The organism is Providencia sp. wls1914 (genome assembly GCF_009706645.1).
Lineage (GTDB): Bacteria > Pseudomonadota > Gammaproteobacteria > Enterobacterales > Enterobacteriaceae > Providencia > Providencia zhijiangensis.
The window spans coordinates 57672-115342 of sequence record NZ_WLUN01000017.1 but is presented as its reverse complement, the minus strand read 5'-3'; the positions used below and the strand labels follow the sequence as shown (position 1 = coordinate 115342).

General features: G+C 41.9%; 54 protein-coding genes, 1 tRNA gene and 7 pseudogenes (2 of these 62 cut by a window edge). 32 read left to right on the top strand and 30 right to left on the bottom strand.

Going from position 1 to position 57671, the window contains the following annotated elements:
• Together GKR74_RS16950 and GKR74_RS16945 are read left to right on the top strand one after the other, a co-directional pair.
• A protein-coding gene (locus GKR74_RS16950) for a hypothetical protein (protein ID WP_154604545.1) crosses the window boundary here: on the top strand, positions 1-460 show its end. Its footprint begins 662 nt before the window's first position; only the last 460 of its 1122 coding nucleotides appear in the window; the start codon falls outside the window, past its left edge; it ends in the stop codon at positions 458-460.
• A 203-nt stretch (positions 461-663) separates the two neighbouring features.
• Positions 664-897 (top strand): helix-turn-helix domain-containing protein, encoded by a 234-nt coding sequence (locus GKR74_RS16945; protein ID WP_154604544.1) that lies wholly within the window; start codon positions 664-666, stop codon positions 895-897.
• Between the two features lie 206 nt (positions 898-1103).
• Here GKR74_RS16945 and lysA read toward each other — a convergent pair whose 3' ends face one another.
• Complete coding sequence (lysA, locus tag GKR74_RS16940; protein ID WP_154604543.1) at positions 1104-2363, bottom strand: diaminopimelate decarboxylase; 1260 nt, start codon at positions 2361-2363, stop codon at positions 1104-1106.
• Positions 2364-2486: 123 nt separating this feature from the next.
• Between lysA and GKR74_RS16935 the strand changes: the two are divergent.
• Positions 2487-3479, top strand: a pseudogene (locus GKR74_RS16935) (LysR family transcriptional regulator).
• Here the strand turns inward: GKR74_RS16935 and GKR74_RS16930 are convergent.
• On the bottom strand, positions 3402-4316 hold the full coding sequence (locus GKR74_RS16930; protein ID WP_154604541.1) for a LysR family transcriptional regulator: 915 nt from the start codon (positions 4314-4316) through the stop codon (positions 3402-3404). The pseudogene GKR74_RS16935 and the gene GKR74_RS16930 sit on opposite strands and share 78 nt — an antisense overlap.
• Before the next feature lie 140 nt (positions 4317-4456).
• Here GKR74_RS16930 and GKR74_RS16925 point away from each other — a divergent pair, with 140 nt between their 5' ends.
• Both GKR74_RS16925 and GKR74_RS16920 read left to right on the top strand, forming a co-directional pair.
• Entirely contained in the window at positions 4457-5329 is an 873-nt protein-coding gene (locus GKR74_RS16925; protein ID WP_154604540.1) for an MBL fold metallo-hydrolase, read from the top strand.
• Positions 5330-5448: 119 nt separating this feature from the next.
• The gene (locus GKR74_RS16920) at positions 5449-6093 is read left to right on the top strand and encodes a DsbA family protein (RefSeq protein ID WP_154604539.1); all 645 of its coding nucleotides are present in this window, start codon (positions 5449-5451) and stop codon (positions 6091-6093) included.
• On the opposite strand, the gene GKR74_RS16915 is transcribed toward GKR74_RS16920, so the two are convergent.
• Entirely contained in the window at positions 6086-6763 is a 678-nt protein-coding gene (locus GKR74_RS16915; RefSeq protein WP_154604538.1) for a prepilin peptidase, read from the bottom strand. The two genes, GKR74_RS16920 and GKR74_RS16915, sit on opposite strands and share 8 nt — an antisense overlap.
• 277 nt (positions 6764-7040) lie before the next feature.
• Between GKR74_RS16915 and rsmE the strand changes: the two genes are divergently transcribed.
• From rsmE to hemW, 9 genes are all read left to right on the top strand, one after another.
• Positions 7041-7772, top strand: coding sequence for a 16S rRNA (uracil(1498)-N(3))-methyltransferase (rsmE, locus tag GKR74_RS16910; protein WP_154604537.1), 732 nt, complete (start codon positions 7041-7043; stop codon positions 7770-7772).
• Between the two features lie 9 nt (positions 7773-7781).
• Positions 7782-8729: a glutathione synthase gene (gene gshB / locus GKR74_RS16905; protein ID WP_154604536.1), complete on the top strand. Its 948-nt coding sequence runs from the start codon at positions 7782-7784 to the stop codon at positions 8727-8729.
• 188 nt (positions 8730-8917) lie between these two features.
• Positions 8918-9481 carry a YqgE/AlgH family protein gene (locus GKR74_RS16900; RefSeq protein WP_154604535.1) on the top strand — a complete coding sequence of 188 codons (564 nt, stop codon included), beginning with the start codon at positions 8918-8920 and terminating at the stop codon, positions 9479-9481.
• Positions 9481-9900, top strand: coding sequence for a Holliday junction resolvase RuvX (ruvX, locus tag GKR74_RS16895; protein ID WP_036954161.1), 420 nt, complete (start codon positions 9481-9483; stop codon positions 9898-9900). Before GKR74_RS16900 ends, ruvX begins: the two co-directional genes overlap by 1 nt.
• Positions 9901-10028: 128 nt before the next feature.
• Entirely contained in the window at positions 10029-10721 is a 693-nt protein-coding gene (locus GKR74_RS16890; RefSeq protein WP_154604534.1) for a YggS family pyridoxal phosphate-dependent enzyme, read from the top strand.
• A gap of 16 nt (positions 10722-10737) precedes the next feature.
• Positions 10738-11559 (top strand): pyrroline-5-carboxylate reductase, encoded by an 822-nt coding sequence (gene proC, locus GKR74_RS16885; RefSeq protein WP_154604533.1) that lies wholly within the window; start codon positions 10738-10740, stop codon positions 11557-11559.
• 20 nt (positions 11560-11579) lie between these two features.
• On the top strand, positions 11580-12164 hold the full coding sequence (locus tag GKR74_RS16880; protein ID WP_154604532.1) for a YggT family protein: 585 nt from the start codon (positions 11580-11582) through the stop codon (positions 12162-12164).
• A 15-nt stretch (positions 12165-12179) separates the two neighbouring features.
• Positions 12180-12773: an RdgB/HAM1 family non-canonical purine NTP pyrophosphatase gene (gene rdgB / locus GKR74_RS16875; protein ID WP_154604531.1), complete on the top strand. Its 594-nt coding sequence runs from the start codon at positions 12180-12182 to the stop codon at positions 12771-12773.
• On the top strand, positions 12766-13905 hold the full coding sequence (hemW, locus tag GKR74_RS16870; protein ID WP_154604530.1) for a radical SAM family heme chaperone HemW: 1140 nt from the start codon (positions 12766-12768) through the stop codon (positions 13903-13905). The genes rdgB and hemW overlap by 8 nt, the downstream gene beginning before the upstream one ends.
• A 74-nt stretch (positions 13906-13979) precedes the next feature.
• On the opposite strand, the gene GKR74_RS16865 is transcribed toward hemW, so the two are convergent.
• The 5 genes from GKR74_RS16865 to trmB all read right to left on the bottom strand — a co-directional run bounded on the left by GKR74_RS16865 (position 13980) and on the right by trmB (position 17973).
• Positions 13980-14930, bottom strand: coding sequence for a siderophore ABC transporter substrate-binding protein (locus GKR74_RS16865; protein WP_154604529.1), 951 nt, complete (start codon positions 14928-14930; stop codon positions 13980-13982).
• Between the two features lie 215 nt (positions 14931-15145).
• A complete protein-coding gene (locus GKR74_RS16860; protein WP_154604528.1) occupies positions 15146-15877 on the bottom strand; it encodes a DUF2884 domain-containing protein in 732 nt (243 codons plus the stop codon).
• Positions 15878-15919: 42 nt separating this feature from the next.
• Positions 15920-16888 carry a glutaminase B gene (gene glsB, locus GKR74_RS16855; protein WP_410431244.1) on the bottom strand — a complete coding sequence of 323 codons (969 nt, stop codon included), beginning with the start codon at positions 16886-16888 and terminating at the stop codon, positions 15920-15922.
• Positions 16889-16924: 36 nt separating this feature from the next.
• Positions 16925-17254, bottom strand: a complete 330-nt coding sequence (locus GKR74_RS16850; protein ID WP_036954142.1) for a YggL family protein — start codon at positions 17252-17254, stop codon at positions 16925-16927.
• A 2-nt stretch (positions 17255-17256) separates the two neighbouring features.
• Entirely contained in the window at positions 17257-17973 is a 717-nt protein-coding gene (trmB, locus tag GKR74_RS16845; RefSeq protein WP_154604527.1) for a tRNA (guanosine(46)-N7)-methyltransferase TrmB, read from the bottom strand.
• Positions 17974-18210: 237 nt separating this feature from the next.
• Between trmB and mutY the strand changes: the two are divergent.
• From mutY to caiF, 5 genes and pseudogenes are all read left to right on the top strand, one after another.
• Positions 18211-19260, top strand: a pseudogene (gene mutY, locus GKR74_RS16840) (A/G-specific adenine glycosylase); the annotation flags it as partial.
• 14 nt (positions 19261-19274) lie between these two features.
• Positions 19275-19544: an oxidative damage protection protein gene (locus GKR74_RS16835; RefSeq protein WP_006657365.1), complete on the top strand. Its 270-nt coding sequence runs from the start codon at positions 19275-19277 to the stop codon at positions 19542-19544.
• 123 nt (positions 19545-19667) lie between these two features.
• Positions 19668-20741 carry a membrane-bound lytic murein transglycosylase MltC gene (mltC, locus tag GKR74_RS16830; RefSeq protein ID WP_154604525.1) on the top strand — a complete coding sequence of 358 codons (1074 nt, stop codon included), beginning with the start codon at positions 19668-19670 and terminating at the stop codon, positions 20739-20741.
• A gap of 191 nt (positions 20742-20932) precedes the next feature.
• Positions 20933-21008, top strand: a tRNA-Phe gene (locus GKR74_RS16825).
• Between the two features lie 375 nt (positions 21009-21383).
• Positions 21384-21776 carry a carnitine metabolism transcriptional regulator CaiF gene (gene caiF / locus GKR74_RS16820; protein ID WP_036954132.1) on the top strand — a complete coding sequence of 131 codons (393 nt, stop codon included), beginning with the start codon at positions 21384-21386 and terminating at the stop codon, positions 21774-21776.
• Between the two features lie 56 nt (positions 21777-21832).
• Here caiF and caiE read toward each other — a convergent pair.
• From caiE to caiT, 6 genes and pseudogenes are all read right to left on the bottom strand, one after another.
• Positions 21833-22465, bottom strand: a pseudogene (gene caiE, locus GKR74_RS16815) (carnitine operon protein CaiE).
• Between the two features lie 33 nt (positions 22466-22498).
• Entirely contained in the window at positions 22499-23284 is a 786-nt protein-coding gene (gene caiD / locus GKR74_RS16810) for a crotonobetainyl-CoA hydratase (RefSeq protein WP_108479451.1), read from the bottom strand.
• 27 nt (positions 23285-23311) lie between these two features.
• Positions 23312-24871, bottom strand: coding sequence for a crotonobetaine/carnitine-CoA ligase (caiC, locus tag GKR74_RS16805; protein ID WP_154604523.1), 1560 nt, complete (start codon positions 24869-24871; stop codon positions 23312-23314).
• Positions 24872-24943: 72 nt separating this feature from the next.
• A complete protein-coding gene (gene caiB / locus GKR74_RS16800) occupies positions 24944-26164 on the bottom strand; it encodes an L-carnitine CoA-transferase (RefSeq protein WP_154604522.1) in 1221 nt (406 codons plus the stop codon).
• A gap of 70 nt (positions 26165-26234) precedes the next feature.
• Positions 26235-27377 carry a crotonobetainyl-CoA dehydrogenase gene (caiA, locus tag GKR74_RS16795; RefSeq protein WP_036954121.1) on the bottom strand — a complete coding sequence of 381 codons (1143 nt, stop codon included), beginning with the start codon at positions 27375-27377 and terminating at the stop codon, positions 26235-26237.
• A 64-nt stretch (positions 27378-27441) separates the two neighbouring features.
• Positions 27442-28959: an L-carnitine/gamma-butyrobetaine antiporter gene (gene caiT, locus GKR74_RS16790; RefSeq protein ID WP_036954118.1), complete on the bottom strand. Its 1518-nt coding sequence runs from the start codon at positions 28957-28959 to the stop codon at positions 27442-27444.
• A gap of 527 nt (positions 28960-29486) precedes the next feature.
• Here caiT and fixA point away from each other — a divergent pair.
• The 6 genes and pseudogenes from fixA to GKR74_RS16760 form a co-directional block, all read left to right on the top strand.
• Positions 29487-30260, top strand: a complete 774-nt coding sequence (gene fixA, locus GKR74_RS16785) for a putative electron transfer flavoprotein FixA (RefSeq protein ID WP_154604521.1) — start codon at positions 29487-29489, stop codon at positions 30258-30260.
• A gap of 11 nt (positions 30261-30271) precedes the next feature.
• On the top strand, positions 30272-31231 hold the full coding sequence (locus GKR74_RS16780) for an FAD-binding protein (protein ID WP_154604520.1): 960 nt from the start codon (positions 30272-30274) through the stop codon (positions 31229-31231).
• A gap of 54 nt (positions 31232-31285) precedes the next feature.
• Positions 31286-32584: pseudogene (gene fixC, locus GKR74_RS16775) on the top strand (FAD-dependent oxidoreductase FixC).
• Positions 32569-32865, top strand: a pseudogene (fixX, locus tag GKR74_RS16770) (ferredoxin-like protein FixX). Before fixC ends, fixX begins: the two co-directional pseudogenes overlap by 16 nt.
• A gap of 88 nt (positions 32866-32953) precedes the next feature.
• Positions 32954-34276 (top strand): MFS transporter, encoded by a 1323-nt coding sequence (locus GKR74_RS16765; RefSeq protein WP_154604518.1) that lies wholly within the window; start codon positions 32954-32956, stop codon positions 34274-34276.
• Between the two features lie 606 nt (positions 34277-34882).
• Positions 34883-35791 (top strand): annotated as a pseudogene (locus tag GKR74_RS16760) (nucleoside hydrolase); the annotation flags it as partial.
• Between the two features lie 188 nt (positions 35792-35979).
• Here GKR74_RS16760 and GKR74_RS16755 read toward each other — a convergent pair.
• The 7 genes from GKR74_RS16755 to GKR74_RS16725 all read right to left on the bottom strand — a co-directional run bounded on the left by GKR74_RS16755 (position 35980) and on the right by GKR74_RS16725 (position 42984).
• On the bottom strand, positions 35980-36528 hold the full coding sequence (locus GKR74_RS16755; RefSeq protein WP_154604516.1) for a hypothetical protein: 549 nt from the start codon (positions 36526-36528) through the stop codon (positions 35980-35982).
• A gap of 472 nt (positions 36529-37000) precedes the next feature.
• On the bottom strand, positions 37001-37783 hold the full coding sequence (locus GKR74_RS16750; RefSeq protein WP_154604515.1) for a sulfite exporter TauE/SafE family protein: 783 nt from the start codon (positions 37781-37783) through the stop codon (positions 37001-37003).
• Positions 37784-37789: 6 nt separating this feature from the next.
• Positions 37790-38632: a MurR/RpiR family transcriptional regulator gene (locus tag GKR74_RS16745; RefSeq protein ID WP_154604514.1), complete on the bottom strand. Its 843-nt coding sequence runs from the start codon at positions 38630-38632 to the stop codon at positions 37790-37792.
• A 15-nt stretch (positions 38633-38647) separates the two neighbouring features.
• Positions 38648-40012: a PTS transporter subunit EIIC gene (locus GKR74_RS16740; RefSeq protein ID WP_154604513.1), complete on the bottom strand. Its 1365-nt coding sequence runs from the start codon at positions 40010-40012 to the stop codon at positions 38648-38650.
• Positions 40013-40065: 53 nt separating this feature from the next.
• A complete protein-coding gene (gene murQ, locus GKR74_RS16735) occupies positions 40066-40986 on the bottom strand; it encodes an N-acetylmuramic acid 6-phosphate etherase (protein WP_154604512.1) in 921 nt (306 codons plus the stop codon).
• 187 nt (positions 40987-41173) lie between these two features.
• The gene (locus tag GKR74_RS16730) at positions 41174-41866 is read right to left on the bottom strand and encodes a carbohydrate-binding family 9-like protein (RefSeq protein WP_154604511.1); all 693 of its coding nucleotides are present in this window, start codon (positions 41864-41866) and stop codon (positions 41174-41176) included.
• Positions 41867-42072: 206 nt separating this feature from the next.
• Positions 42073-42984, bottom strand: coding sequence for a LysR family transcriptional regulator (locus tag GKR74_RS16725; protein WP_154604510.1), 912 nt, complete (start codon positions 42982-42984; stop codon positions 42073-42075).
• Between the two features lie 103 nt (positions 42985-43087).
• On the opposite strand from GKR74_RS16725, the gene GKR74_RS16720 reads away from it, so the two are divergent.
• The 7 genes from GKR74_RS16720 (at position 43088) to GKR74_RS16690 (ending at position 50042) form a co-directional block, all read left to right on the top strand.
• Positions 43088-43687 (top strand): FMN-dependent NADH-azoreductase, encoded by a 600-nt coding sequence (locus tag GKR74_RS16720; RefSeq protein ID WP_154604509.1) that lies wholly within the window; start codon positions 43088-43090, stop codon positions 43685-43687.
• Positions 43688-44208: 521 nt separating this feature from the next.
• Positions 44209-44508: a helix-turn-helix domain-containing protein gene (locus GKR74_RS16715; RefSeq protein WP_154604508.1), complete on the top strand. Its 300-nt coding sequence runs from the start codon at positions 44209-44211 to the stop codon at positions 44506-44508.
• Between the two features lie 92 nt (positions 44509-44600).
• A complete protein-coding gene (locus GKR74_RS16710) occupies positions 44601-45182 on the top strand; it encodes a fimbrial protein (protein ID WP_154604507.1) in 582 nt (193 codons plus the stop codon).
• Between the two features lie 59 nt (positions 45183-45241).
• Entirely contained in the window at positions 45242-45952 is a 711-nt protein-coding gene (locus tag GKR74_RS16705) for a fimbria/pilus periplasmic chaperone (protein ID WP_154604506.1), read from the top strand.
• A 40-nt stretch (positions 45953-45992) separates the two neighbouring features.
• A complete protein-coding gene (locus tag GKR74_RS16700; RefSeq protein WP_230089183.1) occupies positions 45993-48620 on the top strand; it encodes a fimbria/pilus outer membrane usher protein in 2628 nt (875 codons plus the stop codon).
• 54 nt (positions 48621-48674) lie between these two features.
• Positions 48675-49196 (top strand): hypothetical protein, encoded by a 522-nt coding sequence (locus GKR74_RS16695; RefSeq protein WP_154604504.1) that lies wholly within the window; start codon positions 48675-48677, stop codon positions 49194-49196.
• A 30-nt stretch (positions 49197-49226) separates the two neighbouring features.
• Complete coding sequence (locus GKR74_RS16690) at positions 49227-50042, top strand: hypothetical protein (RefSeq protein ID WP_154604503.1); 816 nt, start codon at positions 49227-49229, stop codon at positions 50040-50042.
• 127 nt (positions 50043-50169) lie between these two features.
• Here the strand turns inward: GKR74_RS16690 and GKR74_RS16685 are convergent, their stop codons facing one another.
• The 9 genes and pseudogenes from GKR74_RS16685 to GKR74_RS16645 form a co-directional block, all read right to left on the bottom strand.
• The gene (locus GKR74_RS16685; protein ID WP_154604502.1) at positions 50170-50511 is read right to left on the bottom strand and encodes a helix-turn-helix domain-containing protein; all 342 of its coding nucleotides are present in this window, start codon (positions 50509-50511) and stop codon (positions 50170-50172) included.
• A gap of 71 nt (positions 50512-50582) precedes the next feature.
• Positions 50583-51269, bottom strand: coding sequence for a fimbria/pilus chaperone family protein (locus GKR74_RS16680; RefSeq protein WP_154604501.1), 687 nt, complete (start codon positions 51267-51269; stop codon positions 50583-50585).
• A gap of 35 nt (positions 51270-51304) precedes the next feature.
• Positions 51305-53719: a fimbria/pilus outer membrane usher protein gene (locus GKR74_RS16675; RefSeq protein WP_154604500.1), complete on the bottom strand. Its 2415-nt coding sequence runs from the start codon at positions 53717-53719 to the stop codon at positions 51305-51307.
• 40 nt (positions 53720-53759) lie between these two features.
• Entirely contained in the window at positions 53760-54413 is a 654-nt protein-coding gene (locus tag GKR74_RS16670; protein ID WP_154604499.1) for a DUF1120 domain-containing protein, read from the bottom strand.
• Between the two features lie 35 nt (positions 54414-54448).
• Positions 54449-55108 carry a fimbrial protein gene (locus tag GKR74_RS16665; protein WP_154604498.1) on the bottom strand — a complete coding sequence of 220 codons (660 nt, stop codon included), beginning with the start codon at positions 55106-55108 and terminating at the stop codon, positions 54449-54451.
• Positions 55109-55165: 57 nt separating this feature from the next.
• Positions 55166-55792: a fimbrial protein gene (locus tag GKR74_RS16660; RefSeq protein WP_154604497.1), complete on the bottom strand. Its 627-nt coding sequence runs from the start codon at positions 55790-55792 to the stop codon at positions 55166-55168.
• Positions 55793-56617: 825 nt separating this feature from the next.
• The gene (locus GKR74_RS18120) at positions 56618-57001 is read right to left on the bottom strand and encodes a hypothetical protein (RefSeq protein WP_336431355.1); all 384 of its coding nucleotides are present in this window, start codon (positions 56999-57001) and stop codon (positions 56618-56620) included.
• Positions 56884-57549 (bottom strand): annotated as a pseudogene (locus GKR74_RS16650) (LemA family protein). Before GKR74_RS16650 ends, GKR74_RS18120 begins: the two are co-directional and overlap by 118 nt.
• A gap of 1 nt (position 57550) precedes the next feature.
• Positions 57551-57671 carry the 3' end of a hypothetical protein gene (locus tag GKR74_RS16645; RefSeq protein WP_181478062.1) on the bottom strand. It continues 923 nt past the right edge of the window, so 121 of the gene's 1044 nt are visible here — the last part of the coding sequence; its start codon lies off the right edge, out of view; its stop codon occupies positions 57551-57553.

Sequence of the window (57671 nt, the reverse complement as noted above, 5' to 3'; positions counted from 1 at the left end):
ACTGGCTTGCACCGTTTTGGCACCGCCAATTGTAGATTTCCGGAATGTAAAATTATCCGGCAATGAAACGGATGGCACCATACTGGCCAATGAAACCGGAAATGTCACCGTTAACTGCTCAGGGGATGCCGACGCTGAACTTGATGCCACAATGTCAGTCACAGGAACGAATGCTCGTTACACAAATACCTTAAAAATGAACATGGTCGGTTCAACCTCTGAGGCTCCCGCAGAAATTAGAGGGTTGATTGGCCCTGGAATTGTACAAACGGGTGTTTGTAATGGAAATAGCAGCCATCTCGGATGGATTCAATTTACCAATAAAGACCAAAATATTGCCGCTGGGAAATTAAGGTCGGGAAGCAACGCCATTCCCTATAATTTCACATTATGCTCTACCGGTACTTATACCTTAGGCGTCGCAGAGGCAACCGCCACTCTGAATATTTACTGGAACTAATCTTAATTTAAATCCGAGATACTTTGGTAATAAAGATAAATTTCAAAATAAAAAGCCAATAAAATTACTGGCATAAATAAAATAAAAATCGCAATGCTTTTACTCAAATAAAATAGAAATCACCATAAAAAAGAGGAGTGAATTAATTATTCTTTAAATGATTAAATCACTTTAAATATATTATTAAAATTAATGAGGTTACCATGGAAATCAACGATAGCTTAACAGTTAGAGTTGGACGTTTTATTCGTAAATCAAGAACCGAAATGGGTTTAACTGGCGCTCAACTCGCTGAATTAATGAACATTAGTCAGCAACAGATATCCCGCTATGAAACAGCGAGGTCGAATTTAAATTTAGAACAGCTTGATGATCTTCTGTGTGTTCTTGATAAATCGTGGAGGCAATTAATTGATGCCGTTGAAGCCGATTTTTAGTATATAAAGCTTCTATTTTTAATATCATTCATGCTTATGTATTTATAAATTCAACGCTAACTTATTCATTAACTGCTTCTATTAATGTCACATTGAGATCCTCCGTAAAATATTACGGGGGTACCGTTTCAATCAATCATTGCCTATAAATAAAAAAGACCCTGCTAGCAGAGTCTTTTTTAGATATATAATAATTAAAATTTAATTTACAGTTCCAAGGCTAATAACTCTTGAATAGTTTGACGGCGACGAATAAGTGTCGGAATACCTGCAATAAACAACACTTCAGGCAGCAATGGGCGGCTATTATAATTCGACGACATCGACGCGCCGTAAGCCCCTGTGTCATGGAAAACTAAATAATCCCCAACGTTGACTGCTGGCAGTAATCGGGTTTCCACCATCCCACCTTCTAGCTGGGTAAATACATCTCCAGATTCACACAATGGCCCCGCCACAATGGTCTCTTTTAATGGCTGATGATCAACGCTGCTGCCGTCTGCAGGCAATACCGAAATATGGTGATAACTGCCATACATCGCAGGGCGCATTAAATCGTTAAAACCGCTGTCCACCAGCACATAATGGCGGCTGCCCATATCTTTAACTGCACGCACTTGTGCCAATAAAACACCCGACTCCGCCACTAAATAGCGCCCCGGTTCAATTTCTAATTCAATAGAGTGACCTAAGTGCTGCGCGATACGCTGACGCGCGTTATCCCACAGGCTGTAATAGTGCTGAACATCAATGATTTCATCGTGCTCACGATAAGGCGTTGATAAACCACCACCCGCCGAAATAGCCTCAATATCCACGCCCGCAGACATCACCAGTTCCACCATGGAATCACACACATTGGCAAGATGCTGGTAGTCAACACCGGAGCCAATGTGCATGTGAATACCCACTAACTTCAGGTTGTACTGCTGGATTTTCGCTAATGCTTCCGGTAAATCTTGGTGCCAAATTCCGTGCTTGCTGTTCTCTCCACCCGTATTGGTTTTTTGGCTATGACCATGCCCAAAACCCGGATTAATACGTAGCCAAACGGGGTGGCCGGCTTTATGCTCACCAATCTGTTGCAGCATATCGATAGAGCCCGCATTCACCGGAATATCTAACTCTGTCACTTTCAGCAACGTGGCTGGATCTAACACATCCGCCGTAAATACGATTTCCGACTTTTCACGACCTGGCTGAAAACCCGCCACTAACGCACGCTCAATTTCACCCAATGACACCGAATCCACTTTCACGCCCTGCTCACGCATCAAACGTAAAATATGAATGTTGGAACAGGCTTTTTGAGCAAAACGAACGGTATCGAACACTTTCAATTGTTCAATACGGTCAATAATCACTTCACTATCATAAACCCAGACTGGCGTACCAAACTGCGCAGGCAGCGCACGCAAATGCTCAGGAGTTAGATACTGGCTGGTGGTGTTGGTGAATGTGGTCATCAGAACCTCGTTGGCAAGTTTTATTATAGTGAGCTCGATTATTAGACGAATAAGATGGGAAAAAAAATATCCTTTTTGCTAAAGTCTATTCATATCTGATATAGAAATGCGAGAGGAGCAATCATGCAGGCAATTTCTTGGCGACATATTGAAATTTTTCGTGCGGTAATGACCACCCCCAATCTCACTGAGGCGGCTGCATTGCTAAATACCTCTCAGCCAACCATCAGCCGAGAACTGGCGCGACTCGAGCATTTATTACAGTTTAAATTATTCGATAGAGTCAAAGGTCGCTTACACCCAACGGCACAAGGCTTACGCTTTCATGAAGAAGTCGAACACTCCTATTATGGTTTAGAGCGTATTCGCAACTCAGCAGAAACTATTCGCCGCTTTGAACACGCTCAAATTTCTATTGCCTGCTTACCGGCTTTCGCACAATCTTTGCTACCACAAGTTTGCCAAGCCTTTATGGAAAATTATCCAGATGTGAATTTAACGGTGATCCCACAAGAATCCCCCGTGCTAGAAGAGTGGCTATCCGCCCAGCGTTATGATGTGGGGTTAACTGAGCACTTACAAACCCCGCCAGGTACGGAACAACTGACATTGGGTTCATTAAATGAAGTTTGCGTGCTGCCCATTGGGCACCCTTTCGAACAGAAAAAAGTCCTCACTCCACAAGATTTTCATCAACAGCGTTTTATTAGCCTGTCTCTCACAGATAGCTATCGGCAAATCATTGATACCATCTTTGCCGAGCATCAAGTGGAGCGCAAAATGGTAATGGAAACCCACTCCGCTTCCTCTATTTGCGCCATGACCTTGAAAGGAATTGGAGTTTCTATCGTCAACCCACTGACTGCATTGGATTTTTATCAACAATCAGCAGGCAAGCTGGTGATCCGTCCACTTAGTTTTTCTATTCCATTTACCGTTAGCTTAATTACGCCGAATCACCGCCCATCTTCGCAGGTCACCCATATTTTTACTGAACATTTGCAACGAACCTTTACGCAAATAGAGCATGATCTCGCCTTAGCGCTGCGACATCAATGAGAGCCAGTGAGAGGATGTTTTAAACCAGTTGGCAAGGAAATCGATCACGGCACGTAATGGCGTTGGCATATGCTGCCGGCTGGTATAGACCCCATAAATACCAAGGGGCATTGGTGTGTAATCCGGTAACAACTGAACCAACTCCCCCGATTGCAAATAGCTCGCCACAGAATAGTAAGGCTGCATCGCGATACCCGCGCCATTTAATGTTGCTTCCATTAAAAATACGGATTCATTCGCACTCAAACGCCCATCTACCAACACCGTCGAGGTTTCTCCCGCCTTTTCAAAGCTCCACATGCTACGCCCAAAAAAGCTGTAAGTGAGGCACTCCATCAGAGCCAAATCTTCGGGTTTGGTGGGTAAATTTTTGCCTTGTAGAAATTTCGGCGAAGCACAAATTACGGAATGGCAGGTTGATAGCGGCTTGGCAATTAAATTCGGCTCTAACTGATTGGTGATACGGATAGCCAGATCGATACGTTCCTCGATTAAATTCACCGATTTATTCGAGATCTGCATATCAATCATCATATTGGGATACATCTGCAAAAACTCAGAAATGGCAAGAGACAATGCACTTTGAGCGATAGATTGGGAGCAGCTAATGCGCACCAACCCCGCTAACTCTTTCGTATCGTGCTTTTGCTCAACCGGAACGCTTAAAGAAATAGCATTTAGCTGCAATGATTGCTGATAAACCCCTTCCCCCGCTGACGTTAAACTTAAGCGCCGCGTGGTACGGTTAAGCAAGCGTACCCCTGCCCACTGTTCCATTTCAGCCAAATAGCGCGTCACCATTGCACGGGACATATCCAATTTATCTGCCGCACCGCTGAGGCTACCTTGTTCTACAATAGTAATAAACACCTGCACCGCTTTGAGTCTATCCATATTATTTGACCGATTTATGCAACAAAGATGACCTGATTATGGCGTTTTTCTTACCTTAATTGCAATTTAATATACACACCAAGCCAAATCAGGCACACAACATGACTGAACATTAGATGACTTAACATTAGGATAAGAAAATGAAATTATCGACTGTATTAACTGCAACCGCCTTTGCTACTGCCACGCATTTTGCTCAAGCTGCTAACTTAACTTTAGATGTTTATAACCCGGGTAATAACAGTGTGTTCCCTGTCTCTTCTGAAATTATCAGTGGCGATAAAGAAGTGGTTTTAATTGATGCACAATTCCAAAACAATGATGCCCAGCAGCTGGTCGATAAAATCAAAAAGCTGGATAAAAAGCTGACTACCATTTATATCAGCCACTCTGACCCAGACTACTATTTTGGTTTAGAAACGCTAACTAAAGCCTTTCCTGATGCGAAAGTGGTTGCGACTCAACAAACCGTTGATGCGATTAACGCCACTAAAGATGGCAAATTGGCTTACTGGGGCGGCGTCTTAAAAAATGAAGCGCCAAGCAAAGTTGTGGTGCCTGAAGTTATCAAAACTAATCACTTCACTGTGGATGGTGAAACGTTAGAAATTAAAGGGTTAGATGGTGCATCACCAGACAGAAGCTACGTTTGGGTGCCTTCACTCAAAGCTGTTGTCGGGGGTGTCGTTGTTTCTGACAATATCCACGTTTGGGTTGCCGACACACAAACTAAGCAATCACGTCAAGATTGGCAACAAACGCTAGAAAGCATCAAAGCGCTGAAACCAAGTGTAGTTGTTCCGGGGCACTTTACGGGCAAATCCAAAATGGATCTGGCAAGCGTGACCTTTACCCAAAAATATTTAACGGACTTTGAAAAAGCTAACAGCCAAAGTAAAAATTCCGCAGAGCTTATCAAGAAAATGGAAACGCTCTATCCAAGCTTGGATGATAAATCCAGCTTAGAATTAGGCGCTAAAGTGGTAAAAGGCGAAATGCAGTGGCCGCAATAAGTCACTAATCAGCTAAGACCAATTGTGACGGAGATAGCGCTGACTATTCTCCGTCAGTTCGCTGTTTTTCAGCGATTCAAATAGAATGATAAAACAAAGAATTAGAGAGAATAAAAACCATGAACACAATTACCCTACATTATATTTATGACCCTTACTGTGGCTGGTGTTATGCCGCTGCACCGTTAATTGCCATCGCTGCTAATCACCCAAATATTCACCTAGAATTACACGGTGGCGGGATGTTAGCGGGCAATGCACGACTGCATCTTGACGACCAATTCCGTCAATATATTTTGCAATCAGATAAACGCATTGCGGCAATGACGGGGCAAGTTTTTGGTGATGACTACATCGCAATGCTGCACCAACCCAATGTGGTGATGGACTCTGCGCCACCACAAACCGCCATTTTGGCCGCAACAAAACAGGGCAAAGGCGTTGAAATGCTCAAAGCGTTGCAAAAAGCCCATTACGTTTCGGGGCGCCAGATTAAACAGCCCGAAGTCTTAGTGGAAGTGGCGCAAGACATTGGTTTGAATGTTGAGCAGTTCCAAAAAGATTATGCCCAATGCGCGCAAACTGAAACAGACGCGCATATTGCTCAAAGTAAGCAATTACTCGGCCAATCCGGTGCATCTGGCTTTCCAACGCTGTTAATCGAACAGCAAGGCAAATGGCTGCGCGTACCACTGCAAAACTACCTTGGCGAACCAGAAAAATGGCAGCAATTTTTAGACTCACTGGTGAAAGCCGCTAATTAGGATGCCAACTAAGCAACAGCCAAAAACTGGCACTGCAAATAATGGCGGGACCAAACGGAATGCTCTGCACGAATTTCTGTTTGCCTCGCCGTTCCTTTTTTTCTCGCCATGTGCGCCAAAGAAAATGCAGTAAACCTAAGCTCGCGGCAAGCCCTAGAAAATAGGGAAGATTGAATACACCGAGCCACGTCGCGCACGCAGCAATTAATTTAAAATCCCCTCTCCCCATTTGCGGTCTCCGACGAATTTTTTCCACCAACGTCGTGATAGCCACTAACCCAATATAACTGAACAGCAGCGCATAAATAGCGGATAACAAATTTCCCGCTGGCATTCCCCATTGAAATAACAGGCCAAAAACCAATAACGGATAATTGAGGACATCCGGTAAATAGCCCGTTTTTAGGTCGATTAAACCTAATGGGATAACCAAGTTGAAAAACAGAAATAATAAAGCGAGAACCGAAGGTGGGTAACCAAGGAGCACGATCCCCGCACCCAATATCCAATAATCTATCCATACCCGATTCACGTTAATGGTAATACTCGGTAAATCAAAATAGCGGGCAGGAATTTCCCTCAGTAACAGAGTTGTCAGCCACGATGACAAGAGGGACAATAGTGTGATTAACGATATAGGTATTAAAAATCCATTTACGGCATCAATCATGGTGTTCTCCTTTTCCATGAGCGCTAAAGATGGGTTTACTAGACAAAGACAGGGCTTACTATACGGTGCTAGACGCAGAAACCAACACTATAATTTCGTGGTTTTGAGTCGGTTTTATCGACAAATTTAGTGTCGATATGAGAGTGTGAAATGCAAGGCACAGACGAGCTAAAAAATCCCTCTTTTTAGTTATAAACTCAGTCCGTCCTCTTGTTTTTCGAGATTCTGCCCCCATATCCTGCATCAGTTATCTTAATTATTGGACTAAGGAAAAATCATGCGCGTTCCACGCATTTATCACCCAGAGCCACTTCAAATTAATACCACCATTTCGCTTTGTGATGATGCAGCCAACCATGTGGGTCGAGTTCTTCGCATGACAGCCGGACAACAGCTAGAATTGTTTGATGGAAGCAATCACACATTCCGCGCTGAAATTACAGAAGCAACGAAAAAAAATGTGTTTGTGACTATCCAAGACTGCACATTGGATGACCGTGAATCCCCCTTAGATATCCACCTTGGGCAAGTGATGTCCCGCGGTGAAAAAATGGAATTCACCATTCAAAAATCTGTGGAACTTGGCGTCAACACAATCACACCACTACTTTCAGAACGTTGTGGTGTGCGCCTTGATGGCGAGCGTTTAGAGAAAAAATTACAGCAGTGGCAAAAAATTGCCATTGCCGCCTGTGAGCAAAGTGGTCGCAACCGCATTCCTGAAATCCGCCCCGTTCAATCCCTTGAAGCGTGGTGTGCAGAAAATGACGGCGCGTTTAAAATTAATTTACACCCTCGGGCAAGTGAGAGCATCAACACGCTCCCCGCTGATTTAAAGCACGTAAGATTGCTGATAGGCCCAGAAGGCGGCTTATCCGCTGATGAAATTGCCATGACAGCCAATTATCAATTTACTGATATCCTGTTAGGGCCACGAGTATTACGAACAGAAACGACCGCGCTAACCGCTATAACGGCATTACAAGTGCGTTTAGGTGACTTGGGTTAAGGAGATAAAATGATCAAGCTCGGCATAGTAATGGATCCTATTTCATCCATTAAAATCAAGAAAGACACCAGTTTTGCAATGATGCTGGAAGCTGCACGCCGCGGTTATGAAATCCATTATATGGAGATGAACGACCTGTACCTGCACCAAGGCGAAGCCCGTGCGACCACAAAGATTGTGACGGTCGAAGAGAACCCAACCAAATGGTATGAATTCCATTCTGAACAAGACATCGCCCTGAGCGACCTTGACGCCATTTTAATGCGTAAAGATCCGCCATTTGATACTGAATATATCTACGCGACTTACATTCTTGAGCGCGCAGAACAAGCGGGCAGCCTGATCGTCAACAAGCCACAAAGCCTACGTGACTGTAACGAAAAGCTGTTTACGGCATGGTTCCCTGAGTTAACACCAGATACCTTAGTCACTCGTAGCTCTGAAAAACTGCGTGAATTCCATAAAAAACACGGTGACGTGATTTTTAAACCGTTGGACGGTATGGGTGGCGCCTCTATTTTCCGTTTGAAAAAAGAAGACCCGAACGTTGGCGTTATCATCGAAACGTTAACCGAGCACAATTCCCGTTATTGCATGGCGCAAAACTTTTTGCCTGCTATCAAAGACGGTGACAAACGTGTGCTGGTGGTGGACGGCGAACCTGTGCCATATTGCCTTGCGCGTATTCCTGCACAAGGGGAAACCCGAGGAAACCTCGCAGCCGGTGGCCGTGGTGAAGCCCGCCCATTAACAGAAAGTGACTGGGCGATTGCTCGCGCTGTCGCACCGACCTTAAAAGAAAAAGGTCTGATTTTTGTGGGTCTGGATATTATCGGTGATCGCTTGACTGAAATTAACGTCACAAGCCCAACCTGCGCCCGTGAAATTGAAGCTGCATTTGATATCTCCATCACTGGTATGTTGATGGATGCGATCGAGCGCCGCCTGAAAAAATAGTCTTTATGAAAAATAGTATCTGTTAACAGATACGTCTCAAAAAGGCAGCCTTTCGAGGTTGCCTTTGGCGTTATTTTTTTAGCCCATAATTTTTGTTTTAAGCCATAGTTTTTGTTTTAAGCCATAGTTTTTTTTAATCCATAATGTTATCTCAACGAATAGGAACATAACCCCTGAGCTTGCCATTTATGAACTTACAGAATCATTTTTTAATTGCCATGCCTTCACTGACGGATCCCTATTTCGACCATTCCGTGGTGTATATCTGCGAACATAATGAAAATGGTGCGATGGGCCTCGTGATCAACAAGCCTATTGAGGATTTTTCTGTCGCGACCATGCTGAAAAAGCTCGAAATTGACGTGTCTGACAATACCAACACGCGAAATCTTGAAAAAATGGTGATTGCGGGTGGCCCTGTTTCTGAAGAGCACGGGTTTATTATCCATACCCCTGTGGCGGGTTATGCGGCAAGTTTGCGCCTCAATGACCATGTCATGGTAACCACCTCTAAAGATATTTTAGAGACGTTAGGCAGTGAACTGCATCCCATGAATTCTTTAGTCACTCTCGGTTATTCAAGCTGGGAACCTGGGCAGTTAGAAAGTGAAATCATGGAAAATAGCTGGTTGACCGTTAAAGCCGATCCTAAACTGATTTTTGATACGCCGATAAATGAACGCTGGAAAGCCGCAGGCAAACTTTTAGGCATCGACATCCATAATATCTCCATGCAAGCGGGGCACGCTTAATGTCAGCAAGAACTCTATTAGCGTTTGATTTTGGGACGAAAAGTATTGGCGTCGCTGTCGGTCAAGAGATCACCGGTACCGCGCGCGCGTTAGCCTCATTAAAAGCCAGCGATGGCAGACCCGACTGGTCACAAATTGAAAAATTGCTCAAAGAGTGGCAACCGCAGCTCGTGATCGTCGGGCTTCCTTTAAATATGGATGGTACTGAGCAGCTCGTCACTAGCCAAGCACGTAATTTTGCCAATCGCATTCACGGACGCTTTGGTGTGCAGGTTCAACTGCATGATGAAAGGCTGTCTACCGTAGAGGCGAAATCGGGGCTGTTTGAGCAAGGTGGCTATCGCGCACTGAGCAAAGGCAAAGTGGATTCTGCCTCTGCGGTGGTGATTTTAGAAAGTTGGTTTGAACAAAATTACTAAAAGGCACATCTTTACGTTTATTTTCCCCATTCAGTTGCTGCAAAGGTGCCGTTCGCCTTTAATATGTTTTACACTAGGGCTAATTCTCACTATTCACCGAAAGCAACTGAAAAACGGTATTGAATAACATGACCATTCAAAAAAACCTATCTGATGTCACTGAGCGTATTCATCTTGCTGCAACCGAGTGTCACCGCTCCCCTCAAGATATTACCCTGTTAGCTGTGAGTAAAACCAAACCTTGTGAAGCCATTATGGAAGCTATCGAGGCAGGTCAACGCCAATTTGGTGAAAACTATGTGCAAGAAGGCGTGGAGAAAATCCAGCACTTTGCGGAAAGAACCGACCTAGTTTGGCACTTTATTGGTCCACTACAGTCCAATAAAAGCCGCTTAGTGGCAGAACATTTTGATTGGTTCCATACTTTAGATCGCGCCAAAATCGCCCAACGTTTAAATGAGCAGCGCCCTCAAAATAAAGCGCCGCTGAATGTGCTGATCCAAATTAATATTAGTGATGAAAACAGCAAATCGGGGATAACCCTCGAGGAAGTAAATGAACTTGCTGCTCAAGTCGCCCAATTACCCAATTTAGTGTTGCGTGGGTTAATGACCATTCCAGCCCCAGAAACCGATTATGAGCGCCAATGTGCAGCGTTTCGCCAAATGGAACAGGCATTCGAACAATTGAAAGCTAACTACCCGACTGTGGACACTTTATCCATGGGGATGACCGACGATATGCGCGCTGCTATCCACTGCGGATCAACACTTGTTCGCATCGGTACCGCTATTTTTGGTGCCCGTCAGTACCATAATTAATCTTTAGGAGAACAACATGCAACATCGCAAAATTGCCTTTATTGGCGCGGGAAATATGGCGAATGCCATTATTGCGGGTCTTGTGGCTCATGGCTATCCTGCATCGATGATCACCGTCTGTTCACCAACCCCTGTACGCCGTGACAAAATGGCGCAAGACTACGGCATCATTAGCACCAATGATAATCTCACCGCCGCCCAACAAGCGGACGTGATTGTGCTTGCCGTCAAACCGCAAATGATGAAAGACGTTTGTGAGCCTCTTCGACAACTCACAAACTTAGAAAATAAGCTGATATTAACCATCGCTGCCGGTATTCCTGCGGCTCGTTATAATGACTATTTTGCCCATTCACTGCGTTTAGTGCGCATTATGCCAAACACGCCGTCACTGGTGGGTAAAGGTGTTAGTGGCTTGTTTGCACAGTCCAATGTCTCTGAAGATGATAAACAATTTACTCAGCAATTGATGGAAAGCGTCGGTTCAACAACCTGGTGCGCCAAAGAGAGCGAAATCAACAATATCATTGCGTTAACCGGTAGCTCCCCCGCTTACTTTTTCCTGTTTATGGAATCCATGCAGAAAAAAGCCGAGCAGCTTGGCTATGATGAAAAACAAGCCCGCGAATTGGTTCTTAATGCTATTGAAGGCTCCGTAGCATTAGCGAAATCACAGGGAGATACCCCATTTTCAACCTTGCGTGAGCAAGTCACCTCTAAAGGCGGTACCACCGCAATGGCTTTAGAGCAATTTTACCAAGGTCATCTACCGCAAACTGTCGCCAATGCTATGCAAAGCGCGATTGACCGTGCGGAAGAAATGGAAAAACTTTTTTAATTTATTTTTTGGGATAAGCCATGCAGACTATCGTTTTTGTTGTTACCACCCTGATCCAACTGTACATCTTTGTGCTTCTGCTCAGAGTATGGATGCAGTGCGTTCGTGCCGATTTCTATAACCCATTCTCGCAGTTTGTGGTTAAAGCCACTCAACCTATCGTGGGACCTTTACGCCGCTTAATTCCATCCGTTGGCTCCATTGATACTACAACCCTGCTGGTGGCATTTATACTGGCGATTGCTGACATTATCTTTGGTATGTGGGCGACCAATATGCTGCCGGCCATCGGTTTGACTTTACTACCAATGGGATTGATCCTCTTACTGACTTATATCGGTAAATTGATTTTCTGGATGATCTTAATTCGCGCCATTTTAAGCTGGGTCAGTCAAGGCCGTAACCCTGTCGATTATTTACTGTTCCAATTAACTGAACCGTTAATGGCACCGATTCGTCGCATTATTCCAGCCATGGGCGGGTTAGACTTCTCTGCGATGATTGTGATGTTTATTTTGATCGCCCTGAACTACTTACGCGTCGATGTCTCTTTAATGATTGATCCTGCGTTAACCGCCATGCTGTTCTCTGTCGGCATTATGTAAGGGAAGAGAGAAACAATGCAAAAAGTTGTATTAGCCACAGGTAACCCGGGAAAAGTTAATGAATTAGCGGATTTACTTCGCGAGTTCGGCATGGATATCGTCGCTCAAACCAGCCTTGGGGTTGAATCCGCAGAAGAGACCGGATTAACCTTTATCGAGAACGCAATTTTAAAAGCTCGCCATGCTGCGGCACAAACAGGCTTACCCGCCATCGCCGATGATTCCGGTATTTCTGTGGATGCATTAGGTGGAGCACCGGGAATTTACTCTGCACGCTATGCGGGTGAAGATGCGACCGACCAGCAAAACCTCGATAAGCTTCTCGATGCCATGAAAGATGTGCCCGATGACCAGCGCCAAGCGCAATTTAACTGCGTGTTAGTGTATCTGCGCCATGCTGAAGACCCGACGCCATTAGTATTTCATGGTCGCTGGCACGGAGTTTTAACCCGTGAAGCAAAAGGGCAAGGTGGCTTTGGTTACGACCCAATTTTCTACATACCAGAATTAGGCTGTACCTCAGCAGAACTGACTAAAGCCGAAAAACAAGCGGTATCACACCGTGGTAAAGCGCTTGCGATGATGTTGGATGCCCTAAAAAATGCTTAAGCTTCCCCCATTAAGCTTGTATATCCACATTCCTTGGTGTGTACAAAAGTGCCCGTATTGTGATTTCAACTCACATACTCTTAAGGGGGAAATCCCTCAAACTGAGTATGTTGAGCATTTGCTTAGCGATCTGGATAAAGATGCCGAACTGATTGGCGACCGCCCCGTTAAAACTATCTTTATTGGTGGCGGTACACCGAGCTTATTAACCGCTGAATCCATGCAGATGTTGATGGATGGCGTTCGTGAGCGCGTGAATTTAGCCCCCGATGCTGAAGTGACTATGGAAGCCAACCCCGGCACAGTGGAAGCTGACCGTTTTGCAGGCTACCAAGCCGCGGGGATCAACCGTATCTCCATCGGAGTACAAAGCTTCGGAGACGACAAACTGATCATGTTGGGTCGTATTCATGGCCCTAGTGAAGCTAAACGCGCCGCTCTGCTCGCCACCAACTTAAATCTACGCAGTTTTAATTTGGATTTAATGCACGGCTTACCGTCACAAACTCGCGACGAAGGGCTATCGGATTTACGCCAAGCGATTGAACTCGCTCCGCCGCATCTTTCTTGGTACCAGCTAACCATTGAGCCGAACACACAGTTTGGTTCTCGCCCGCCGCGTTTACCGGATGACGATACCCTATGGGATATCTACACCGAAGGGCATAAATTACTGACAGCGGCAGGCTATCAGCAATATGAAACCTCCGCCTATGCCAAAGCGGGTTATCAGTGCGAACATAACCTTAACTATTGGCGCTTTGGGGATTATCTAGGTATCGGTTGTGGCGCACATGGCAAAATCACATCAACCGATGGGCAAATTTTACGCACCGTCAAAACCAAACATCCTCGGGGTTATATGGAAGGTCGTTATCTTGATAATCAATATAATGTTGAGAACGAAGACCGCCCATTCGAGTATTTTATGAACCGTTTCCGGTTACTTGAAGCGATGCCTCGCCGTGAATTTACTGATTATACCGGTCTGGCAGAGTCTGTGGTTCGCCCAGCTATCGATGAAGCCTTAGCCAAAGGCTATATCTCAGAAACCGCTGATGAATGGCAAATTACCGAACATGGAAAGTTGTTCTTAAATTCCCTACTGGAGCTGTTTTTAGGGGAAGAGTAAGTTTTATTTATCCATAAAAAAGCCAGCTTAATGCTGGCTTTTTCTTTTAAATAAGGGTAACAAATTGATGTCGATTACAGTGCTTTGGTGACTGCATCGATTTGTTCGGTGAGGCTGACTAAACCGCCACCGGAAAGATACCACAAGTCAGATTGCAAATAGGTGATTTTGCCATCTTTATAGGCTTTGGTTTCTTGGATATTTTGGTCTTCAAATACCGTTTTTTCTAATTTCCCTGCGCCAATCGCTTCACTGCGATCCACAATCAAAATCACATCAGGGTTCGCTTGTGCGATAGTTTTTGTATCCACCACACGACGTTTGGATTTATCAGCATCCGCTTGAACAGGTAATTCAGCACGTTGTGCTTTTACCACATCGTAAACAACCGCTTGATTATTTGGGATTAACTTGCCGTCATTGTGCAATAAAACCAGCACTTTTTTATTGGATGCAGCCGCTTTTTTCTGAGCTTCTGCAATGGTTTTATCCAACTGAGCAAGTTGCTCATCCACCGCTTTTTGGTCACCGTATAAATCGCCAATTAAACGAATGTTGGCTTTCACTGACTCAACATAATTTTTGCTGTCAGAGCCTAGATTCAGCGTCGGAGCAATTTTTGATAATGCGTCGTAAGATTTACCTTGGCGACCCGTGATCACGATTAAATCGGGTTTCAATGCAGCAATCTCAGCTAAGTTTGGTTCTTTCATACCGCCTGCATTTTTGACTGTCGCAGGGATACCCGCTTTTACATAAGCAGGTGCATTACCCATCGGCAGAGCGACAACCTTGTCCCCTAACCCCAGTTTTTGCATTGAGTCATAAATACCGAAATCAAACAGAACCACTTTTTGTGGTTTTTTCACCACTTCCGTTTCGCCGGAAAGGTGTTTAACCGTGACTTTTTCAGCACCTTGTGCAGTGATTGCGTTTGGCGTAAATGCAGCAGATTCAGCACTCAGTGCGTAAGGCGCGGAGAATGACAGGATGGAAACCAGTACCGCTGGAATAAACTTTTTCATATGAATAACACCCATTTAGTCGTTAAGCCAAACCAGCATTCTAAGGAGAGTTACTCATAAGTCAATTAAATGATAATGATTCTTAGTATTGTTTTTATTTATGTTAATGCCGTCATGGTTTAATGAGACTTTTAATGCAAAAGGCAGTAATCAGTTTCCCTATTACTGCCTTTCATTACCAATGATAGCGTTGAAAACTCACCAAACTACCTGAATTATTTACCGTTAATTGAATTCAGTAAGCTAATGCGTTGTTGCTCTAATGAAGTGACTTTAGAACAAACTTGCTGACCAAACTGCTGGAAGCTGTTTTCTTGGTTTTTCCATTCACTATCAATTTCTTGCTGTAACCCACCGAGGCTACCTAGCATACCTTGCAGCATTTTGTTGGTATCACCGCCAGCAAGTAACTGTTTGCGCCCCATTTCATTGATACTGTCTTGTAAAATCCCACCTAAACTTTCATTGACTAATTCACGCCCTGACGTTTCCACTTTCTTAATACCTTCATGGTGGAAAACGTAGCCGTTTGAACGAGTTTCAATGATTTGGTTAATTTGACCGTTTAAATCTTTTTCAAGTTTAGTCAGGCGGTTACGAATATTACTATCGCTACCAATCACCTTAACCACCACTTTATCGAGGGATTTACGCGATGCCGCTAATTTCTCTTCAGATTCTTTCTTGATCCACGGTAAATCCTGACGGATATCTGATTGATAACGCAATGCTTTCTGCTGTTGCTCAGAGGTCAGTGCAACTTTTTGACCATTCAGCGTCACATCACCATTTGGGGTGATTTTTAAATCACCACTGCGACCGACGACTTGAACATGTTCAGGCGTCATAAAAATGTCGTCTTTAGGGGTTACCGAGCAGTTGTAATCCGCCGCTTGGCTGGTGGCGCAGGCCAGTAATGAAAACGCAATTAAAGTACGGCGTAACATAAAATCTCCTCGTCGATTACCTCTAGATTGATTGAGAGGTAATTAGAAAACAGAACGTCCAATTCGTTTCGATAAAAGCTCTAAGGCAGCGCAGCCGACCAAAGAGTTTCCTGCTGAATCTAATTCCGGTGACCATACTGCCACCGTAAATTGGTTAGGAACCACACACACAATACCGCCACCGACACCTGATTTACCGGGCATTCCAATACGAAATGCAAATTCACCAGAACCATCGTACATACCACAAGTCATCATCAACGCATTGATTTGTCGAGATTGTAGCGGCGTGATAATTGGGTCTATCGAACAAGGCGACTCACCTTGATTCATTAAATAGGTAAAACACCTAGCCAGTTCGACACAATTCATACTTAGAGAACAATAATGAAAATAAGTTTCTAAAACCGTTAAAACATCATTATCAAAATTGCCAAAAGATTTCATTAAATACGCGATAGCTGCATTGCGGCTCGCATGCTCCATTTCTGAACGAGCGACATTGATGTCATAGCTAATGTCAGGTTCGCAAGCGAGTTTTCGGACAAACTCCAGCATCCGCTGTTTTGGTGCGCTTAAACGAGATTGCAGCATGTCGGCAATCACAATCGCGCCGGCATTGATAAAAGGGTTACGGGGAATGCCCTTTTCCATCTCTATTTGAATCAATGAGTTGAACGGCAGCCCTGAAGGCTCTTTACCAACACGGCTCCAAATTTCTTGCTCTTCGTAGCGCGTCATTGCCAAGGTTAAGCTGAGAACCTTAGAAATGGATTGAACTGAGAAACGTTTTCTCGCATCTCCCGCTGTGAAAATATCACCTTCTGCGGTATGAACCGCTATCCCCAAATGATGTGAAGGAATACCGCCAAGCGCCGGTATGTAGTCAGCCACCTTCCCTTGACCTATCAGGGGGCGGACTTGCTCCAAAATATCATGCAGTAATTGGTCAGAAAACTGGGTGCTCAAGTGTTTTGCTCCAGAATGGATTACTCTAGAAAATAAAGGCATCCAATTGGATGCCTTTATTAATAATCAAACTAGTTATTATTCCCACCAAACATCAAACAGTTCAGAAACAACAACGTCGTTCATCCCTTTTGATTTTAGCCAGTTTTCAACGATTTGACGGTGTTCTTCGGTGCATTTACCAATTTTCTGCAGGCAAACAATCCCTTCCCAGTTCATGTAGCCGCTAGCTTCAAATGCCAGACCGTTTGGCTCGATAGCTTCAGCAATCAGTTGGTCAACGACGCTGTCCACTTCTTCGATTGGCGTACCTTCTTTAAAGTTCCACTTAACAATGAAACCTAATTCTTGGAACTCGTCCAAACGCATTTTTTTACGTAAACGGCGACTACGCTGTTGTTTAGCCATGATTAAACCCTCTTAAACATTAAATCCCATACACCGTGCCCTAACCGCTGGCCGCGCTTTTCAAACTTTGTTTCTGGTCTTGATTCTGGACGAGGAACGTAGTCCCCTGACGTGGATACGTTTTCATACCCAGCCACGCTGGTCATTACCTCAAGCATATGTTCTGCATAAGGTTCCCAGTCTGTCGCCATGTGGAAAACACCACCATCAATTAATTTACTGCGAATTTTTTCTGCGAAAGGCACCTGCACAATACGACGTTTATTGTGTTTCGCTTTATGCCAAGGATCAGGGAAGAATAACTGAACCATTGCTAAGCTGCCGTTCGGGATCATGAAGTCTAAAACTTCAATGGCATCGTGGCACATCACGCGTAGGTTGGTGATGTTCTCTTCTTTCGCTGATGCCAAACAAGCCCCAACGCCCGGTGCATGCACTTCAATACCCAGAAAGTTTTGATCTGGGTTTTGTGCTGCCATCGTTACTAATGAGGTGCCCATTCCAAATCCAATTTCCAGAGTCACTGGATTTGAATTATTAAATAGTTTTGCGAAATCAAAGGGTTCGTTGACAAAATCGATGCCCATTTCTGCCCATTCGCTTTCTAATGCCTCTTCCTGACGTTTTGTCAGACGCCCTTGACGGCGGACAAAACTACGGACACGGCGCATAACCCGCCCTTCTTCATTATATTCGGGGGAGATAACGTTATTGATCATAATAAAGTTCTAAAAAATTCGTTGTCCAGTTAGATAATGTGCCAACAAGAGTATAAAAAAACCCAAACATACCTAATTAATTAATATCTAAGTATGGTGGGAAAGGGAGTTTAGCAAAACTTCAAGGATCTTGCAGTTGATAATTGGATAACTTTACACAAGAAGCGGTTTACAGCTATCACCGTCTATGTTGCAATCCTCTCCATGACTGAAATCGCGATAAAAATATTATAAATAATGGAAGCTCAACAATTCTCAAGTGCAGTGCTCAAGTGGTATCACAAATACGGTCGTAAAACCTTGCCATGGCAGCAGGAAAAATCCTCCTACCATGTTTGGCTCTCTGAAGTCATGTTGCAGCAGACCCAAGTCAGCACAGTCATTCCCTATTTTGAAAAATTCACCCAACGCTTTGCGGATGTGACCGCACTGGCGAATGCGCCCCTTGATGAAGTTCTGCATTTATGGACAGGACTCGGTTATTACGCACGAGCGCGCAATCTGCATAAAGCCGCGCAGGTGATTGCTACCCAATATAATGGTCAATTTCCTACCACGTTTGAGGAAGTGAATGCGCTTCCGGGGGTGGGACGTTCAACGGCAGGCGCTATTCTCTCCCTTTCTCAAAAGCAACATTACCCAATTTTAGACGGTAACGTAAAACGCGTGCTTGCTCGCTGCTATGCAGTCGCGGGTTGGCCGGGTAAGAAAGAGGTAGAAAATCGCCTGTGGGAAATCAGCACCAACGTCACCCCCAAAGTAGAAGTGGAATATTTTAACCAAGCCATGATGGATCTTGGTGCAATGGTGTGTACTCGCAGTAAACCAAAATGCGAACTATGCCCACTCAATACCGGCTGTATTGCTTACGCTAATCACTCTTGGCAGGAATATCCTGGGAAAAAACCTAAGCAGAAAATTCCGGAAAAAAGTGCATGGTTTTTGATCCTTCAGCACCAAGATAATGTCTGGTTAGAACAGCGCCCTCCTTCCGGCATTTGGGGCGGTTTATTCGCCTTCCCACAGTTTGAAAGCCATGAGCAACTGGCTCAGTGGCTAGCTGATTCTGGCCTGCAATATGACACGCCAGAACAATTAATTGCTTTTCGCCACACATTTAGCCATTTCCATTTAGATATTATCCCTGTAAAAGTTAATATTCAGGCATTTAACTCTGCCATGGATGAAGGCAACGGACTCTGGTATAACTTACACCTAGGCGCAACCGTTGGGCTTGCAGCTCCGGTTGAAAGTTTACTAAAACAACTTGCCTTACTACCTGATATTCGAGGAAAAAATAAATGAGTAGAACCATTTTTTGCACTTTCTTACAACGTGACGCTGATGGGCAAGATTTCCAGCTTTACCCAGGTGAATTAGGAAAGCGTATTTTTAATGAGATTTCGAAAGAAGCATGGAGTCAATGGATGACAAAACAGACTATGCTGATCAATGAAAAGAAATTAAACACCATGAACCCAGACGATCGCAAAATGCTGGAACAAGAAATGGTGAAATTCTTATTTGAAGGTCACGATATTCAAATTGATGGCTATACCCCAGAAAAATAGTTTTTAGGTCTATACCTATCGAACCTCAAGTTGCATGGCTCGGTTTGCTAACCTCCTGCAACTTGAATGTTTTAGGGAAAATGACCGAAATAGCAGCTAGCTTGCATTATTATTGTGGATCGTATGAAAAAATTATTTGCTCTCACATTGTTGATTCCCCTGATTGTTTCTTGCTCCAGTAATCAGAAATCCGACTTTAATCCCGACTACGTCAAAGATACCAATGGCTTTGATATTTTGATGGGGCAATTTGCTCATAACATCGAAAATATTTGGGGGATCAAAGAAGTCCTGATTGCAGGGCCTAAAGACTATGTGAAATATACCGATGAGTATCGTACTCGTAGCCACATTAACTTTGATGCAGGGACAATCACGGTTGAGACCATCTCCGCTGTTGAACCGTCAGAACACCTGAAAAAAGCCATTGTCACCACTTTATTGATGGGCGATGACCCGAATTCCATCGACCTCTATTCTGATATTAACGACATTCCCTACAGTAAAGAGCCATTCCTGTTTGGTCAGGTGATGGATAATACGGGCGAACCGATTCGCTGGGAGTGGCGAGCCACTAAATTTGCAGATTATCTGATCAGCAATAAAATGCAGCGAAGACAATCTGGTATGAATATTGTATGGTCGGTGACCATGCAATTGGTACCAAACCACTTAGATAAACGCGCCCATAAATATATGCCATTTATTAAGAAATCATCCGCGAAATACGGCGTAGATGAATCACTGATTCTGGCAATTATGCAGATTGAATCGAGCTTCAACCCATACGCAGTTAGCCGTTCTGATGCGCTAGGTTTGATGCAAATTATGCCAAACACAGCCGGTAAAGATGTCTTCCGCTCCCAAGGTAAATCAGGAGTACCAAGCCGCAGTTACCTGTTTGACCCAGAGCAAAACATTGATACAGGTACGGCATACTTAGCTATCTTACAAAATAGTTATTTGGGGGATATCAGTAATCCAACTTCACGTCGCTATGCGGTTATTACAGCTTATAACGGCGGTGCTGGCAGCGTGCTACGCGTCTTCCACAATGATAAAAAACAAGCGGCTCAGCGTATTAATAACCTAGAGCCGGGAGAAGTTTACGAAACGCTTTCCACCAAACACCCTGCGGCGGAATCTCGTAATTATCTTATTAAAGTGAATAAGGCGCAGAAAAAATATCTACGCTAATAAATCCTTAAAATAGCGATAAAAATGCCAGTAAACCATCACAGTTACTGGCATTTTTTTTCACTTTTTGTGAGTTTTTGCATTGATTTGCTTAAAAATTAATTGAAACGCTGAAAAAAAACGCATTCAATCAAAAGTTTTTAGAAACCGCCTTGACTCACCCTCTTAAATCAGGTTTAATACGCTCCGTTGCCCGGATAGCTCAGTCGGTAGAGCAGGGGATTGAAAATCCCCGTGTCCTTGGTTCGATTCCGAGTCCGGGCACCACTATTTAAAGAACCCGCCCTAGTGGCGGGTTTTTGCTTTCTAGCCTTTCCAAACTTATTCAACCAGAATCTACTCAGTAACCACCTTAACTTAATCTAAATTTCATAAATTCAGATCTTATTTGATTTAGCTCCACATTTGCGTTGATTTTATAGCGTATAAATAACTATATGATAAAAGTTGTTTTGTAACCCATTGGTAAACAACAAAAAAACAACCTAGAGTTAATCTTCTCTCAACGTTTTTAACCAACTTTTAATCATTAATCATGGCTATTTATAGTCTAATAAATATACAAGACATCATAACAACAAGATTGGCGTATAGTTTCTTATTGCCTTAATCACTTTTAAGCAATGAGCTGAAGGAGCGCTTATGTGTAAAGAATCAGTGAAAAGCCCGATGTATTTATCCATTGCAAACTGGGTAATGAAACAGGGTCGCTGGATCACCGCCAGAGAAATCTCGAATAATTTTGAAATTCCGCATACCAATGCGGTGAATATTGTCTCTTATATTCTTTCGGATGTGGCAGAAATACAGTGTGAAGTCAAAATGATCCCCAATAAGTTATCGGGACGAGGCTGCCAATGCCAACGATTGATTAAAGTGACTAAAATTGACAGTCAACTTTACTCTCGCCTAAAAAATTATACTTCCGAGAAGATGACGATTGAGTCGCCGGTGAAAACGAATCTCGTCCCACCAACAGAACTTAATCGTGAGCAAAAATGGCAATGGATGCTATCTAAAGCCCAGCGTCGTTAATATTATTTTCATCGACGCCATAACAAAAAAACGCAGGCTTTAAGCCTGCGTTGAGGTTACTGAAAAAATATTATTGACGATTCTACACATCCGCATCATTGACCTTTCGGTTTGACATCCGTAGTTCCTTGCAACCGAGGGCGATTAGGCTCTATCTCAGTTAACGGTATAGCTTCCTCTAAACTTTGAAGATAACGTCCCGCTAAATCTTGATACTCTTTGGTATTTAGCTGTTTCCAATGAAGTTCTTCATCACTCACATGGCGAAGAAAACGTGCAGGTGCGCCGATCAACATCTGTCTTGGCTCACCTTGGAAACCCGCTTTAACAAAACTCATCGCACCAATAATGCTTTCGTCACCGATCACGGCACCATCCATCACTACACTATTCATGCCGACCAGAGCGTCACGCCCAATAATGCAGCCATGTAAAATTGAGCCATGACCAATATGCCCAGATTCACGCACAATAGTCTCAACATCGCTGTAACCATGCATGATGCAACCGTCTTGAATATTCGCCCCTTTTTCGATGATTAGGCGCCCGTAATCCCCCCGTAATGAAGCATTTGGCCCCACAAACACATCGGCACCAATAATGACATCACCAATCACCACGGCGGAAGGATGAACGTAAGCCGTTGGATGCACCACGGGCGTCACGCCTTCAAAGCTGTAAAAACTCATAATCACCTCGCAGTCATCCAATCACTCGTAGGATTAGCGTCCTTTCCAGTTTGGCTCACGCTTCTCTGAGAATGCTAAAGGGCCTTCCGTTGCATCTTCAGAGTGCAATACAGCAGGGTAGTTTTCTAACACACCACTGCGCATCAATTTATAGCCCTCTTCCACCGTTAATTCTCCGGTTGCGCGGAAAATTTCTTTCAGTGCAGCAACAGCAAGCGGTGCGCTTTGTGTTATTTTTTCAGCCAGCTCTCGCGCTTTATCCATTAAATTCTCGATAGGCACCACTTCATTCGCAATACCCCAACGCAGCGCCTCTTGAGCATCCATTCGGCGCCCTGTCATCACCATTTCATTGACGATAGGCGCAGGCAGAATTTTTGGTAAGCGCAAAACACCACCGCTATCGGGCACAATACCTAATTGCGCTTCAGGTAGAGCGAAACTGGCATTTTCAGAACAGATAATCATATCTGCCGCCAGCGCTAGCTCAAAGCCACCGCCAAACGCATAACCGTTTACTGCCGCGATCACGGGTTTATTTAAGTTGAAAATCTCAGTTAATCCCGCAAAACCGCCCGGGCCAAAATCAGCATCAGGCGCTTCCCCTTCCGCCGCAGATTTTAAATCCCATCCCGCAGAGAAGAAACGTTCTCCAGCACCCGTAATAATGGCCACTCGCAACGTTGGGTCATCACGGAAATTAAGGAAAACTTCCCCCATTTTAAAACTGGTTTTTGCATCAATGGCGTTGGCTTTAGGTCTATCGAGTACAATTTCTAGCACGGCACCATGACGGGTAACTTTTAATGATTCGCTCATAGTTTAAACCTTTAGGTTGTTATTCGATTATTTCAGATGTTTTTTCAGCACCTTACCAGAGCAATTACGAGGTAAACCTTGACGAACTTCCACCAATGAGGGCACTTTGAACTTCGCCATTTTCGTTTCACAGAAAGCGAAAAACTCTTCTTGAGTTAGCGTAGCCCCCTCCTCCAGTACGATAAACGCTTTGATAGCCTCATCACGGATGGCGTCCATCACACCGATAACCGCGACATCCGCAATAACTGGATGGGACGCAATGATGTTCTCAATTTCGCTGCAAGAGACGTTTTCACCGCCGCGTTTGACCATGTTGCTACTACGGTCAACAAAGTAGAAAAATCCATCGTCATCTTGATAAGCAAAATCGCCAGTGTGCATCCACCCTTCACTATCAAAGGTTTTTTCTGTAGCTTCAGGATTGTTGTAATAGGCTTTAAATAAGGTTTTACCCCGCTCGCCTTTTACACATAGCTCGCCAATTTCCCCTGTTTTTAACGGTTGATTATGTTTATCTCGAATTTGAGCTTGATAACCAAATCCAGGGCGTCCAATGGACGGCCAGCGTCGTTCATCCCCAGGTCTATCACCAATCAGCCCAACAATAGTTTCAGTCATGCCATACGAAGTGAGAAACTGCGTCACGGCAAAGCGTTCCATAAACTGCTGCTTTTCTTTATCGCTTAAATTGAGATAGAACATCACTTCCCGTAAACAGTGCGCTTGCTCATTGTCGGCAACCGGTTGACTCATTAAGGTGCGGATCATCATTGGGATCAGCTCCGCCACTGTCGCGCGATGCTTCACAATCTGTTGCCAGAAACGCCGAGCGCTGTATTTCTCAAGGAGAACAAAGGTTGCCCCAGCGGAGAATGCCGCCATAGCCGCTGTGCATTGGCAATCGATATGAAAAGCGGGCATCACCGTCAAATAGACATCATCAGAACGTAATGCACATTGCCAAGAGGAGTAATAACCTGCAAAGCGCAGATTATAGTGGGTGATAATGACCCCTTTTGGTTTAGAGGTCGTCCCAGAGGTGAACAGAATTTCGGCGGTATCATTCACGCTGAGTTCAACCTGCTCCGCCAGCACAATCGATTGTTGAGCTAGTTCAACGGTAAAGTCAGTCATACCTTGCTGCGTTGGTAATTGGGTGTCTGAAATTAAGAAGATATGTTCGAGCGCTGTTGCTTTGTCATCGACAAGAGTTTGGTAAATATCGACAAAATGGGGACGAGTGACAACCAACCGAGGTTGGCAGTTTTGGATGATCCACGCGCTCTCTTCATACTTGAATCGCGCATTGACCGGCACCATGATCGCCCCAATTTTGGCAAGACCAAACCAGCAAAAGAAAAACTCTGGGCAATTATCTAAATGTAACGCAACTTTATCCCCTTTTTGAATGCCATAGCTTAAAAAGAGGTTGGCAGTGCGGTTAATCTGCTGATTCATTTCTAAATAGCTGAATTCACGCACATCACCATCACAGGATTCAAAGATAAGCGCCTTTTTATTACCGTGAGTTTTCGCAAAATCATCCCACATTTGACGCAAATTTTGTTTACCGATTACATCCATTAATTGTTATCCCATCATTTCCCTAATGTCTATTCAGCCCTACAGGAATGATTGAACTGAATAGTCATTGAATTACTCAACAATTTTAGCCAGCCCTTTCTCGACCAGCCCCCTAATATCATTTTCGTTATAACCAATGTTTTGCAGAATATCCGACGTGTCCATGCCGTGAGATGGCATACCACGCCAGATTTGCCCCGGATTATTTTTGAATTTTGGCATCACGTTTGGACCACGACAGGTACGCCCGTCCATGGTTTGCCAACTGGTGATGGATTCACGGGCAATATATTGTGGATTGGTTTCTAATTCTGGAATGGTAAGTACCTTGGCGCTGGCAATATTCAGCTCCGCCAAGCGCGCTAGAACAACATCAATGTCACGCGCACCTAGCCACTCATCTAATTTTTCTTCAACAAGTGGGCCATACGGGCACTCAACACGGTGAATGAGCTGCGTGCCTTCAGGAATTTCTGGTGTACCCAATAAGTGAGCAAGACCAATATCTTTGAAGATTTCTTGGATCTGAGTAATACCCACAATCTCCATTACGATATAACCGTCTTTACAGCTATAAAGCCCACAACCGGCATAATACGGGTCTTTTCCTTTCGTCATGCGTGGGCAAATTTCGCCGCCGTTAAAGTAGTCCATCATGAAATACTGCCCCATACGCAACATCACTTCGTACATGGCAATATCAATGCTTTCGCCTTTACCTGTTTTTTGAACTTTATACAGTGCCGCTAAAGCAGAGGTGGTGGCGGTCATGCCAGAAAAATAGTCTGCGGTATACGGGAATGCCGGCATTGGCTGGTCTTTATCACCGTTTTGAATTAAATAACCGCTGAATGCTTGCGCAATGGTGTTATACGCCGCAAGGTTGGTGTATTGCGGGTCGCCGTATTGTCCGAAGCCTGATAAGTGGGCGATCACCAATTTCGGGTTATGCTCCCACAATAATTCATCGGTGATCCCTCTGCGCGCAAAGGCTGGGCCTTTACTGGCTTCGATAAAAATATCCGTCGTTTCCATCAGTTTAAGGAACGCTTCTCGACCTTCATCTTTAAAGATGTTCAGCGATAGCGCCCGTAGATTGCGGCGAGATAGTTGCGGGTAATTAGGTTGAACACGAATGGTATCAGCCCATGCGACGTTTTCGATCCAAATAACCTCCGCGCCCCATTCTGCGAACATTTGTCCGGCAAATGGGCCTGCAATTTCAATCCCTGAAAATACCACCCTAACCCCAGATAGCGGGCCAAACTCGGGCATTGGTAAATGCTCTGCCATTTTCTCATCTCCTGTGAAACTAAAGTGATCTCCCGAAAATCTCAGGAGATCAATCAACGACTAACCTCGATTAGCGATACTGTTTCAGTACGCTACGACCTAATGTCAGTATTTGCATTTCATCTGAACCGCCTGATACACGATCCACACGCAGGTCGCGCCAGAATCGTGCGATACGGTGTTCACCCGCAATACCCACACCACCGAGGACTTGCATTGCTGAATCCACAACTGCAAATGCTGCGTTTGCACAGAAGTATTTACACATTGCCGCATCACCAGAGGTGATTAAACCGTTGTCACTCTTCCATGCAGTTTCATATAACATGTTGCGCATCGAATTGAGCTTGATCGCCATATGTGCAAATTTTTCTTGAATTAATTGATAACGACCGATGGCTTCACCAAATTGAACACGTTGGTTGGCATAGCGCGCCGCATCTTCAAACGCACACATTGCTGTACCGTAGTTGGTCAATGCCACTAAGAAACGTTCATGGTCAAACTCTTCTTTCACACGGTTAAAGCCGTTGCCTTCACGACCAAACATGTCTTTTTCATCAAGCTCAACGTTGTCGAACGTAATTTCGCAGCAGCTATCCATGCGCAGACCCAGTTTTTCAAGTTTGTTCACCTTGATACCCGGCTTGCTCATGTCTAAGAACCACTCAGTGAAAACAGGTTTATCCGGTGAATCTGCATCGCGGCTCATCACCACGATGTATGGGGTGTACGCACTACTGGTGATAAAGCATTTGCTACCGTTTAAGTACACTTTTCCATTACGGCGAGTGTATGTAGTTTGTAAGCTACCAACGTCAGAACCTGCGCCCGGTTCAGTAATAGCGGAGTTCCACATCTGTTTACCCGTACCACGGAACGCCATGATTTTGTCGATTTGCTCTTGAGTTCCTTCACGCAGAACCGTATTAAAACCACCCGGTAATTGGTATAGAACATAAGTAGGAGCACCAAGGCGACCTAATTCCATCCATACCGCAGCAACCGTAATAAACCCCGCATTTAAGCCACCGTGCTCTTCGGGGATCAGCAGGTTATCGATTTCCATATCCGCTAAGGCTTTTACAAAACGCTCTGGGTATTTGCTTTCGCGGTCACACTCGGCGAAATAGCTTTCCCAGTTCTCACTTGCCATCAGTTCACGGATCCCTGCGACAAACAGTTCCTGCTCATCATTCAATCTAAAATCCATATCAATAACCTCTTCAATGTTGTTTCTGAAATATTGTTTCTAAGTAAAATTGTTTCTGAGTAAATTAATCGTTTTTCCAATGCACTCTTGCATCTTTAATAAAGGAGAGCGTTACCATGATGTTCACGAAAAAAAGTGGGCATCCTCCGGCAATAATCGCTGTTTGAATTGGTTTCAGTCCGCCTAATGCCAGTAAGACAATGCCAATCACGCCGACAAGAACAGACCAACCAATACGCACTAATAACGGTGGCTCCTCTCCATCTTTCACTGCGCGACAAGTCGACATCGCGAGAGTGTATGAACAGGCGTTAATCAGTGTGACAGTGGCGATAAAGCAGAGGATGAAGAAGCCCCAAATTGTTACAGTGCTCAAAGGTAAAGCGGCCCAAGTTTCAATGATGGCTCGTGCAACACCGAACTCTTCAATCAACTTAGGAATGTTAATGACGTTTTTATCAATCAGTTGGAGCGTGTTACTGCCGAGAATGGTCCAAATTAAGGTGGTACCTGCGGTTAAGCCTGCAACCATACCTAAACATAATTCACGAACAGTACGTCCTTTGGAAATGCGTGCGAGGAAAATACACATTTGAATCGCGTAGATAACCCACCAAGCCCAATAGAACACAGTCCAACCTTGAGGGAATCCACCTTTGCCAACGGCATCGGTATAGAACAGCATGCGTGGCATGTACATTAATAATACGCCGACGGAGTCTGTAAAATAGTTAGCGATAAAGCTCGCGCCACTGACGATAAGCACCCATCCAAGCATTAAGAAACTTAAATAGCTGCGTACATCACTGGCGGCTTTCACCCCCTTTTGCAGACCAAATGCTACACACACTGCATTGAGGATGATCCAGCAGAAGATAATGATCGCATCGAGCTGCAAGGTATGTGGAATACCAAACAGATATTGAATACATTCAGTCACCAGCGGTGTTGCCAGACCCAAGCTGGTTCCCATCGCTAAGATCAATGCAACCAAATAGAAGTTGTCGATAATGGTTCCAAACCAGCCATTGGCACGCTTCTCACCCACCAGCGGAGCCAGCGTACTACTTGGGCGGATCACATCCATTTTACGAACAAAGAAAAAGTAAGCGAAAGCAACAGAGAGGAAGCTGTAAGTTGCCCACGGCAGCGGGCCCCAATGGAACAAGCTGTAAGCTAACCCGATACTTTTGGCTTCATTAGAATAAGGTGCAAAATCAAACGGCGGCGATGAAATATAGTAATAAATTTCAATCGATCCCCAGAACAGCACCGCGGCTGAAGTACAAGATGCGAACATCATAAAAATCCAGCCAGCTCGGCTAAATTCTGGTTTTTCATCCCCTAAACGTTTCTTCGCATAAGGTCCGAAAATTAACCAAAACCAACCACCAAACATAATGACCATATACCATTCAAATGCCCATCCCCAGACATTGGTGACATAGCTAAAGACTTGGTTAATCACTTCGTTTGATGCATCAAGATCACGTACTGTTAGCCAGCACAGTAACCCGACAATAATTAATGGTGGGAAAAAAACTTTCGGTTCTATTCCGACCTTTTTATTTTCTTTGCTCATAGGTCTATTCCAATTTATTATTTAATACATAAGTTTTAAAACAATAAATATTTAACATTCATTTAATGACTTCTAAATAAATGCCTCTTAAATATGCCCAATTACTTATTATCAATAGCCAATTAAAGATTAATTAATTTATTTACTATTTGAATCATGTCGGCTCACCAATAACAATTCTGTTATTAAGGTCACAATATTATTCGTGATAAAGATTTGTTATTAACCTTCACGTTAAAAATAAAATAATAAATCAATAAAAACAAAGCAGTAAAATATAATGTTAGGTTAATGTTATTAAACTCATTCAGTATTGGTGATTAGGATAGCAATATTGAACATTAGCTTGCTAACTTGATGATTTTTACAGTATTGGTGAGTAATGTAACAGTATGAATATTTAAACCCGCTTTAATTTAAGGCGTTCAATATTGGTGATGTAGGTTTTATTTTTAAATATCCAGTTCGTGATACTCATATAAATATTAAACCACAACTGTTCCACTTATTTTATTCTAGGAGATGTAATGAATATTATTACATGCTACAAATCTGTTCCTGATGAACAAGATATTGTTGTTAATAGCTCAGATGGTTCTTTAGATTTTTCTCGCGCTGACACTAAAATTAGTCAATATGATTTAAATGCCATTGAAGCTGCTAATCAAATAAAAGCGCAGCAACCAGAAAGTAAAGTTATTGCGTTAAGTATTGGTGGCAAAGCACTGACTAACATGAAAGGTCGTAAAGACGTTTTATCCCGTGGTCCCGATGAATTAGTCGTAGTGGTTGAAGACCAATTCGAATATGCCCTGCCACATCAGAGTGCTATTGCTCTTAGTGCCGCAGCCAAAAAAGTCGGCTTTGATTTGATTCTGTGCGGTGATGGCTCCGCTGACCTCAACGCCCAGCAAGTCAGTATTTTAATGGGAGAAGAGCTGCAAGTTCCTGCTATTAATGGGGTCAAAAAAATCCTCTCTATTGCACCAGATACCATTGTTGTTGAACGTGAGCTCGAAGACGAAATCGAAACGTTATCCATTCCACTACCTGCGGTTATTGCAGTGACTTCAGACATTAACGTCCCTGTTATTCCATCGATGAAAGCCATTTTAGGTGCAGCGAAAAAGCCTGTTCAAGCATGGACGGCTGCTGATATCGGTCTTGGTGATGTCGCGGCGTTATCGACTCAGTCGATTGCTGCACCAAAACAAAAAGTTCGTCAACGCATCATTATTGAAGGCGATGGCGATGACCAAGTTGCACAGTTCACTGAACACTTAAGAAAAATCATTAAATAATAGGGGGAGTTATGAGCAAATTATCAACCGTTTGGGTACTGAGTGACATGGCTTCTCGCTTACCTGAACTGATCGGCGGCGCACAGACTCTTGGTGAACATGTCAACGTTATCGCATTGGATGACGCGCAAACCACGCAAGCTTTTCAACTCGGTGCGAACCAAGTTATTCAATTATCCGGCAAACCTGATGACCGTATTATCGAAGATTATGCAGATACCGTCGTCAATGTGATCAAGCAACATGGTGATACCGGACTGCTGTTATTGCCAAACACACGCCGTGGAAAACTATTGGCGGCACGTTTAGGCGCAAGACTACAAGCCGCTGTATCGAATGATGCTACCACTGTCGTCATCGAAGATAACAAGCCCGTTATCAAGCACATGGTCTATGGCGGTTTGGCGTTCGGCAGTGAAACATTAAGCAGCTCATTTTCCATTGCCACAGTGGCGACTGGGACTTTTGATGCCGCGTCAAGTAATGCATCACTTAGCGGTACAGCCCAAGTTGCACAATGGGTCGAACCAAAACAGTCAATCGAATCAAAACAACCTGTTGTACGTACCTCGGTTCAGCAAAAAGCAGGTAACTCTGTTGAGTTAGACAAAGCGCGCCTTGTGGTCAGTGTGGGTCGAGGCATCGGTAGCCAAGAAAATATTGCCATTGCTAAAGCATTAGCGGATTCCATTGGTGCTGAAATTGCGTGTTCCCGCCCTGTGGCTGAAAACGAAAAATGGATGGAGCATGAACGCTATGTAGGTATTTCCAACCTGATGATCAAACCTGAACTGTATCTGGCAGTCGGTATTTCAGGGCAGATCCAACACATGGTTGGCGCTAATGGCGCTCAAACAATCGTTGCCATCAACAAAGACAAAAATGCCCCTATCTTCCAATTTGCAGACTACGGGATTGTTGGGGATCTCTTTAAAATTCTTCCAGCACTGACTCAGCAACTGGCCAAATAAACATCCTAAGTAGTGGGGGAACTCCCTCACTACCGCATTAAGTTTGGAGACACTATGTCCGATGATATTTTTGATGCAATCATAGTAGGAGCTGGTCTGGCTGGCTCAGTTGCTGCACTGGTACTTGCCCGTGAAGGTGCTCAAGTTCTCCTAATTGAAAGAGGAAACTATGCGGGCGGCAAAAACGTAACAGGTGGGCGCATGTATGCTCACAGTTTAGAGCGGATCATTCCTGGGTTTACCAAAGAAGCGCCTATTGAGCGCATGATCACCCACGAAAAGCTCTCTTTTATGACCGAAACCGGTGCAATGACGGTGGATTACCAAAATGGTGACCCGCAAAAACCCGAAGAAACCTCATGGTCCATCCTGCGTGGAAAACTGGATCCATGGTTGGCTGAACAAGCTGAAAATGCAGGCGCACAATGCATCACTGGGATCCGCGTTGATAAGCTGGTCGAACGTGATGGCAAAGTCGTTGGCGTCGAAGCTGACGGTGATGTACTCGAAGCCAAAGTGGTGATCCTAGCCGACGGCGTAAATTCCCTTCTAGCAGAACAATTGGGCATGACAAAACGCGTCAGTGCCGAGCACGTCGCTGTCGGCGTCAAAGAACTGATTGAGCTGCCAAAAGACGTTTTACAAAACCGCTTCAACCTCCAAGGTAATGAGGGCGTTGCGTGGCTATTTGCAGGCTCGCCAACCGATGGACTGATGGGCGGTGGTTTCCTTTATACCAACGAAGATACGATTTCGTTAGGGCTGGTGTGTGGTCTACACCACATTAAAGATGCCAAAAAATCCGTTCCACAAATGCTCGAAGATTTTAAACAGCACCCTGCTGTCGCACCATTAATTGAAGGCGGAAAAATGATTGAGTACGCCGCCCATGTGGTGCCTGAAGCGGGTTTAAAAATGCAATCTGAACTGGTTCGGGATGGTGTTCTTGTTGCTGGGGATGCAGCAGGTATGTGCATGAACTTAGGCTTTACCATTCGCGGTATGGATTTAGCCGTCGCCTCAGGTGAAGCCGCAGCTCAAGCTGTACTCAGCGCAATGAAAAAAGAGGACTTTAGCAAGCAAGGCCTAAGCGAATACCTCACCTTGCTGGAACAAGGCCCACTGCGCGATATGAAAGCCTACCAAAGAATGCCTGAATTCTTAGATAACCCGCGCATGTTTACCGCATACCCGGAGATGGCACTTGGTATTGCCAAAAAACTGTTCACCATCTCAGATGAAGCCCCAGTGCCTCTGCGCAAAACCATGCTGCAACATGCGAAAAAAGTCGGCTTTATGAACCTAATTAAAGACGGAATTAAAGGAGTGAGAGCGATATGAGTGCTCCCGTAAACGTTGATGTCAAACTCGGTATTAACAAATTTAATGTCGATGAAGAGATCCCCCATATCGTTATCAAAGAGCAACCTGATATGGCGGTACTCGAAATATTAACCAAAGCCTGCCCAGCAGGTTTGTATAAAAAACAAGATGATGGCTCGGTACGTTTTGATTATGCCGGCTGTCTTGAATGTGGGACATGCCGCATTCTGGGTCTTGGTAGCGCACTGGAAAAATGGGAATATCCACGCGGTACCTTCGGTATTGAGTTTCGATACGGCTGATATAGCTAGCGCTTACTCTCGAAGCGAAGTTATCCCATAAAGTTATGTTGCTTCGAGAGCTTTTTTTTATTTTATTGCGCTAATGCAGGTAACGACTATGCAACCTAAAAGCTTTGATGACATCCAGTTTTCCTCAGTCCACCGCCGCATTATGTTGTGGGGCAGCGGTGGGCCTTTTCTTGACGGTTACGTATTAGTCCTCATTGGCGTTGCCTTAGAGCAGCTCACTCCAGTACTTAATTTAAGTAATGAGTGGATTGGTTTACTCGGTGCGGCCACGTTAGCGGGGCTGTTTATCGGTACCTCTTTATTTGGCTATATCTGCGACCAAGTCGGTCGCCGTAAAATGTTCCTGATTGATATTGTGGCCATTGGTGCAATCTCCGTCGCCACGATGTTTGTTTCAACGCCTTTACAGCTTCTGCTAATGCGCTTTTTAATTGGCATTGTCATCGGGGCTGACTACCCGATAGCCACGTCGATGATCACCGAGTTCTCTAATACTAAACAGCGCGCTTTTGCTGTCGGGTTTATTGCGGCAATGTGGTACGTCGGCGCCACTTGCGCCAACCTTGTGGGTTATGCTTTATATGATATTGAAGGTGGCTGGCGCTGGATGCTCGGTAGTGCCGTAATCCCCTGCATCGTGATTTTAATCGGTCGCTTTGATTTACCTGAATCGCCACTTTGGCTGATCCGCAAAGGCCGACATCAAGAATGCCAAAAGATGATGACCAAATTATTTGGTCAACCTGTGGTATTTGAGGCAGAAGAACAAAAGAAAACCCGCTTTATCGATATTTTTACCAAACGACACTTCTCCTTTGTCTTATTCACCGCGACGATTTGGACTTGCCAAGTGATCCCTATGTTTGCCATTTACACATTTGGCCCACAAATTGTCGGGGAACTTGGTTGGGATCAAGGGAAAAATGCCGCGCTCGGCAATGTCGTCATTAGCCTATTCTTTATGCTCGGCTGTTTACCTGCAATGTATTGGCTCAACCGAATGGGCAGAAGGCCATTACTGATAGGCAGCTTTGCGATTATGACCTGCGCACTGGCGATCCTCGGTTTATTCTCCAACCTAGGGATCTGCTTGGTGATCATTATGTTCGGTATCTACGCTTTTTTTTCTGGCGGGCCAGGGATATTACAATGGCTATATCCGAACGAACTTTTCCCGACCGATATTCGCGCTTCCGCTGTTGGCGTGATTATGTCCATAAGCCGCATCGGAACCATTTTTTCAACGTGGGCACTGCCTGTCTTTATTCACGAATATGGCATTAGCCATGTGGTACTCATGGGGGCAGGCGTTTCGTTAGTTGGCTTAGTGGTTTCTATCCTATTTGCGCCAGAAACCAAAGGGTTAACTCTAGCGCAAACCTCCAAGATGAGCATAGTGAAAAGAAAATAGCCTTTTGTTAGTTATTACGATTAATCAAGCAGAAAAAGACATGCTATTTATTCTTGTTCACACGAACATGAATGTAAAAGAGTATTCTTTGTAGAAAACAGGTAAATAGACAACGCCTCCCTATTTTGAATAAAAATACCCAGCTGATTAATTAAAATCAGCCATTAAAAACAAAATATAATACTATTTGATTTCTCTTGATTTACGTTTTATTTCCTCATGAAAAAAATAACCCCGCCCGATAAATAGTTGATAAATGCGATGAAATTCACATTTCTAGGGTTATCCATTAAAAAATGATCAACAAAACAGCATCTTTTAGATTAATATATTTCAATATCGTTAGATTTTAATCATTCATGCAATTATTTACGCAATAACACGTTAATTTTAAACTTCAATTTCTGATAATCTATATAACTTATTAAAGTCGCAATTTTAACCAAAAAGATCTCATTAGGTAGATTTTCTCTATTTTGATTCTTGCAACTCTTCTATCTTTAGCTTTCATACGTTCTAAAACCAGATTATTTAAATATAACCTTTAGATTTAATTATTAATACTTTCACCTTTCTAATTAATAAAATATAAATCAAGGAGTAAAAATGCATAAAATAATAATAGATTGTGATCCTGGAGTTGATGATGCAGTGGCTATTTTTCTCGCTATGGCATCACCTGAAATAGAAATAATCGGGATAACGACAGTCGCTGGGAATGTAGAGTTAGAAAAGGTTCACTGTAATGCAAAAAAATTACTGACATTAGCGAATAGGTTAGATATTCCTCTCGCTAAAGGCTGTGATCGTCCATTAATGAGCAAAACCGGAAATAAAACTAATGTTCATGGTTCAGATGGGCTAGCTGGGGTACTCCTACCTGAATCTGAGCACCACAATGATTCTGGTCACGCGGTAGATTTTATTATTGATTCTGTCATGTCAAATCCTGGTGAAATAACATTATGCACAATAGCCTCCCTCACCAATATTGCTTTAGCTATCATTAAAGAACCAAAATTAGTTGATAATGTAAAAGATATTGTTGTCATGGGGGGCGCTGCATTTACACAAGGAAATATAACACCAGCCGCTGAGTTTAATTTTTATGTCGATCCTCATGCTGCTCATATTGTTTTTGATAGTGCGCGGCATATCACTATGCTTGGTTTGGATGTAACAAGCAAAGCTGATATAAGAGCGGGTTTGTGTACTGCTTTGGAAAAAGGGGGTGTTATTGCTCAGACCGTGGCAGAAATGTGCCGAAGATATGCCGAATTTGATCCTTTCCTTCATGACCCCTGCGTTATTGCCTACCTAATTCACCCTGAAATTTTTTCAGGTGTTGAGGGTTCAATCACTATTGAATATGAGTCCAAAAGATTATTTGGCCATAGTTTTGCTACCACACCTAATGTTACTCATCACGGTTTAGAAACGATGAATTGTAAAATTATTACTGATGTCGATGCATCGAAATTGATGTCTTTAATTGCAGAGCGTATTTTAACTCTTTGAGATAAAGCTTACCTCAACAAGGTAAATACTCAGAATCTCTGATACGCATCTATTGAAATAATAATTTTTACATCACGATTGTATTTTGGCATAAAAAGCCCCCCAGCAATTGGTTATTCAACTATTGGGGGTCACTTCATCGAGTGACGCTTTTTTACTTTCCGTAAACTAAAAAATTCATCTGGCTAGATTTCAGCTTCTGTCGGTTCTTTAGAGATTAATTCAACTTTATCGCTTATTAAAAATTGAATACCCGTAAGATCATTTCCATAAACATCTCTCAATTCCCATTCTTTTTTTAAAAAATGGCCGCTTAATAAGGAATCTATCCGAGCTAAATCAACTTTTATTTTTTCATTAGAATCAATATTGAGTTTTGTCTGTAATTTATAGCGAAGAAATTCCAGCATAATAATGCTTGCATTACATATCGCATATTGGTTTATTAACGCCAAATTCCCACCAATGATATAACATTCCCAGTTATGGTGAACATCAACAATCGCATCTAATTCACTATTTTCATATAATGGCATGACGCCATAAAACATCTGAAGAAGAAAAAGAATTTCACACTCAACTAGGCAATCATCCGAAGATGAAAAACTCGGGAGCTTATCTCTAATTAACTGAATATAAGCACAAGCTTGTTGAAATTGATCTAGGCTTAAATTTGTTTCAACACCATAAAACTGTGTTGAACGGCTATACGTATGGGTTAACTGATATTTCATAATATAATCATTTGGGATTGATGCTTTTCAATACTCTTGAAAAATAAATAACATGTTTTCCAAAATACAAATCGCAATTTTAAATTAATTAAAAACCGTATCTTTATAAGAGCATCTAATTCAATATCAATTGTTTAAAACAAAGAAACAACATCAATTATTACACATACAAAAAAGATAGCGCCATGAATTAAAATTCAATAATAAAAACCACTCCATGAAAATCAAAAATAGACTCATTATTAATAAATCAAAATTGATTATAGACCAACATTTTATTAATGATAATATTTTTTCAATTAAACAAATAAAAAATCAATTATATTTATTTTTATATTAAAAATTGATTTTCTTTTTTAGATGGGGAGCAAATGAAAAATAACATTGATAGTTTAAATATAACCATATTTAAACTATCAATTTCAGACTAATGAAAGAACGTTGGCGAGCAAGAAAAATAATTATTTCATCTTTACGGCATAATTACTTTCCAAGTCATCATCACCGCACTGCATAAAATCAGCAGTAACGTAATATATTGGAAAGTCCGTTCAGACAATTTCACCAGTAAATATTTTGCCAGCGGCATCACTAACAGTGCCCCTGCACACAAAATTAATGCCAGTTTTAAATCCGTGTGACCATCTTGCGCATAAGCTAGCGCCGAAGAGCCTGATAACACGGTCGTCACCACAATCGATGTACCAATGGCTTGCTTGATATTTAAATCCATATAACGCAATAACATTGGCAGAACCACGACTCCGCCGCCAACCCCTGTTGCACCTAATACTATCCCCGCCAATACCGCTGGGATTGCCATCGCTTTCAATTGATTTTCTTTCACGGCAACTTTTTTACGCGGATTAGCAAAAAACATCCGTTGAATAAATAAATACAATGAAAAAATAATGGCAGCGGAGACCAACACATTAATGCCCCACTCCACCTGTTTTTCATAAGCAGGGATACTGCCTAGCCACGTCACAAACAGGCTGGATAAAAACGTACTTGGCAACATAATCGCCAAAACTATCAATGCCCCTTTTAGTGGAATATTGCCTAAGCGAAAATGCATGTATGACGAAGAGACCTTCATCAACATAGAGAGAAAGTTAGCAGTTGCCACTGCGGCTAAGGCATTAAGCCCAAAAAAGTAAGTCAGTATGGGTAAAACAATCACACCGCCGCCCACACCGGTTGTGCTTATAATCAAGCCAATCAGTGCGCCGATGGCTAACTCTGTGACAATCATGGTGGTTTATCCTGCCTGAGTAACGGCTTGTCGACCTTTTTGCAATGCGATGTCTGCATCTTCATTGGCAAGGGTTAAATATTTGAAAAATAGCGTATCGAATATCACCATCTGCAACACTTGAGGCGTGATCACTCCCAGCTGAGAGTGTTGTTCATCATAGTAATATGGCAGCGTTAAATCCGCGAGACGCGCCGCATCATCTTGCCCAAAGCGCGTTAAAGCAATCGTCGTACAGCCATTTTCATGTGCCGACTTCAGCATTCGGTTAATTTCTGGCGTATTGCCCCTTGCTGTCACGGCGATGGCGAGATCCCCTTCACCTAAATTTGCTGAATAGCTCAGTTGCACATGTAAGTCAGGGCTAAATAACGCCGATTTATTAACGCGAATAAGTTTATGGAAAATATCATTCGCCACAATCGCTGACGAGCCAATACCAAATAGCACAATGCGCTTGGCTTCAACCAATTTTTGCGCGACGGCATCAACTGCGGCGGGCTCTAACAGTTCTAAGGATTTTTCAATGGCGCTAATAAATAACTGCCCAGATTTAGCGATAATCTGAGCCGTATCATCATTACGGCTCAGATTGCCATACAAACTTTCCGCTTTGTGTTGCTTCTCGTCAGATAAATAATCGACTTTAAATTCAGGATAGCCACGGTAACCCATTTGCCTTGCAAAACGAATGACGGATGCACTGCTCACGCCAGCCTCACGAGCCAATTCAGCGGCATTCATTGCCACAAGGCTATCGCGATATTCCAGCAAAAACTTTGCAATACGCTGCTCTGTGCCTTTGCCTCTCGTCAATAAGCTTTCCAATTTTACTGTCAGTGCTGACATGGCTATACCTTCTTATTATTTTTCTGGATCGTTGAAGCCTATTATCATACTGGCAATGAAACCGACAATCCATGCGCCTGCTACCGCAATCAGAAAATCCAGAATTTGCCCATCACCCACCAGCGGAATTAAGGATAAACCCGCGGTACCAAATGGAATGATAATACCCACATGGAAGAACGCCATCAGCGCACCGCCCGCGGCCCCACCGATACAGCCTGCAATAAACGGTTTACCCAGCGGTAAGGAAACCCCGAACAGTAATGGCTCACCCACACCGAAGATACCGACGGGTAATGCCCCCACTAAGGTTTTCTTTAAACGCTGATTCTTGGTTTTCAGGAACACCCAGAAACATGAACCGACTTGTCCCATTCCGCCCATGGCTAAGATCGGGAATAAATAGTTCAAACCAAAAGTTTGTAGGATTTCCGCGTGAATGGGGATCAAACCTTGGTGCAGACCAGTTAATAATAAGAACAGGAAGCTGCCACCTAAGATACCGCCCGTTGCGACTGCCCCGCCGCCACTACTCAGCAACGCCACAGAAACCCCTTGCGCCAACACTTGGTTCAGATAATGACCCGCAGGTTGGAAGACGACTAACGCCACCATTGCTGAGACTAAAATCGTCACAAATGGCGTCACAATCAGATCCAAACTCTCTTTGATGATACCTCTAAACCACACTTCAAATTTAGAGGAGAACACCACCACCATCAGCACCGCGAAAATTCCGCCGCTATTTGGTTGGAGTTTTTCACCAAATAAGGTGATATCGGCCAAGCCTGGCATCGCTAAAAGCCCTGCCATCACCGCACCTATTGATGTAGATGCGCCTAACTCTTTCGCGGTATTTACCCCAATCATGATAGATAAATAAGTAAACACGGCGCTACCGATCAGCTTTAATAACTTAAACAGCTCTGGGAACTGCTCAACCACTCCCGGCGCCACTAAACGCACAATATTAATCAGCCCCATAATTAGACCGCAACCAATTAGCGCAGGAATGGTTGGGACAAAAATTGCGGCTAATGTATTCAGCATACGGCGGATAGAGAACGATTTTTTCTCTGGCGCTGATGGCGTACTTTCATCATTCGCTACACCGCTGTTTTGCATTCTTTTATTCATCACAGAGAAGACTTTCGCTGCCGTCCCCATGCCCACAATCACTTGCTGTTGTTCACCGTTAAAGACAACGCCCTTCACGCCTTCCACTTGCTTGAGTGCATCTGCATCAAATTTACTATTATCTTTTAAAACCAGACGGATACGCGTCATACAGTGGGTTAAGGTACCCACGTTTTCAAACCCGCCCGCATATTTTTCTATTTCTCTGGCGAGCACTTCCAGATGTTCTATCTTATTAGCCATAGGATTTCCCCGGTGTCGACTGAGTTATGACTCTGTTTATGTTATGTTTTACGCTATTCACTGTGACTGTTTAGCATCGAATCCAAGCTGGTATTCGGGTTGCGCTGAACAATCTCTGTCGCTTGTTGTGCAGTAATATTCAATTCATTCATTAAAATGGCACGACGCGGGTGGTAATCCACTTGCTTCAATAATGCTGCTGCAGTGTCTACATCAATCCCGCACACTTCCCCTACAATACGTTCAGCACGACGCAGTAATTTAATATTACTCGCCATCACATCGACCATTAAATTGGTATGAATTCGCCCTAAGCGCCCCATGACACAGGTGCTTAGCATGCCTAAAATCATTTTCTGTGCAGTCCCGCTTTTCATGCGCGTGGAGCCAGAAAGTACTTCCGCCCCCACATCCGGCGCAATGGCATACTGCGCTAAATCACTGAGCAAACCGTGTCCACGGGTGGTTACCCCCACGGTTAATGCCCCGATTTGATTACCATATTCAATCGCAGCTAGGGTAAATGGCGTTCGTCCACTTGCCGCAATGCCGATAATCACATCTTTTTCCGTTGCGCCGCGTACCTGTAGCTCTTTCACCGACGCTTCCGTTGAGTCTTCAATATTTTCAACGGCTTTCAACATAGCTGAATGACCGCCCGCAATAATCGATTGCACCATTTCTGGCGATGTACCAAATGTTGGTGGGCACTCTGCACTGTCTAATACCGCCAGTCGCCCACTGGTGCCAGCGCCTACATAAAAGATCCGCCCGCCTTGTTTTAAACGATCCGCAATCACATCTACCACATTGGCGAGTTCCGGCAGCACAGACTGCAATGCCGTTGCGACCGTGCTATCAGCCTGATTGATCACCGTTAACATCGATAAGGTATCTAAGCGAGAAAACTGCAATGTGTCCTGGTTAAGTTCATTGTTCAAACAATCACTAAGCGTATTTTCGGTTACTGACATGGCACACCTCAACTGAAACTATATTTCATTAAAAAATACTATCTATGAATTTTAATTTCAATCCTAATCATAACAAGTTATTCACTTGTGATGATTTACGTGACTGGTCTCACAACAACAACATGAAAAAGTGTGAAAGAACCGGTGGCAACGTTATAAACCGTTTAAGGCTACCACCGGATGAGGGTTATTTGACGAGCTTACAGCTTCCGAAAGCGGAAGGGATATGGAAGTCTGGCTTCACTGAATCTGGCTTGATCCAACTGATCCACTTACGCACTTGCTTAGGCTCACCAGCACTAAACTCGCCGCGCAGAATGGCGCACATCAAGGTTTTCTTGTCATTATCTTGCCAAAGATTCAGTTTAGTGAATTCATCCAGATCGATTTTCCCCGTTAACACATAACCTTCAGGGGTAATTTGCCCAACCGTTTTCAGTGTTTGCCAATTCCAGCTTGGATCCACTTCGCGGTAAAAATTGGCTTTCGCATCAAATGTACGACCTGATGGATCCATTTCAGCCGTGTAATAAGGTTTTAATTCAGGGCTGGTTGCAAAGAATAATTCCACGCGATCTGAGCCCAATACCGCCTGATCTTTATCAGCGTCTTTGCCTAGCTGAATGTCTTTATCATCCGCAATAAAGCGAAAATAGAGCGCATTATCGCTCCATAATGCACGGAAATCGGTTTTTGGTGGTGTCTCATTTTCCCACGGATAGATAAAGTCAGTGAGCACTTCAGCCTGCTCCCAAACCGCTGCTTTTTGAGCATCTTCAAGGGAATTAATCTGCACAGTATGATGAATGGGGTACTCTTTTGCCGCTACACTGGCGGTCACTAACAAGGTTGTTGCTGCAAATAGGGTGGTTAATTTCATGCCTTGCCTCACTTTATCGGTTTTATAATGTGCGAATAACATCATGGTGTTTTTTATAACGGAATCGTTATGACAGTATTCTTTACAACCACAAAGAAATTAAATTTCATAACATATAACGAATATAGAATTAAAATTTCACCAAGAGCAAGGCATGTTCAATAAAAACCCTCACATTGTGAAGAGGCTCACTGTTTATAATTTCACTATTCTGACCTTAAATTTAAGGCTAACTTTTCACGAATCGCATCGATAACCACTCTTATTTTTAGCGGTAGAAAGGACGTTGCGACCCACACGACAGAAATTGGGTAACGAACACTTTGATAGTCAGATAAAACCTCAACAAGCTGCCCCGAGTCTATTTTTTCTTGCACCAACCACTGTGGTAAATACGCAATTCCCGCCCCTTGAATTGCCGCCAACATAATTGTTTGCATATCGTCCATAACCAATTTACTGGTGGGTAAATAGCGGTGCTCTTGCTGAGCTCTGTCATACACTTGCCAAGGCAAAATGTGTCCGCCTTGTGTGTAGGCTATAAGTTGATGCTTTTCTAATTCTGAAAGTGCTGTCGGCGTACCATTTGCCGTTAAATAATCGGGGGAGGCACAAAAAATCATTTTATGGTGGCCAATTTCATGTGCAATCAATTGGTTTGAATCAGCCAGTTGCCCCACTCGCACTGCAACATGAACCCCTTCTTGCTGTAAATCCACATTCCGGTCATTCAATAACGTCTCAATTTCCAATTTAGGGTAAAGGCTCATTAACTCAATCAGCAGCGGGACAACATATAAGTTTCCCAATAGCCGAGGCGCGGTAATACAGACTTTCCCTTCAACATTACGTTTGCCACTTTCCAAGAAATTTGACGCTTCTTGCAGAGAATTCAGCGCATGACTCGCATATTCATAAAGTACCATTCCATCATCTGTTAATGTTTGCTGACGGGTAGTCCGCTGAAACAATGAAACGCCTAGGCTATTTTCTAAACGCGAAATACTTTTGCTCACTGCTGAACGCGTTACATGTAGCCGTTCAGATGCCGCGGTAAAATTTCCGCTTTCAACCACAGCAATAAAAATAGGTAAACAGTTCAAATCTAACTTGTTCATATTGGTGCTCGATTGGAAACAATATAAGGAAAGAATATCACTCATTGTCAACTTATCAAGCCAGATATACTGGCCACATCCTAAGTTGATAAGGAACAATTCGATGAAAATTTTAGTTATCAAATCCAGTATTAACGGCGCACAATCGCAAACCAATACCTTAATTCAGCAATATCTGGATGAACGTAAAGCCCAAGGCTATCAAGACTGTGTTATCGAACGTGATGTGGCGGAAAACCCATTACCCGTTCTCAATCAAGCCCGTTTCGCAGCATTAAGAGGCGCGGAAATTAGCAATCCTGATTTAAAAAATACAGCAGAGCTTTCTGACCAACTGATTGCAGAGCTTAAAGAGAGTGACTTACTTCTCCTTGGTGCGCCAATGTACAATCTCAATGTACCAACTGAATTGAAAAATTGGTTTGATTTAGTAGTTCGTGCTAGAGAAACTTTTCGCTATACCGAAACCTACCCACTGGGGTTAGTAGAAAATGTCAAAGCGCTGGTGTTTAGTGCTCGAGGCGGCATTCATTATGGGCAAGAGACCGATGCAATTACCCCTTATTTAAACTCTGTATTAGGGTTAATGGGTATTAATGATGTTCAGTTTGTCTATGCAGAAGGTTTAGATATGAAACCCGAAGGTTATGAGGCAGGACTCACCAAAGCTCAACAACAATTAATGCTTCTCATTCATCATTAAGTTTCATAATTAAATAAATCCCCACTCTACATTATTTAATCCGTGGGGATTTTGTTTTCATTTAATTAACGAAAAATACTTACTTACAACTGTTAATTTTCATCTAATGTATTGTATTAATTAAAATTTGAATAGTTTATTTCTTTATAAAAACAAACGACACCGCAATACTGCACACCATAAAAACTCTCATATTGAGTAATCAAAAGAGCAAAATGAAAGCAAATATTATATATTGTATCATTTTGTTTCATTTCAGGATTAATAAATAGATTTTATTTATTGATCTGCGTCATTATCAAAAAATTATTTTATTTAACTTAAAATTTAACTCATAAAAAGAGTAATTTACTAGCCGATATTCTAGGTTTTTTATTTCATTTGAATGTAACATTATATTTCATCATATTTTGAGTATTTACATCATTATTTAACCTATCTACAATTCGCCTCGTTTTGAAATCATCCAATTATACAACTCATATTTAACCAACCTAGGTAATTAACTAATTATCAATATAATGAAACTAAATGAAAAAATAGGAATATTTATTAGAAATGCAAGGATAAGCAAAGGATTATCTGAAAAAGAATTAGCATCATTAATATCAATCAGTCAGCAACAAATATCAAGATATGAAAGAGGAATATCGACATTAAGTATTGAAAATATTTTAAGACTTTTAAATGTATTAAACATCCCCTTCGATGAATTCAGTAGCAAGGTAATAAAGCCAGAACAAAATAGACTTTTCAATTTGCTAATTGATGAGCTAGAAACAGACGGTGTAATTCATGTAGGCAATCTCAAAAATACATAAATGTATTTTTCGGAGTGCATGCTTTATTTTGAATGCAAGCACCAAACAAGAAATAAACCCTTTTAAAATTTTATCTAATGGAAAGTAATATAATGAAACTTAAGTTAATCGCTATCGCATTACCTATCTCTCTAGCTTTATCTGCAAATGTATTTGCAGCAGAAGAAGCTCCTAGTGCTCCAGAAGAATTAACTCCTGTGACTGTTGGCGGTGGTATTGTTAATTTTACTGGTACAATTGTGAACACACCTTGTGTTATTGATAACGACGATGCTTCACAAACAGTTAATTTAGGTCAATACCGCCAAGATGGTTTTGATGGCAAAGATTCGGTGTCATCACCTGTTGGTTTTGATATTAAATTAACCGGATGTGCAACTGAAACATTTAAAAACGCCTCTCTGACTTTTGATGGTACTACCATTCTTAACGAAGAAAAAATCCTTGCTCCAGTAGCATCTCAAAGTGGGCAAACAACCGCAACTGGCGTGGGTATCCAAATTTTACAAAACAACAAGTTAGTAACTGTTAATGGCTCAAAAGCAACGGATGCTATTAAGCTGAATGAAGGTGACAGTACATTACGCTTCCAAGCACAGTACATCGCATTAGCAAATGAAGTGACTGCGGGTTCTGCTAACGCATCTGCCAAGTTCACGATTACTTATCAGTAATAATTCTGTCTTTGCACCCGTGTCATAGCGGGTGCGCATTATTTATATCCGGAGTTTTTATGTTTTCGTTACCTAAAGCAAGTCATTATTATCAATGGCTGGTTTCACTATTCTATTTTGGTTTTTCTTCACTTTGTTTAGCGGGTGGAATTACACTTGATAGTACCCGAATTATTTACCCGCAAGAAAGTAAGCAAATTACTACCAGTATTCGAAATACCTCAGATAAATCAGCTTTTCTAGTTCAAACTTGGATTGAGGATTCCAAAGGAAATAAAACAAGCGATTTTATTTCCACGCCACCTTTATTTACTAGTGCACCAAGAAATGAAAATACCATTCGACTAGTTTATGTGGGTGAAAAATTAGCGAAAGATAAAGAATCTCTATTTTATTTTAATGTAAAAGCCATTCCATCCATTGATCGAAATGAATTAGCTGATAAGAATGCATTAATCCTTGCCGCTGTAACTCGAGTTAAACTTTTTATTAGACCCAAAGGATTAAAAATCACACCAAAGGAAGCTGAAAACCTTATCCGATTTAGCAAGATTGATAACCAGAAAATTAAAATATCAAATCCATCGCCGTATTACATGACCTTAACTGACCTTCGTTCAGGAAATAATGAATTACCATCAACGATGATCGCGCCATTTAGTCATATTGAGGTTAATGCACCAGCAGGATTTGACACCAGTAAACTGATGTTTAGTTCAATTAATGACTTTGGTGGGATCACTTCGCCAAAACCAGCCATTTTCAATTAAGAATTGATCTATTTTATTTCAAATGGAAATAAGGTTTTCTATGTTCGTTTCACTAAAAAAATACAAAAAAATCATCAATAACCATTTGAGCACCTCATACTTATTTATCTGCCTTTTTGTAATACAAAGCACTCATGCCCAAGAGGGAGAAAATTACTATTTTCCACCTTCTTTGATCTCTATCGATTCAGATCATATTGCTGATTTAAGTACTTTCGAAAGCCAAGGTTCACAATTACCCGGAACCTATGACGTTGATGTTTCATTGAATGGCAATCTCAAGTACAGAAGAAATATTATCTTTGTCAAAGCACAAGATTGCCAAAAACAAGATGACCAATTACCTAAATTCGTAGCAGACCAAACAGGGTTAATTCCACTGTTAACGCCACATGAACTGGCTGAGCTGGGAGTCAATATTGATAACCTTCCATTGCTGCAATCAGACAACCATCAATGTATTCCTCTGGCGCAATTGATCCCTAATGCGAGCACTGAATTTGATTTTCCGAAAATGAAATTAAACATCAGTATTCCGCAGATAGCGTTAAATAATTTAGCCAAAGATGAAATTCCAACTAACCAATGGGATGAAGGAATTAATGCACTATTTACCAGCTATACATTAGGTGTCACAGATAACCAATATCAGCACGATTTTAGTAAAAACATCTACTTGAATCTAAGAAATGGCGTCAATTTAGGGAGCTGGAGATACCGTGATAACCGTACATGGACCAGCTATAAAAGCAAACATAATCAAGAAAATAATTGGCAACATCTCAACAGCTATGTCGAGCGAGGGATCATCCCTTGGCGAAGCCGCTTAGTATTAGGGGACAGTTCAACCAATAACACAGTTTTCGATTCACTGACGTTTCGCGGCGCACAATTACGAACAGACGAAAGTATGTATCCGTCTAGTCAACAGGGGTTTTCGCCGATTATCCGCGGTGTGGCAAACAGCAATGCGACCATTGAAATTCGCCAGAATGATTATTTAATCTACCAAGCTAATGTGGCACCTGGTGAGTTTGCGATTACCGACTTAAACGCCATGAGCTCGAGTGGTGACTTGCAAGTCAGTATTCTTGAAGCTAACGGCGATATTCAATCATTTATCGTGCCCTATTCCTCTGTTCCCGTGTTATTACGAGAAGGTCGAATGAGTTATAGCCTAACTGCTGGTGAGTTTCGCTCAGATAACAGCCACTATGATACGACTCAATTTGGAGAAACAACGCTTATCTGGGGAGCATCTTCATTAACAACGCTTTATGGCGGCGTTCAATATGCCAAAAATTATCTGGCAGGGGCAGTCGGTACAGGCTTTAACTTAGGGACATGGGGGGCATTTTCAGCAGATATTACCCATGCCAATAGCCAGTTAACCGATGGAAGTCGCTATCAAGGGCAGTCACTGCGTTTTCTATACGCACGAGCTTTCCCTGAAACCGGCACAAATCTCCAACTCACAGGGTATCGCTACTCAACCCGAGGCTACTATACCCTACAAGAAACCTCGCTAAACCGGATGTCTGGTTGGCTATCACAAAATGAAACCCTTGATACCAATGGCGAACTGAAAACCAACAATACCGACTATTTTAATCTTTACGATAATAAGCGTGAAAGAATACAGACCAATATCTCACAAAAGATAACGGGGGTTGGTTCCATTTATTTAACCGGTGTCCGCCAGAGTTTTTGGGAGCGAAATGGCAGTTCGGTTTCCATACAGTCGGGGCTAAGTAGCCAGATTGGCGATATTAATTACACGCTCTCGTATGGATTAAATAAAAATGTTGATCAATACGACGTAAAAACAACGGATAGGAATATTTTCTTAACGGTATCCATCCCGTTACAGAAGTGGTTACCTCAAGGAGCGCCGTCAATGTATGCCTCTTATAGTGTTAACCACGATAACCAAGGAGAGTTAGTCCAGCAGACCAGTTTAAGCGGAAGTTTACTGGCTCAGCAAAACCTGAATTGGAACGTTGCTCAAGGGTATTCATCAAGTAATGGGAATGATGGAAATATCAACTTAGCCTACCAAGGCGGCTATGGAAATACTCAAATCGGTTATAGCTATGGCCAGGATTACCGTAAAGTTTCAACGGGTATTTCTGGTGCAGTGACCCTGCACTCTGACGGTATCATTTTTAGCCAACCCCTTGGTGAGACTAACATTTTAATTTCCGCACCGGGGGCGAGCGATATTCCTGTTGAACATACCAGTGGTGTGAAAACAGATTGGTTCGGTTACACCATCAAGCCTTACGCAACGCCATATCGTTTAAATCGCATTGCACTAGATAGCAGCGAATTAGATGAACAGACGGAAATTGAAAACAGCGTTCTTACGACGGTGCCTACTCGTGGCGCTATCGTCAAAGCAAACTTTGTGACTCGCCAAGGTGCTCGCGCACTAGTTCACATCGTAAAAAATGGCAAAAGCTTGCCTTTCGGCACCTTGGTTTCGATTGGGCACCAAACAGCAATTGTGAATGATGATGGACAGGTTTATTTATCTGGGCTCGAATCCTCTGGCGAATTAACCGCTAAATGGGGACATGACGATGAAAACCAGTGCCAAGCCACATACTCGTTACCTGAAAATGCAGATCTGCAATCATTAATTCGATTCGATGTTAATTGCCAATAACCATTGGTCAATAACAAAACTATTTTAATCATTTATTTAAATAACAGGCTTAATATGAATTTAATTATCAATAAACTCGTAAAATTAATTTTGGTCGTCACCTGTGTTGGTGGCGCAAATATCAACTTAGCCAGCGCGGAAAGTGCAAGTGCGTTAGTTAAAATAAAAGCGACTGTTTTGGCAGGCTGCACACTTGATGCCCCCGAGATGGTTTCTTTAGATAAAATTCCGAGTTCTGCATTCAATGGTAAATTAACCGGAAATGACTTAGACGCTTATTCTAAAAAATTCACGTTGACCGCTACTTGCTCAGGAACCGACAAATATAAATACACTTTCAAAGCAAATGAAGCGGATGGTTCCTGTATTAAAACGGACGCTGACTTTATGCGCTACTGCTTAAAATTCGATGAAAACTATCTTGATTTATCGTCGACAACAGCAACTTTGGAAAGAGACAGCTCCAAAGATGGGGATAAGACAGAAATCACTGTCGTTCCGCAGGTAGCCTCTACTTCAAGTACCCCTGTTGGTGACGTTAATGGACAGATTACTGTCACTATCGAGCCGATGTAAATTGCAAATTAACCAGTAAGGTCAACAACATTGCGCCAGTTATTTATTTTTATTATTTCATTATTTCCGCTATCTTTTTATGCAGAAACGACATTTATTCTAAAAGAAACTAAAGATGTATATATTGAAGAAATTACCTCGAAAGATAGAAGTACATTGTTTAGGTTTGCAGTAGATTACAGTAATCCCAACGGCACATCAGGTCCATTACGATCTGCATGCTGGTCAAGCTTAGAGGAAATGAAAACCGTTTTTTATAGTCATGGATTGGGGATCTATGCAGAGACCTTTAATGATGGAAAAATTAAACTTAATGGAAGTGCTACCGTACTCGATTTTTTTGGGGGTGATAATTCAATTAATGGACTTACATATGTCACGAGCCTATCAGGATTTAATGATGAAACCTGGGTTTTATACTGTAGCATAGTGACAAATGATTACAGCGGGGGCCAGATACTGTTTAGACCAACAACTCTCACCTATACGATTGTAAATTTACATGCATCAAGTATGGCATATCCACATATCAGCGCACCTGCAGTTGTTGATTTAAAAACCTGTTCACCCAATGACAATCTAGAAGCGGTTATTCCATTAACGGTAGGCTTTGTGGGATATATGGGACAAAGTAAAAAAATGGAGTTAACCGTAAGATCTCATGATTTGCCTGATGATTTTGATATTGTTCTTGATAACCAAAGTATTCTTAATACTCAGCCCCAAGTCATTCAAATGCCAGCAGGGCAAAAAGAGAAACAGATTGAAACTCACCTAAAAGGAACATGCCCAAGTCAAGCAGGAGAATATATTTGGAATGCAGAATATATTACGACCATTCAGTAAGCTTGAACTCGTATTCTATTAGTCACTCATTAATATAAAAAATCCGCCTAATGGCGGATTTACAATCAAAAATAAATGTAGAAAAGTATAAATAAAGAAAAGATATTAATAATATCAAATTGATATCCTAACTTGTTTTATCAAAATAGCTTTCAATATCCTTGTGAGTATCACTTAGCTTCACATTTGGAATTTCACCATGATAATCATTATTCAGCTGAAATCTTAACTCACTGAAAAAGTCCCCAAAATCAAAATCTAAAATAAAGAGAACACTTAATAATGTATCAACAGAAATACGGCATTTTCCACACTCATATCGCGAATAATGCTGCTGTGAAATACCTAATTGGTTAGCTACCTTAGAGCCTGAGAAACCTTTCTTTTTACGAATTCGTTTCAGTTCTCTACCGATTATTACGGAGTAAACATGATTTTCAGGTTTACTATCTTCATCTTCGCTCTTCATATTTTATATATCTCCCTGTACTGGAACGATTAAATTAAAAATTTAATTTTCGATCCTACTGATAGATAAAGTTATCCATTATGAGTGACTTTGATGGTTTCATTATTTTGATTTTTAAAACCGTAACGACTTAATGGGGAAATCACTAACTCCTGTACTGTGTTTTTCACATTAATAGTTTTGCTTTCATTCGGTCTTAAATAAAATTGATCAATGGTATAAGCGTCATTGCTCGGTAATGTCGTGACTGAAGGTGATAAGCGAATAACTTGATCCCCTGTATTCGTCAACATCAGTTGATTATTTTTTTGATTAACGGTGATATTTTTCCAAGGCGTTTGGCTTAATACCCCATTTGCAGGCGTAATCAACATGGCCACATCTTGGCGAATAGGCATTTTTGCAGAGTTTTGCTTAACGGCACCGACACCTTGGAAAGAAACACGCAAAATCTGTTCTTGTTTTAAATCTAACCCTTTCTTTAAAACAAAATTAATTTGCTGGCTTTCATTTGGTTCAATTCTAACAATTGGCGGAGATACCATAATATCTTTAGCCATAGGCTGCGAACCCTCTAAATCAGAGACTTTTGTTGATAATAAGATAGGCTCTTTCGATGTGTTTTTTACACTAAATACTTTGCGCTCTTCACCTGCATCTAAAATAACAGTCATCGTTTCTAATTGGAAACTCGCTTTTGCAGATACACTCATTAAGCCCATTAAACTTAAAAATGCGATATAAATTAACTTTTTCATTGAAACCTCAAACTTGTATTCAAATAATATTAAGATTATTGGCAGATAGCATCTGCCTCTTCATAAAGTGATTCAGCGGAAAAAAATTCCGGCACGTTATATTTAATAATGCAATCATCAGAGTTAGGTGAGCGTAAAATAATGTCATCACCAATTTGCTCATTACTGAGTAATAAATTACCTTCCCCCATGATGACGCCCATATAATCACCTTTTTTATTAAGTACACTGGCACCAAAAGGAACGTCATCACCATTGGCCATTTTGATGCTCAACAATAATTGGCGCATTGTGGTTGCCTGAATGCGCTTCGTCATGACAGTCCCTCTCGCCGCCGCAACGTCAAACGACGTCGTATCCAAACGCACATTCAGGGGCAGTTTCTCTGTATTTAAGTGCACCGTAGACTTTTGGTTCTTTGGTAACGATGAAATCGCTGCCGTCCCAAAATGATTCGTTATCGTGGTGCCACTGCCCATCGTGTTGACTCTAACCCCTGGTGCATCCGGTACGTACACGATGCCAAAGGTGTCTCCTATAGGTACCGATGATGTTGCAAATAACCCATCGGAATACGCCATGCCGCCTGATGCAGAGACCGTGACTGAGTGCGTATTATTCTGGGACATCGAACCGCTCAGCGAAATATTGCTATACGCATTGGCATTATTAATACTGCCATTCACTACACTCGAGCCATCATTACGACCAGCGCCAACGGAATACCTTAAATTATCGCTGACTTGCTGATTGTAATTTGCCATTACCATGGTTTTATCTTGGTAATATTGACTCTGCATACTGACATTTTTTTTCTTACCTAACGGCATCGATGCATTAATAAAAATTCGGCTATCTCGGTCATCACCCGTTTGGTAACTCACATTCATCGAAATATCTGCAATTTTTCGGCTATAGCCTGCTGAATAAAAAACGGTATCAGATTTATCGCCATAAAAATGATTATGGTTTACGTTAGCGCTAAAGCGCCCCCATGTAACATCACCCCAACTTGCAAATAACGAAGAGGTAGTTTGTAATTCTCCACTAAACCATCTATTCGTATTTTCTTGCTCATCCTGAGCGGGTTGCTTTTTTAATAATGAACTATCCAAGGTTGGAAACTTATTCGTACGATATAAAACAGATGCCCCGAATGTCATTTTTTCAAATGCAATATTGCTATTGAAATCGATCTGCTCCCCACGCTTTTCATTATTTCTCGCACTTTGAACACCAATCCCCGTAGAAATCGGCGTTGAAAAATCAAAATAAGAGTTAAGTCGTCCACTCACCGCTTGAAATTGATTTGAATAAAGTACGCCTGCGCCATAATTTGACATGCCATATTGCTGGCTTATTTCTGCACTGCCAATAATGGGTTTATCCGTTCGCAGATCACTTTGGCTACGATAACGTCCCACTGAAAATTGATAACTCATGGGCGAAACCGCAGTTTGCTGATTGGCTGTCACCACCTGAAACTGCTGTTTTTCACCATTATCTTGGAAAACAGTGACGTCCAGAGGTGAGCCAATCACCACATTATTAATACGATTTAACTCAAAAGGCCCCGCTGGCACCATCGTTCGATATAGCAGCCGTCCATTTTGCTGAACTTCAACCGTTGACGGTGTACTTGCAAAGCCAGTCACCGGAACAACTAAAACATTCGAACCTTGCAAAGAGCTATCTGAGTAAATTTGCACACCATCCAGCGGTGTTCCCCCAAAAAATGCGCCTTGTGTATTAAGTTGCCCGATATCTAATAACGACTGCAAAGGTTCGATGCTTTTTGACAGTACAGTTTCATTAAATTGATATTGTGATTTTGAGTCTCCAGCAGAAAGGCTACTGTTATTTCGTAAAACCCAATTCTGCCAGTTAATGCCTGTTTCAAACTCTCCTTGGTAGAAACGCTGGCTGTAATTACCGTTAATATGCATACCATATAATTGATAGTTACTGACAACACCAAACCCACCGTACGTTAACTCATTACCTTGTAACTTTGGGTCTAAATTCTCTTCGGCAACCACCATATCTATTTGGTAGGAGCTAGGATGTAATGCAATTTTTGCTTCAGGGTAAATTTGTTCGAATGTATTACATCCATCCGTTAAGTTAACTTTTTTTAACCTCAACTTACTCATTAATCCGTCAGTCAGGCAAAGCTCACCGTTTTCATTGATTTCAATATTCGCAGTATATTCATTACTGCCATTTAATTTTATGGTGACATCATGATTTCCAGGTAAAAACTGATTACCCTTCATAAAGAATTCAGCGACCTCTGCCCCATACCCTAGTGATTTTAAAGAGTCGATATCAAAATTAATTGACGATCCTGCTCCACCCTTTACTGATTCAGATGCATCGGAATTATTTACATGCAGTACGACAAAAATTAAAAATAGCTGGCAATAAGAAAATTTATTTTTCTTATTCATTATTATTTTTATTTCCAATATAAATTACTAAGAATTAAAACTATATTCCAAATGAAAATATAATATCTGCACTACCATCTAATTCCACAGCATCAATAATTGGACCATTGGTCTCTTTAAGGCTGTTTAATATAGGCTTAACGGCTATATTAACGGTGAAGTTTTTTCCACTGGATAATACGTTTTCATTTGTAAACCATGCGTATTTTTTTCCTTTTAATACCGCTCCTTGAGTGCGTTGAAATGGCCCAGAGCCTTCCACAGCACCGATTCCAACCGCTTGACCATCCACTTTAGATTGGTTAAGTATCAGCTGGTAATTCCCTAATCGTCCTTGGTTATTCACTTTCCCTAGTCCAAAATAATCTTCGTTTCCCAACTGTGATGAATCACTTCGGTTATCCGAAAACTGAACAAGCAATTGAGTTGGCGTATTACACGACACTTGCCATGTTTTGGTGATCTCCGGTATTTCCGTTGCTTTAACTGCATTAAACTGGCGAGCATGCAATTGATTAAATTGATATTGCCCGCCATCAGGGATAACGATTTCACACGTAGGGGGTGACTCAACCTGTTCAATAATATTTCTATTTTGAAAAGTATGCGAATAAACTGCTTCACTAAAAAACAGACTACAATATATAAATAACAATATAGTTTTATTAGTTACTGGAGTGACAAATAAACGCATATATTCCCCAAGAAATAAATCTCATTAGAATTTAATTAAATACCAAAGTTAAACGCCAGCACAGCCTCTGCTTGATAATCAACGTTAGATGTTAAATCAATACCGGCTGCCGTTAATTGGTTGATTGAGCTAATATAAACGCTAGTTGTTACAAAATCCGCAGAGAATACTTTTCCTGCTGTTAATTTATTAGCGAATATTGTTGAGCTCTTTGTACCAAAACCATTAAGTATTTTTTTAGTCATGATATCATTATTTGTTGTAACACCATCACTTGCAATAAAAGCGGTTTTAGAATCAATGGTGACATCAGAAACAGCAAACATCACTGCACCTACAGATTTATCTGGGCTATCCGAATGCACCATGAAAAAGTAACTATCACCAGATGCTGTAGGCCATGGTGTACTTTGATACGTATCCGTTGCACGATAGGTTAAATATGTCTCCGCATCACAAGTCACAGTGACATTCTTTTTAACCGGTGATTGTAATACCGTATAGGATGTTTGGCTTAAATATCTTGGTGATGTTTTTGCTAATTCAAAAATAACATCTGACTGTTCATTTCCATTAATTAAACAGGTTGGCATTGCAACTTTGCCGGATACTTTTATATTTGCAGTTGTATTGGCAAATACAGCTGGAGATATTAACACTGTCGATAGTATTAATGGTGTTATTTTTTTAATCATAGTTCCGTTCCATAATGAATAGATATAAATTTATATCTATTCATTTCAATCAAAAAATTAGAGAGAGAAAGCAAAGGCTAATGTTGCATGACCATCTAATTCTGCATCACCCGAGCTTGTTTTCAATTCAGAACTCAGCGTTGGTTTTACATCAAAGTCTGCTGCAAAAATTTGCCCTGCTTTTAATGTGCTTGCAGCTGTTGCCCATGCCATTTTTTTCGTTTTATCAATAAACATTGTTGTGCCATATGTGGCTCCATTCGAAATACCGACAGTTTGAGCAGCGCTTGAAGAATCCGCTTTGACTGTCGCATTCTTCATGTTGATTGTATAGAAGCCAACTTTTTTATCGGTATCAAACAGACCTAAACCAAAGTTATATACACCCGCGGTTAATACAGAACTCGCACGGTTATCAGTAGAGGAGAAAGTTAAATAAGTCGCAGCATCACAAATCACTTCAATGCTATTTGTTTTTGCATCAAGTCCTAAATTACCAGAAACAGGAAACATTCCAGGTGACACATCAAATACATATTCTAGGTCAACTTCATTCTGCCCTTTAATAGTACAAGTTGGTGGTGTAATTGAACCTGACACTTTTAAATTTGCCACGGGTGCCGCTGCTAATGTCGCGCTTGAAACAGAAATTAAAGATAATGCAATTATGGTTTTCTTAAACATGAAATAAATCCTATAAAATAATAATAATATTTAAACGAATAAAACCCCTCCTATTGGAATTTTAAAATTAAAATTCCAACAAGAATATTTTAGATATTTAGTTGGTTTTATTTATTTTCAATATCGGTTTAAAGCTAATAAACCTCATCAGCCTAATTAACTCGATGGAGCCATTATAAGCATATATTTTTAGAATTTGAATTAGCCTAAATAAAGCAAATTATTTAATTTTGCTTTATTACAAAGTATTTCAGCATGTTTCATCATAGAAAACAAACAAGTAAACTCAATTACTCGTTTTAGGATTATCTGTTGAATATATTTAAACCTAGAATCATCATAAAAAGAATACAAATACAGTATTTTATATCAAATATACTTTTTATTTATTCCGATTAGCGAACAATTACAATTTAACACACATACAGAGTAAAAATAAAAGGTCGATAATTGACAAAAAAAGACAGAATGGATTTTATTTGATTATAAATCAAAATGATACGAACAAATAACCAAGTAAACCATTCACACTTATAAACAGTAAACTAACGAAACCATACAAAACTGTGAAGTTACACCAAAATCATAACCAAGTTGTTACACTGATGAAGAGTAATAATAGTGACTTTATCTAGCCATCCTTTTTAAAAGTCATATTATGACTATCTTAATATGATATATACAACTTACCTATTGTGTTTTATCCTAGTCACTCATTTTTATTTGGTGGATTATAAAGCCATTATCCTACAGTTTAATAATTTATTTTTTGATCTACTCTATAAAACAGTCAAATATAATGTAAGCAATAGTAAAAAACGCCTTTTATTTTTTCCGTTTCTTTCTCGCCGTCACACTCTTTTTCTTTTTGTCTTCTCGGCTTGATGACCAAATCTCAATGTAATTCATATTCATTAGGAAAAAGACAATACAGCTTCCTAGAACTACCATCCAAACTAACATCGCTTTTGGAATATTATCGAAGCGGAAAATTAATAACAGCGGAATAAGCACCATCATGCTGATAAACATCGAGCTCATCATGCCCAATACCACAGGAGCGATAAATTTCTTCATCCCAACCATTCTCATTACCAACGTGAAAACAATACAGGCGGGGATCATGCCAAACGTGGCAAACATCACGATCAACCCTGGCTCCCCTTTATTCACCAACCAATCGGTGAAACCAAACCATGAAAAAGGAATGGTGATCATGATGCAGACTCCTGTTGAACATACAGCAAGGGAATATCTTTAAAACGAAATAAGAGCGTAAAAATAAGATTCGGGAAAAGACGAATATTGGTGTTGTATAACGTGACCGTTTGATTAAAAAATTCTCGGCGATCCGCAATTTGATCTTCAAGCCCTTTCGCTGATGTTTGTAATGCTAATAACGCCTGCTGGCTAATCAGTTTAGGGTATTTTTCTGCCAGTAAAAAAATCGGCTTTAAATGTGAGCGAAATTGGTTTGCAGAATCCACTTTAACGTCGAGCTGTTCCGTGGATAAATAATGCTGACGGCTTTGTAGTAATTCGCTAATTAAACGCTTTTCATGGGCCATTGCCCCTTCCGCTATGACTGTTAATTGAGGCATTAAATCTGCCTGTTTTTTTAGGAGCACATCAATATTGGCAAACGCTTTTTCACAGTTATTTTTCAAGAAAATAATATTGTTGTAGATCCCCACAATATAGCGAACCAAAATAGTGCCTATCACGGCGACAAAAATCCAAAAGATAATCTGATTCATATCATTCACTGTCAGATAACGAAATTTGGTTAAAATGAAGCGTTAAATATCCATCTTGATAACTCACTGGCGTCATTAATATTAACGCAATCAGAATAGCTGCAATCATTGCAGTCACCCCG

Coding starts and splice junctions, on each gene's coding strand:
- GKR74_RS16945 (WP_154604544.1), top strand. CDS start 664: ATGGAAATCAACGATAGCTTAACAGTTAGAGTTGGACGTTTTATTCGT.
- lysA (WP_154604543.1), bottom strand. CDS start 2,363: ATGACCACATTCACCAACACCACCAGCCAGTATCTAACTCCTGAGCAT.
- GKR74_RS16930 (WP_154604541.1), bottom strand. CDS start 4,316: ATGGATAGACTCAAAGCGGTGCAGGTGTTTATTACTATTGTAGAACAA.
- GKR74_RS16925 (WP_154604540.1), top strand. CDS start 4,457: ATGAAATTATCGACTGTATTAACTGCAACCGCCTTTGCTACTGCCACG.
- GKR74_RS16920 (WP_154604539.1), top strand. CDS start 5,449: ATGAACACAATTACCCTACATTATATTTATGACCCTTACTGTGGCTGG.
- GKR74_RS16915 (WP_154604538.1), bottom strand. CDS start 6,763: ATGATTGATGCCGTAAATGGATTTTTAATACCTATATCGTTAATCACA.
- rsmE (WP_154604537.1), top strand. CDS start 7,041: ATGCGCGTTCCACGCATTTATCACCCAGAGCCACTTCAAATTAATACC.
- gshB (WP_154604536.1), top strand. CDS start 7,782: ATGATCAAGCTCGGCATAGTAATGGATCCTATTTCATCCATTAAAATC.
- GKR74_RS16900 (WP_154604535.1), top strand. CDS start 8,918: ATGAACTTACAGAATCATTTTTTAATTGCCATGCCTTCACTGACGGAT.
- ruvX (WP_036954161.1), top strand. CDS start 9,481: ATGTCAGCAAGAACTCTATTAGCGTTTGATTTTGGGACGAAAAGTATT.
- GKR74_RS16890 (WP_154604534.1), top strand. CDS start 10,029: ATGACCATTCAAAAAAACCTATCTGATGTCACTGAGCGTATTCATCTT.
- proC (WP_154604533.1), top strand. CDS start 10,738: ATGCAACATCGCAAAATTGCCTTTATTGGCGCGGGAAATATGGCGAAT.
- GKR74_RS16880 (WP_154604532.1), top strand. CDS start 11,580: ATGCAGACTATCGTTTTTGTTGTTACCACCCTGATCCAACTGTACATC.
- rdgB (WP_154604531.1), top strand. CDS start 12,180: ATGCAAAAAGTTGTATTAGCCACAGGTAACCCGGGAAAAGTTAATGAA.
- hemW (WP_154604530.1), top strand. CDS start 12,766: ATGCTTAAGCTTCCCCCATTAAGCTTGTATATCCACATTCCTTGGTGT.
- GKR74_RS16865 (WP_154604529.1), bottom strand. CDS start 14,930: ATGAAAAAGTTTATTCCAGCGGTACTGGTTTCCATCCTGTCATTCTCC.
- GKR74_RS16860 (WP_154604528.1), bottom strand. CDS start 15,877: ATGTTACGCCGTACTTTAATTGCGTTTTCATTACTGGCCTGCGCCACC.
- glsB (WP_410431244.1), bottom strand. CDS start 16,888: ATGCCTTTATTTTCTAGAGTAATCCATTCTGGAGCAAAACACTTGAGC.
- GKR74_RS16850 (WP_036954142.1), bottom strand. CDS start 17,254: ATGGCTAAACAACAGCGTAGTCGCCGTTTACGTAAAAAAATGCGTTTG.
- trmB (WP_154604527.1), bottom strand. CDS start 17,973: ATGATCAATAACGTTATCTCCCCCGAATATAATGAAGAAGGGCGGGTT.
- GKR74_RS16835 (WP_006657365.1), top strand. CDS start 19,275: ATGAGTAGAACCATTTTTTGCACTTTCTTACAACGTGACGCTGATGGG.
- mltC (WP_154604525.1), top strand. CDS start 19,668: ATGAAAAAATTATTTGCTCTCACATTGTTGATTCCCCTGATTGTTTCT.
- caiF (WP_036954132.1), top strand. CDS start 21,384: ATGTGTAAAGAATCAGTGAAAAGCCCGATGTATTTATCCATTGCAAAC.
- caiD (WP_108479451.1), bottom strand. CDS start 23,284: ATGAGCGAATCATTAAAAGTTACCCGTCATGGTGCCGTGCTAGAAATT.
- caiC (WP_154604523.1), bottom strand. CDS start 24,871: ATGGATGTAATCGGTAAACAAAATTTGCGTCAAATGTGGGATGATTTT.
- caiB (WP_154604522.1), bottom strand. CDS start 26,164: ATGGCAGAGCATTTACCAATGCCCGAGTTTGGCCCGCTATCTGGGGTT.
- caiA (WP_036954121.1), bottom strand. CDS start 27,377: ATGGATTTTAGATTGAATGATGAGCAGGAACTGTTTGTCGCAGGGATC.
- caiT (WP_036954118.1), bottom strand. CDS start 28,959: ATGAGCAAAGAAAATAAAAAGGTCGGAATAGAACCGAAAGTTTTTTTC.
- fixA (WP_154604521.1), top strand. CDS start 29,487: ATGAATATTATTACATGCTACAAATCTGTTCCTGATGAACAAGATATT.
- GKR74_RS16780 (WP_154604520.1), top strand. CDS start 30,272: ATGAGCAAATTATCAACCGTTTGGGTACTGAGTGACATGGCTTCTCGC.
- GKR74_RS16765 (WP_154604518.1), top strand. CDS start 32,954: ATGCAACCTAAAAGCTTTGATGACATCCAGTTTTCCTCAGTCCACCGC.
- GKR74_RS16755 (WP_154604516.1), bottom strand. CDS start 36,528: ATGAAATATCAGTTAACCCATACGTATAGCCGTTCAACACAGTTTTAT.
- GKR74_RS16750 (WP_154604515.1), bottom strand. CDS start 37,783: ATGATTGTCACAGAGTTAGCCATCGGCGCACTGATTGGCTTGATTATA.
- GKR74_RS16745 (WP_154604514.1), bottom strand. CDS start 38,632: ATGTCAGCACTGACAGTAAAATTGGAAAGCTTATTGACGAGAGGCAAA.
- GKR74_RS16740 (WP_154604513.1), bottom strand. CDS start 40,012: ATGGCTAATAAGATAGAACATCTGGAAGTGCTCGCCAGAGAAATAGAA.
- murQ (WP_154604512.1), bottom strand. CDS start 40,986: ATGTCAGTAACCGAAAATACGCTTAGTGATTGTTTGAACAATGAACTT.
- GKR74_RS16730 (WP_154604511.1), bottom strand. CDS start 41,866: ATGAAATTAACCACCCTATTTGCAGCAACAACCTTGTTAGTGACCGCC.
- GKR74_RS16725 (WP_154604510.1), bottom strand. CDS start 42,984: ATGAACAAGTTAGATTTGAACTGTTTACCTATTTTTATTGCTGTGGTT.
- GKR74_RS16720 (WP_154604509.1), top strand. CDS start 43,088: ATGAAAATTTTAGTTATCAAATCCAGTATTAACGGCGCACAATCGCAA.
- GKR74_RS16715 (WP_154604508.1), top strand. CDS start 44,209: ATGAAACTAAATGAAAAAATAGGAATATTTATTAGAAATGCAAGGATA.
- GKR74_RS16710 (WP_154604507.1), top strand. CDS start 44,601: ATGAAACTTAAGTTAATCGCTATCGCATTACCTATCTCTCTAGCTTTA.
- GKR74_RS16705 (WP_154604506.1), top strand. CDS start 45,242: ATGTTTTCGTTACCTAAAGCAAGTCATTATTATCAATGGCTGGTTTCA.
- GKR74_RS16700 (WP_230089183.1), top strand. CDS start 45,993: ATGTTCGTTTCACTAAAAAAATACAAAAAAATCATCAATAACCATTTG.
- GKR74_RS16695 (WP_154604504.1), top strand. CDS start 48,675: ATGAATTTAATTATCAATAAACTCGTAAAATTAATTTTGGTCGTCACC.
- GKR74_RS16685 (WP_154604502.1), bottom strand. CDS start 50,511: ATGAAGAGCGAAGATGAAGATAGTAAACCTGAAAATCATGTTTACTCC.
- GKR74_RS16680 (WP_154604501.1), bottom strand. CDS start 51,269: ATGAAAAAGTTAATTTATATCGCATTTTTAAGTTTAATGGGCTTAATG.
- GKR74_RS16675 (WP_154604500.1), bottom strand. CDS start 53,719: ATGAATAAGAAAAATAAATTTTCTTATTGCCAGCTATTTTTAATTTTT.
- GKR74_RS16670 (WP_154604499.1), bottom strand. CDS start 54,413: ATGCGTTTATTTGTCACTCCAGTAACTAATAAAACTATATTGTTATTT.
- GKR74_RS16665 (WP_154604498.1), bottom strand. CDS start 55,108: ATGATTAAAAAAATAACACCATTAATACTATCGACAGTGTTAATATCT.
- GKR74_RS16660 (WP_154604497.1), bottom strand. CDS start 55,792: ATGTTTAAGAAAACCATAATTGCATTATCTTTAATTTCTGTTTCAAGC.